The organism is Vibrio sp. Vb1574, assembly GCF_033338675.1.
The window spans coordinates 1-57,671 of record NZ_JAWOTC010000023.1; the positions used below are offsets into that span (position 1 = coordinate 1).

Consider the following 57,671-nt stretch of genomic DNA (forward strand, 5'->3'; position numbering starts at 1 on the left):
GGAGCGACACACGAGGTTCGAACTCGTGACCTCAACCTTGGCAAGGTTGCGCTCTACCAACTGAGCTAGTGTCGCATCAACAACGTTTCCGCTGTTTAGGGCTGCGAATTATAAGAGCATTTTTTTGTGATGCAAGTCCTTCCTTCAAAAAAACTTTATTTTTTTACTGAACGACGAAAAAGCAATCAAAAGCGATATAAATTACAACAATTTGGATCGCAACCTTAACAGTTAAATCTTGAAAATAGTACCTCGATAGTACTTAAGTTCTGCGATGGACTCACGAATGTCGTCCAAGGCCAAATGTGTTCCCTGTTTTGTGAACCCATTTAGCACCTCAGGTTGCCAGCGACGTGCTAGTTCTTTAAGAGTACTAACGTCAACATATCGGTAATGGAAGAACTCTTCCAACTCAGGCATATGCTTGTATAAAAAGCGGCGATCCTGCCCAATGCTGTTACCACATATTGGCGACGCCCCTTTTGGCACCCATTTTTCTAAAAATTCAATGGTTTGTGCGACTGCGTCTTGTTCTGAGATTTGACTGTTTCGAACGCGCTCAACCAAACCGCTTGCCGTATGCGTATTAGTACACCAGTCGTCCATTTTCGCTAGTTCTTCTTCCGGCTGATGAATCGCTAACACTGGACCTTCAGCCAAAATATTTAGTTCGCTATCCGTGACAATAGAAGCAATTTCGATGATTTTGTGCGTTTCAGGATCAAGCCCTGTCATCTCTAAATCAACCCAAATTAGGTTTTGATCGCTAAAGGACATGGTTACGCCGCCTATTTGTTTATCGATAAAAGAGGTACTATACCTCAAAATACGAGAAACACGATACTCATACACGGAGCCAAGAGTACGGCTCAACCATTTGAGTAAATTCACATAAAGTACAGAATTGTGGCAAAGAAGAAAAAGTTAACCAAAGGTCAGGTGCGACGCGTACGTAGCAACCAACAAAAGCGTTTGAAGAAGCAAGAAGATTCCATCCAGTGGGATGAAAACATGCTAGGCGCCAGCAAGCAAGGTCTCGTGATCACTCGTTTTGGTCAGCACGCGGACATTGAAGACCTTGAAACAGGCGAAATTCAACGCTGTAACCTCCGCCGTGGTATTGAGTCTCTAGTATCTGGCGATCGTGTTTTATGGCGCGAAGGATTGGAGTCTATGGCGGGCATCTCTGGTGTTGTTGAAGCGGTAGAACCTCGCTCTTCAGTGCTCACTCGTCCAGATTATTACGATGGTCTAAAACCCGTTGCAGCCAATATTGATCAAATGGTCATTGTCTCTTCGGTATTACCAGAGCTATCGCTAAATATTATTGACCGCTATCTCGTTGCATCAGAAACACTGAATATTGCGCCATTGTTGGTCTTAAATAAGGTCGACCTTCTAGAAGCCGATGACCGTGCAATGTATGAAGAATGGCTCAAAGAATATGAACGTATTGGCTATAAAGTGCTTCTGGTCAGCAAGAAGTCTGGAGAAGGCATTGCTGAACTAGAAACCCTACTGCGTGATCGAATTAATATCTTTGTTGGTCAATCAGGCGTAGGGAAATCCAGCTTAGTCAACGCGTTAATGCCGGAACTAGAGAGCGAAGTGGAAGAAGGCGAAGTCTCTGAGAACTCTGGCTTGGGCCAACACACCACGACGGCTGCACGTTTATACCACATTCCAACGGGTGGCGATTTGATCGACTCACCTGGAGTACGTGAATTTGGTCTTTGGCATTTGGAAGCAGAAGAAGTAACAAAAGCATTCGTGGAATTTCGACCATATTTAGGCGGTTGCAAGTTCCGAGATTGTAAACACAATGATGACCCAGGCTGCCTTCTACGCGAAGCTGTCGAGAACGGGGAAATTAACGAAACTCGCTTTGAAAACTATCATCGTATTTTGGAAAGCATGGTTGAAAACAAAGCAAATCGTCAGTATTCACGTAATAAAAAAGCCGATCTGTAATTGAGTTAAGGCTGTAACTGTGTAAAAAGTCTTCACCTAATACTGACAAGCAAATTAAATTTCAGTAACATCACGCGCCCTAAAGCGCGAATCTAACAGAAGTATCGGAATTAAAGATGGACAAGTTTAAAGTTGGACTGCAGTACTGGATCCCACAACACGGCCTCACTCGCCTAATGGGTAAACTGGCTTCAGCAAAAGCTGGCGGTCTAACAACAGCAGTTATTCGTTGGTTTATCAAACAATACAATGTGAATATGGATGAGGCAAAGCACTCAGATCCTAAACATTTTAAAACGTTCAACGAGTTTTTCGTTCGTGAGCTAAAAGAAGGCGCACGCCCAATTTCTGAAGGCGAAAACGTCATCACTCATCCAGCCGACGCTTGTGTTAGCCAGTTTGGCCCTATTGAAGATGGTCAACTTATCCAAGCAAAAGGTCATCACTTCTCAGCACAAGAATTGCTGGGCGGTGACGCGAATTTAGCTGACGAATTTAAAGATGGTTCTTTTGCAACATTGTACCTATCTCCGCGCGATTACCACCGTGTACACATGCCATGTGACGGCACTCTGCGCCAAATGATTTACGTACCAGGTGACCTGTTCTCAGTAAACCCTCTGACAGCAGAAAACGTACCGAACCTATTTGCACGTAACGAGCGTGTGGTGTGTATCTTCGATACTGAGTTTGGTCCAATGGCACAGGTGCTTGTTGGTGCGACAATTGTTGGTAGCATTGAGCAAGTATGGGCTGGCACGATCACTCCGCCTCGTGGAAACACTGTCTACAAATGGGATTACCCAGCAGAGGGTGACAAGGCCGTGATCTTGAAAAAAGGCGAAGAGATGGGCCGCTTCAAACTGGGTTCTACTGTTATTAACCTGTTTGCCAAAGACGCGATTGAGTTTGACGCAAGCATGGAAAACGGTAAGCCAACCGTTATGGGCACACCTTACGCCTTGAAAAAATAAGCAAAACTCCGTTAAAGAGCCCTTTATTAAGGGCTCTTTTTATTGATAAAAAGCAAAACTCCGTTCGAAATTTAGCCTCTATTTCTCAAACTCATACCTGCCTCTAAGACCCTCATTCCACAATCAATTATCCTGCGCTTAGAATGAATATTTAGAGGGGCAGCCAATGCCAAAGATGAGTGTAAACACGTTGGCGAAATTGCTGGTGTGCTTTTTAATTCCGCTTGGTGTTTTGATGATGCCGATCGATGCTATTCCTATTGACGATCTCACTTTAATTCAGCATCGCCTGTTGGCTATTTTTCTTCTTGCTGCCCTACTTTGGGTTCTCGAGCCGGTTCCCGTTTTTGCTACGTCCATTCTTATTATCGCTCTTGAACTGATCATGATATCGGATAAAGGTTTGCATCTATTTCGCAATCCACCAGCGGGGCATGATTTAGGAGAGTTAATTGCTTACACCGATATTTTCTCGGCCTTCTCTTCACCGATCATTATTCTTTTTATGGGTGGTTTTGCTCTCGCGATTGCGGCTTCCAAATACGAGCTCGACAACAACCTCGCCCGAGTACTATTAAAACCATTCGGCACCCAACCTAAGTTCATCATGCTGGGCTTGATGTTAATTACCGCCGTTTTTTCAATGTTTATGTCCAATACTGCCACGACCGTGATGATGCTAGCCCTGCTTGGCCCCATCGTCGCTTCAGCACCTAAAGGGGATTTAGGGATTAAAGCGCTGGTGCTGTGCATTCCAATTGCCGCGAATACAGGCGGCATTGCGACTCCGATAGGCACGCCACCTAATGCGATAGCGCTTCAATATCTCACTGGAGCAAACGCGATAGACTTCCTATCGTGGATGACAATGGGTCTACCATTTGTGTTGGTACAACTCACTGTAGCTTGGTTCTTGTTGCAAAAGCTGTTTCCGTCTAGCGAACCAGAAATGAAACTAAAGCTAGATGGTACATTCAAAAAGAGCTGGCGTGCGATCGTCGTCTACATCACTTTTGCACTAACCATTTTGCTTTGGATGACAACGAAAGTGCATGGCATGAATACATATGTTGTCGCGATTATCCCACTAGCAGTGTTCACGTTAACGGGCATTATGGGAAAAGAAGAGCTCAAGCTGATTAACTGGGATGTTTTATGGCTGGTTGCCGGTGGTATAGCAATTGGTATTGCCTTAGACAAAACGGGCTTAGCCGAAGCATTAGCGCACGCCATTGATTACAGCCTGCTATCACCATTTGCCGTTGTTTTAGCCCTATCGGTAGTGTGTTGGTTAATGGCGAACTTTATGTCTAATACCGCAACGGCAAACTTATTGATGCCTATTGCTGCCGCTATTGGTACATCCATGCCAAGCCTTATTGCGGTTGGTGGCCTACAAGGTTTACTGGTTGTCGTCGCCTTCTCCGCATCACTTGGCATGATCTTACCGGTTTCCACACCACCAAACTCTTTGGCTTATTCAACAGGCCTCATCGAGAGCAAAGACATGGCGAAAGTGGGGCTGATTCTTGGTTTGATTGGTCTACTTATCGTGTATGGCGCAGTTTTGGTACTGTTTTAATCGAAGAGCTCCATGAAAAAGCGTGTTGTCATGGAGCTGCTCTCCAGCTACTGCCCTTACAGAGCGGCTTTTACATCCCATAAATTTCGTGCATATTAAGACTCCTCTACTCTACAAGGACGTCGACACATCATGGGTTACGAATGGCTTGCTTTATGCGCCGCTTTTCTGTGGGCAGTTTCTAGCCTAATTTCGGTCATTCCTGCACAACACCTAGGCGCATTTTCTTACAGCCGCTGGCGTATGGGCTGCACAGCCGTGATCTTATCAACAATGGCCTGGATAACTGGCGGCTGGTTAACGGTTTCTTGGGAACACGTAACGCCAATGATGGCCTCAGGACTGATTGGTATTTTTATTGGCGATACCGCTCTATTCGCGTGTTTGAATCGTATGGGGCCAAGACAAGCCGGGTTACTCTTCTCTTGCCACGCCGTGTTCTCTGCCATCTTGGGCTACTTCTTATTTAGCGAAGTCATGACCACAATAGAACTACTGGGCGCATCATTGGTATTTAGCGGCGTGGTGATGGCGATATTCTTTGGCCGAAGAGGTCAAGTGAATAACGTCTTGGAAGACATTAAAGGTAACATCTGGGTGGGTATTGGACTTGGCTTAACCGCAGCAATGTGCCAAGCATTGGGCGGCATCATCGCCAAGCCAGTAATGCAAACCAGTATTGACCCAGTTGCGGCTTCTGCTATTCGAATGATCAGTGCCTTTTTCGCCCACAGCATGTTGTTAATTCTAGGAGTCAAAGTCGCTCGCTCGACGCAACACATTACTTGGCGCATATTTGGTATTACTGCGCTTAATGGTTTCTTGGCGATGGCCGTCGGCATGACGCTAATCTTATACGCACTGCAAGAAGGAAATGTAGGTATGGTTGCACTTCTATCTTCAACCACGCCAATTATGTTGCTACCACTGCTCTGGATTTACACTAAACGCCGACCAAACCGATTTGCATGGTTGGGCGCAGCCCTAGCTGTGATTGGTGCGGGCATTTTGGTTCAGTAACCTTACAGACCAGCCCTTATTGCCAGATACAAAAAAGCCCGAGTTTAAACTCGGGCTTTTGTCATTCGGAGCCGTTAGTTAATTATTTATTTAACTAATACTTCACCCGTCATTTCTGCTGGGATTTCTAGACCAGCTAGAGAAAGCATGGTTGGTGCAAGGTCAGACAGTTTACCGCCTTCTTTGAATTCAACCGCTTTGTCACCTACATAGATTAGAGGCACTGGTAGGTTAGTGTGAGCAGTGTGGATGCCGCCAGTTTCAGGGTCGATCATCATTTCTGCGTTACCGTGGTCCGCAGTGATCAATAGTTGACCGCCAACTTCTTTGATTGCTTCAACCACTTTACCCACACTTTCATCTAGAGCTTCGATTGCTTTCTCAGCCGCTTCATAAACGCCAGTGTGACCAACCATATCTGCGTTCGGGTAGTTACAGATGATGGTATCGAACTTACCAGACTTGATAGCCGCAACCATCTTATCTGTTAGTTCTGGAGAGCTCATTTCAGGCTGCATGTCGTACGTTGCAACTTTTGGTGAAGCAACCAATTGACGCTCTTCGCCTTCGAATTCGTTCTCAACACCACCGTTGAAGAAGAAAGTCACGTGTGCGTATTTCTCTGTTTCAGAGATACGTAGCTGAGTTTGACCTTGTTTAGATAGCCACTCACCGTAAGTGTTTTCTAGAGACGCAGGTGGGAATGCGATAGCTAGAGGGATATCAGCCGCGTATTGAGTCAGCATCACAAAGTTGATTGTTGGGAATACTGCACGCTCAAAGCCGTCAAATGCAGGAACGAATGCACGAGTGATTTGACGTGCACGGTCAGCACGGTAGTTCATGAAGATAACCGCATCACCATCTTGCATGATTGCGTCTTCTTGACCTTCTGCTTTGATAGCTGTTGCTTTAACGAATTCGTCGTTTTCTTCACGAGCGTAAGCCGCTTCTAGACCTGCAACTGCCGTTTCTGCTGTGAACTCAGCTTTAGCTTGAGTTAGAAGATCGTAAGCAACTTGGACGCGATCCCAATTGTTGTCACGGTCCATTGCGTAGTAACGACCTACTAGAGAAGCAACGCGGCCTTTACCTAGTTTCGCAAATAGGTCTTGGAAACGTTGTAGTGAGTTTTCAGCACTACGTGGTGGTGTGTCACGACCGTCTAGGAAGCAATGTAGGTAGATTTTCTCTGCGCCACGAGCCGCTGCCATTTCAACTGCAGCGTAAATGTGGTCTTCGTGAGAGTGAACACCGCCTGGAGACATCAGGCCCATGATGTGTACTGCTTTTTCAGCTTTCACAGCAGAGTCGATTGCTTCAACTAGCGCAGGCGTTTGTTCGAACTCACCATCCGCAATTGATTTAGTGATACGAGTCAGGTCTTGGTATACAACGCGGCCTGCACCAATGTTAGTGTGACCAACTTCAGAGTTACCCATTTGACCATCAGGAAGGCCAACATCCATGCCTGAAGCAGAGATTAATGTGTGTGGGTTATTCGCAATCAGAGCATCCATTACTGGTGTTTTCGCATTCGCAATTGCGTTACTTGCTGTGTCTTCACGGTAACCGTAACCGTCAAGGATAACTAGAGCCAGTGGCTTCTTAGCTGACATAGTGATGACCTCATCAAATTTAAGTAACTTTTGGCGTAGGGCCTCGCTGCCCTATCTAACCTTGAAACAAAACTAGCGTAATTTTACTACACTTTTTAACCAAAACTGTAGGTTAAGATCAAATAATGTTTGCGATTTATTGTTGCTATCTTACAAGTTAAGCGAACAACGAGTCAGTGCCAACAAACGTGTTCCACAAGCATAGTCATTTCTAATACGCTTTGTACACCCCAGTCTAAGTTCGGTTTTCTTACGCTTCTCATTCTTATTTTTGCACTTGAAACAGTGCTAATTTAAAGCAACATCAAACAAGATGGGTTAATACCTATTGTTCTCTTTTCTCAGTAAAACAGAAGTCACTTAAACCGATAAGTCCAATAGGCCAAAGCAATCAAGCTACCAGAGCGAAATGTACGGATAGTAAGGGCATAACGGGTTTATAGAGATCTCAATTATTCGTTAGAAAATTTTAACCCTCTCGCCTAAGAGCCGTAACCTCGCTATACTCCTGCTTTATTTTTCCGCCAACAGCGTAAGAGCTCAAGACATGCAAGAGTACATTGAATTTTTCCAACAGAACATGATTCTATCTTTGGTTTGGGTAGGTCTTCTTGTCGCCTTTATCATGAACATCGTGAAGTCAGCGACAGCCGCATACAAAGAAATCAACGTAAACCAACTGACTCATCTTATGAACCGTGAAAACGGCGTTGTAGTGGATATCCGTACCAAAGACGAGTTCAAAAAAGGTCATATCACCGACTCACTTCACATTTTACCGTCAGACATCAAAGCGGGTAACTTGGGTAGCCTTGAAAACCACAAATCAGACCCAATCATTGTTGTATGTAAGACAGGACAGACCGCTCAAGAAAGCGCAAACCTACTAGTAAAAGCTGGCTTCGAAAACGTGAGCCTACTAAAAAATGGTTTGATTGCGTGGAACGAAGCGAACCTGCCGTTAGTTCGCGGTAAGAAGTAGGAACGTGGCAAGAACGAAAGTTCGCGTTTAAACGCGCTTTTACCAAGCCTCGCGGACAAAAAACTGAGCAAATTGAAAGCAGTTGGAGCACTAAGTTGTGACGCTTTGCACGTAATACACGCTTCATCTAGTCAAGGTAGATTGGCTCAGTTAGTCTCAGGACATACCAGTTTTCTGAGCTTAGACGTTTCTAGGCTCAACAAATATTGATTTAAGGATTAAAAAATGGCTGAAGCAGCACCTCAAGACGCACAACAAAACTTCGCAATTCAACGCATCTTCCTAAAAGACGTTTCTTTTGAAGCGCCGAACTCTCCAGTAATTTTCCAGAAAGAGTGGAACCCAGACGTTAAACTAGACCTAGACACTCAAAGCCGTGAGCTTGGTGAAGGCGTGTACGAAGTTGTTCTACGTCTAACCGTTACTGTGAAGAACGAAGAAGAGACTGCGTTCCTATGTGAAGTTCAACAAGGTGGTATCTTCACTGCTGAACAAATGGAAGCTGGTCAACTTGCACATTGCCTAGGCGCATTCTGCCCGAACATCCTATTCCCATACGCTCGTGAAACTATCTCAAGCCTAGTCGTTAAAGGTACGTTCCCTCAACTGAACCTAGCGCCAGTAAACTTTGACGCGCTATTCATGAACTACCTACAACAGCAAGCTCAACAAGGCGAAGCTGAAGCGTAATTCACGTTTTATAAGTGACGAATAGCCACAGTGCTGACGTCACCGAATCAAATAAAATGCACAGAGCGTCTACCATCCGATGCAATGTGCATTTTTTATTTCTGACAAAAGTTCCTAGTTCCTAATCGCCAGAAGGCGTAAAATTTGACGATTAGGAACTAGATTCTACTAGTAGCAAGACAATTAGGCGGTAGCATGACACAAGCAAATACAAACAATGCTTACGGTAAAGACATCGCAATGACTGTGATTGGCGCAGGCTCATACGGCACCTCTTTGGCAATCTCACTCGCTCGTAACGGCGCGAACGTTGTCCTTTGGGGACACGAGCCAGAGCACATGGCTCGCCTAGAAGCAGACCGAGCTAACCATGCCTTTTTACCAGGTGTTGATTTCCCTGAAAGCTTGATCATTGAATCGGATTTAGAAAAAGCCGTTCAAGCAAGCCGAGATTTGTTGGTTGTGGTTCCAAGCCATGTCTTTGGCATCGTGCTAAACAGCTGTAAACCATTCTTGCGCGAAGACTCTCGCATCTGTTGGGCAACCAAAGGGCTTGAACCTGAAACGGGGCGCCTACTGAAAGACGTCGCTTATGACATTATCGGTGAAAACTACTCACTAGCAGTATTGTCTGGCCCAACGTTTGCGAAAGAGCTCGCAATGGGTATGCCGACTGCAATCTCTGTTGCGTCTCCAGATTCTGAATTTGTTGCGGATCTACAAGAAAAAATCCACTGTAGCAAAACCTTCCGCGTATATGCCAATAGTGACTTTATTGGTATGCAATTGGGTGGCGCTGTGAAAAACGTTATTGCGATTGGTGCGGGTATGTCTGATGGTATCGGTTTTGGCGCCAATGCCCGTACTGCATTAATTACTCGTGGCTTGGCTGAAATGAGTCGCCTTGGTGCTGCGCTGGGTGCACAGCCAGAAACCTTTATGGGCATGGCGGGTTTAGGCGATCTTGTCCTGACATGTACCGATAACCAATCACGTAACCGACGCTTTGGCTTGGCATTAGGCCAAGGTAAAGACGTTGATACGGCTCAAGAAGAAATTGGTCAAGTGGTTGAAGGTTACCGCAATACAAAAGAAGTATGGCTACTTTCTCAACGTATGGGTGTTGAGATGCCGATAGTTGATCAAATTTATCAAGTATTGTATCAAGGAAAAGATGCGCGCTTAGCAGCGCAAGATTTACTTGCTCGTGACAAAAAAGCCGAAGGAAAGTAGCAATCTACCGCCCTTTGCAGCTCATCTGAGAAAAATTGAAGTTGTCGGGTCACGGAAGAACCACTCTGGATATTGAGAATGAAACACTGCGAAAAACAAAAAGTCTGGAACAAAATTGTCTCAGAAGCCCGTGAAATGTCAGAACAAGAGCCTATGCTGGCAAGCTTCTATCATGCCACCATTATCAAGCATGAAAGTTTGTGTGCCGCTCTGAGTTATATTCTGGCTAACAAATTGAACACCGCTTCCATGCCAGCGATGGCTGTGCGTGAAGTGGTTGAAGAAGCCTTTGCGGCTGATCCAACCATCACTGACGGTGCGGCTTGTGATATTTGTGCCACGGTCAATCGCGACCCTGCTGTTTCAATGTACTCAATGCCATTGCTGTACCTAAAAGGCTATCACGCACTGCAAGGCTACCGAGTAGCAAACTGGCTGTGGAAGCAAGGTCGTCACGCTCTTGCGACTTACCTACAAAATCAGATTTCGGTAGCATGTCAGGTCGATATTCACCCTGCAGCGCGCATTGGTAGTGGTATCATGCTCGACCATGCAACAGGCATCGTGATTGGTGAAACTGCCGTGGTCGAAAACGACGTGTCTATACTGCAAGATGTCACCCTTGGTGGTACTGGTAAAGAATGCGGTGATCGTCACCCGAAAATTCGCGAAGGCGTAATGATCGGCGCTGGTGCAAAGATTCTTGGCAATATCGAAGTCGGTGAAGGCGCGAAAATCGGATCTTGCTCTGTGGTATTGCAAGCCGTGCCTCCTCACACAACGGTGGCTGGCGTGCCTGCAAAAATCGTCGGACGTCCAAAAACGGACAAACCCTCTCTCGATATGGATCAAGGCTTTAACGGCAAGTCGCAAAGCTTTATCCATGGGGATGGTATTTAATCGTCAACAAACCTTTTTGACAACAACGTGGTAGGTAACTCTCAAGTGCGAAAACAAAATCACCCTGTTCTACGCTCGGCTATTTTATTAACTTGTGCTTTATCTGCCACTTATCCCATTACCTCCTCTGCTGTGAGTCAGCAAGAGCTCAAAGGCGTATCCAGTGAGATAAGCCGTCAGCGCAAATCGCTCTCTTCCCAAGAAAAGCAGCTCAATGAGTTACAGAAGTCACTGAAAGATCAAGAGCTTGGTATTTCTAAGCTTGAGCGTGAAATACGACAAACCAAGTCTAACCTCGCACAAGCAGACAAAAACATAGAAAACCTGGAAGAGAAAATTGCCTTGCAAGAAGCACAGCGTCAAGAGCAAGAAGAAGAACTCAAACAGCTGCTGCAAACGTATTACGTAACCGAGCGAGCGAAGGCCAATGGGCACTTGTTAAATCAAGGTGTGGAAGAAGATCGCATGAGCCAATACTTCCAGCATTTAGCTAAAGCACGTGCTGAAGTGATTGATGCGATCACCAAAATAACCCAAGAATTAGCGCACAACAAAAACCAGCTCGAGCTAGAAAAAGAGCAAATCGAGACTCTGCTCAAGCAGCAATCCGAAAAACGTACAGCGCTAGCGAGTACACAATCCAAGCGTAAGCAAACCCTGAATAAAATTCAGAGCAGTATCAAGAATGACAAACGCTACTTAGCCGAGCTGCAACGCAACGAAACCCGTTTAAAAGCAGAGATCGCCAAAGCAGCGAAGCGTAATGCGGTGCCAATGGACGGACTCGGCAAACAGCGCGGTAAGTTGCCTTGGCCACTCAAAGGCAGTGTGTTACACAACTTTGGTACGCGACAAACTGGGCAGGTAAACTGGAAGGGCATGGTGTTGTCTGCCAACTATGGTCAACAAGTGAAAGCCGTTTATCCTGGTACTGTCGTATTTGCTGAGTATCTGCGCGGATACGGTTTAGTGGTACTGCTCGACCACGGAAAAGGTGACATGACCCTCTATGGTTACAACCAAGCGTTGACGAAAAAAGAAGGCGATCGAGTCACCGCAGGCGAAGTGATTGCTCTCGCGGGTGATACTGGCGGGCAAGATCGCGCATCACTCTACTTCGAAATTCGCCGCAACAGTGAAGCGCAAAACCCGAAATCTTGGTTGAAGCGCTGATTATTAGACTGATTACTCGCGGTAAAAACAAAGGAGCCGATTGGCTCCTTTGTTGTATTCAGATTTAGGAAAGTATTATGCGTAGTACGTTTCTACCGCATCAATAAAAGCACTTACATCATCTTTGCTTAAGGCATTGATGCCTGCCGCCGCTTCTCGGCCGCCACCAGTTGGAAACTGCCCACACACGGCAACGGCGCCTTGTTTGTTGTTCAACGGGGCGCGTAGAGAGACCGTGTAAGTGCCATCTGCATTTTCGGTGAGTACTGCATGAGCAGAATCTGGATTTTGATTTGCCAGCCAATTGCCATAAACACCACTGATTCGACGTGATGCGGCCGTGTTTGGTAGTTCGAACAGCTTCAGCTTACCGCTCTCATGCGTGGCAGGCACTGCCAGAGCGGCATCCATATCTTGTTGGTAAGCAGACTGCAGTTGGTAGTAAGGTGAGGTTTTATCTTCAATAGCGTCAAATGGCGACGCGTACTTCAGCAAAGCTTGGTACAAATCCGCTGGATGGAAATGTAAGTCATCCACTTTCGAACCGTAACCGTTGTAATTAATCAAAGTGCCCAGCTCTTTTAGCTGCGCTTTCTGATCGTGTGACAATCCGACCTTGTCAGCCAATTCATCTGCTTTCGCGATCATGTTATCGCCATAAGCCGCCGTAATCGCCCAGTCATGAAAACGCCCATCAAGCAACTTATCGACAATCAACGCCGTGCACATGTTGGCATCGAGATCGATGTGCGCATCCAAATTACCATGCTGAGGAATGTCGCCCGCTTTGTGATGATCGGCGTAAAAGACGTGCGCGCCTTGAGCCAAAGCTTGCTCTAGACCTGCCATGTTCTTTTCCATCGAAATGTCTAACACAGTCAGCTCATCACCCGCTTGCACGTCTACTTTTTCCACCAGTTTGATGTCGCGCTTTACACCGGTTATTAACTGGGCATCGACAGGATCAGCCAAACGCAATTGTAGAAGAGCAATGATGCCATCAGCATCACCATTAAAAATGTCGTAATTCATGGGGCGATAGTTCCTTTATCGAGAATCTTATCCCTGCAAGGGTTTTTAGCGTATGGGACTATTGTGCGTGGCATATTTGACAAGTCAACTCGAGCCACGACTCGAAAATGAGAGTGACTCTCGAAATATTAAGCAGTTTGACGTTTAACTGTGTAGATTGCTAACCGCATCTTCTAATAACAGTAGCTGCTCTAAGCCCTGCTCAGTTGCTAATGGCTTAACGACATTAAGCATCTGCAACATCCCTTGCTTCACCATTTGCTCGGTAATGTTGGTTTTTGAAGCCATCGCGGATTGATACGCCAACCAACTACACGCAATCAAGTGCAATGTACATACCAATGACTTCAACTGTTGTTGATCGACATTCAACAGCTTCATCGTTACGAACTCTTGCATAATAGCAATGAGATTCGCTTGCAGCTTCTCTTGCACATCGATGTACTGCTCGTGTAGCTGTTCATCTCGTGACAAGATTTCTGGTAGGTTTGCGTAGAAAAAGCGGTATTTCCACATCAAGGTAAAAATAGAGTCTAGGTAGCTCTTCAGCATAGTCAGGCTCTCTTGCGAGCCTTGAATAGGGGTAAATCTTTCTAAAAGTTCTGCTGAATAAAGCGCAAAGATCTCACGAACGATTTCTTGCTTATTGCGGAAGTGGTAATACAGATTACCAGGGCTAATTTCGATGTGATCGGCAATGTGATTGGTGGTGATGTTGCGCTCACCATGTTGGTTGAACAACTCCAGTGCCGCGTAGACGATTTTGTCGCGCGTTTTCATTGTTATCGTGTTCCCTCTTCATTAACGAATCGAGTATAGCGACTTCACCAACCTAGGTCGATAGAGGCTCCAAATACGGTAACATAACAGACCAGTTAAGATGCCAGTTGAGTTGGCGACAAGGTCTAACCAAGAAGTTTGTCGCCCTACATACCCTTGCAACCACTCAATAACGGCGCTGAATAGCAAAATACTAATCGCCACCGCCCAACGTTGACGCCAACGCCACACACAAAAACAACCTAAAAACGCAAAGCCGCTATACGCCATAGCGTGCTGCATTTTGTCGAGATACGCGATATTGCCCCAGTCTTGCAGTTCACCTGAACTCAGAGATAAAAAAGCGATCAATATGGCGTAGCTAAAGATGACGAAACGTGCAGCCGTCAGGTTCATTGGACGTCCTTATGCAATTGGAAATGGAAAGGCCGTCACTTGATCAATGTGGTCACAGCCTAGCGCCAGCATGATCAAACGATCGATACCCAACGCGACCCCTGCACAATCTGGCAACCCTGCTTCCAGTGCAGAGATCAGATGATAATCGATCGGCTGTGGTTTTAAACCCATTTCGATACGCTTTGCGTTATCTTGTTCAAAGCGCGCTAATTGCTCTTTCGGGTTATCCAGTTCATGAAATCCGTTCGCCAGCTCTATCCCCTTAAAGTACACTTCAAAACGATCCGCGACGCGATGATCTTGAGGATTGATTTTCGCAAGCGCCGCCTGTGATGCAGGGAAGTTGTACACAAAAGCCGGCACGTCCTGACCAATTTTGTTTTCTACTCCCACGCTAAATAGCAGTTGCAGCAGCGTATCGCGATCTTCTTCTGGCTCAGCAATGTCACTCAAACCCAGCTTGCTTGCCGCCGCTTTCAGCTCAATCATCGAGCCTTCCAGTGGACACACACCCAACACATCAATGAAGGCTTGCTGATACGTCATGCGCTGCGCTGCGCCACACTTCAATACCAGCTGCAACAGGTCATCCATTTCATCCATCAATTTATGATGGTCAAAGCCAACGCGATACCACTCCAACATCGTAAACTCAGGATTGTGGTAGCGACCATTCTCTTCATTACGAAATGCTTTGTTGATTTGATAAATACAACCGCTACCCGCAGCCAAAAGGCGCTTCATATGGAATTCTGGGCTGGTCATAAAAAACAGCTTACTGCCATCGGCATAGCCTGGGCCAACAAACTCGGTTTGGAAAGTATGCAAATGAATGTCAGTCACGGTTGCGTGACTCATGGTTGGCGTATCGACTTCCATCACCTGTCGGTCAGCGAAGAATTGTCGAATCGACGCGATTAACGTCGCACGTTGACGAAGTTGGTCAATGGAAGCAGTAGGTTGCCAGTTGGTTTGCATAACAAGTCTCTCAAACTTTAATTCAGCGAGGAAAGTCTCATTCTACATGCTTTTTACTCTTCAAGAAGAGAGGAATATCCCTTCTTCTTTTTACTAATGTGCTCGCCAATTTGAGGCAAGCATTACTCGTGCCGCAGAACAAAAAACACTCAGTTAAAATCCTATTATCCATGCGGTTAATGTCGCGCAACACAGGTTTAACATCCCTAATGTTAATGCTTGAGGGCCAAAACCTCGATGCCGTGATAGCAGTCACATAACCTATAAATTCTATGCCCTTAAGTGCATTACCGAAGCAAAAACCCAATTACATCAATTTTTCTGCCATGTGGCTCATCTACACTAACCCTACTACTTTTGGGGAGTTCTTTTTAAGGAGCGCCTCGTAATGACAATAACAAGCGGATTTCCGCAATCACACACTGGAGGATAACTGTGCAAATTATCACCACAGATATCGCAGTCATCGGCGCAGGCGGCGCTGGTCTTCGTACTGCTATTGCAGCGGCTGAAGCAAACCCAGACTTAGAAGTCGCTCTGATTTCTAAAGTTTATCCAATGCGCTCCCACACGGTCGCTGCAGAGGGTGGCTCAGCAGCAGTTATCAAGGATGAAGATAGCTTAGACAACCACTTCAACGACACTGTTGGCGGTGGTGACTGGCTATGTGAACAGGATGTTGTTGAATACTTTGTAGAGAACGCGACTCGCGAAATGATCCAAATGGAGCAATGGGGTTGCCCATGGAGTCGTAAAGAGAACGGTGAAGTCAACGTACGCCGCTTTGGTGGTATGAAGGTTGAACGTACTTGGTTCGCTGCAGACAAAACTGGCTTCCACATGCTTCATACGCTATTCCAGACATCAATGAAGTACAGCAACATCAAACGTTTTGATGAGTACTTTGTGGTGGATCTGCTTGTTGATGAAGGCGAAGTTCAAGGTCTGATTGCTATTCACATGTCTGAAGGCGAGCTTGTTACTATCAAAGCAAAATCTGTTGTTCTAGCAACAGGTGGCGCGGGCCGTGTTTACCACTGTAACACCAACGGCGGTATCGTAACGGGCGATGGTATGGCAATGGCTTACCGTCACGGCGTTCCTCTACGTGATATGGAATTCGTTCAATACCACCCAACCGGTCTTCCAGGCACAGGTATCCTGATGACGGAAGGTTGTCGTGGTGAAGGCGGTATCATCGTTAACAAGAATGGCTACCGTTACCTACAAGATTACGGCATGGGCCCTGAAACTCCAGTTGGCCAACCGAAGAACAAATACATGGAACTGGGTCCTCGTGACAAAGTTTCTCAAGCTTTCTGGCACGAACAACAGAAAGGCAACACCATCAAACACCCACTGGGTGACGTGGTGCACCTAGACCTTCGCCACCTTGGTGAAGAGTACCTACAAGAACGTCTACCGTTCATCTGTGAGCTAGCAAAAGCTTATGTAAACGTGGACCCTGCAAAAGAGCCAATTCCAATTCGTCCAACCGTTCACTACACCATGGGTGGTATTGAAACGGACGGCGGTTGTGAAACTCGCATTAAAGGCCTATTCGCGGTGGGTGAATGTGCATCTGTTGGTCTTCACGGTGCAAACCGTCTAGGTTCTAACTCACTGGCTGAATTCGTAGTATTTGGCCGCGTAGCTGGTGAAAACGCAGTGAAACGTGCGGCAGAATTCAAAGGCTGGAACGACGCGGCAATTGACGCGCAAGTCAAAGCCGTTGAAGAACGCATCGCAAAACTGATGAACCAAGAAGGCGACGAAAACTGGGCAGAAATACGCACAGAAATGGGCCACACCATGGAAGCGGGCTGTGGTATCTACCGCCAAGAAGATTTGATGCAAGCGACTATCGACAAAATCACTGAGTTGAAAGAACGCTACAAACGCATCAGCATCAAAGACAAAGGTAAAGTGTTCAACACAGACCTTCTATACGCAATCGAAGTGGGTTACGGCCTAGAAGTCGCAGAAGCGATGGTTCACTCTGCGATTCTACGTAAAGAATCTCGCGGTGCGCACCAACGTCTAGACGACGGTTGTACAGAACGTGATGACGTGAACTTCCTAAAACACTCACTTGCTTTCTACAAGCCAGAGTCAGCACCAAGTATCGATTACAGCAATGTGACCATCACTAAGTCACAACCAAAAGCTCGTCTATACGGTGAAGCAGCAGAAAAAGCCGCGGCTGAAGAGAAGAACGCAGAGGAGCAAGCATAATGTCAGCAAATCGCATTCAAAAAGTAGACATCCTGCGTTACGACCCAGAAAAAGATGCAGAACCATACAAGCAAACATTCGAAGTCCCATTCGATGAAACCATGTCTGTACTTGACGCACTTGGTTACATCAAAGACCACCTAGACAAAGATCTGTCTTACCGTTGGTCTTGCCGTATGGCGATCTGTGGCTCTTGCGGCATCATGGTGAACAACGTACCGAAACTTGCTTGTAAGAGCTTCCTACGTGACTACCCAGACGGTGTGACTATCGAGCCTCTAGCGAACTTCCCAATCGAGAAAGACTTGATTGTTGATATGACGCCATTCATCGAGCGCCTAGAAGCAATCAAACCATACATCATTGGTAACGATCGTAAACCAGAAGACGGTACGAACTTGCAAACGCCAGAACAGATGGCGAAATACAAGCAGTTCGCTGGCTGTATCAACTGTGGTCTGTGCTATGCAGCATGTCCTCAGTTTGGTCTTAACCCAGAGTTCATCGGTCCTGCTGCACTAACGCTAGCCCACCGCTACAACCTAGACAGCCGTGACAACGGTAAAGATGAGCGCATGAAGCTTATCAACGGTGAAAACGGTGCTTGGGGTTGTACGTTTGTTGGTTACTGTTCTGAAGTTTGTCCGAAGAACGTTGACCCAGCAGCGGCAGTAAACCAAGGCAAAGTGGAGTCTTCTATGGACTTCGTGATTGCTATGTTGAAACCTGATGGTTCACCAAAGAAAGTGGAGGCATAAGGATGAGCAATCGTAAACCTTACGTTCGAGAAGTAAAACGCACTTGGTGGAAGAACCATCCTTTCTACCGCTTCTACATGCTACGTGAAGCGACGGTGCTTCCGTTAATCCTATTCACTCTGTTCCTAACTTTCGGTTTAGGTTGCTTGGTGAAAGGTCCTGAAGCATGGCAAGGTTGGTTAGCGTTCATGGCGAACCCAATCGTAGTCGCAATCAACATCGTTGCACTACTCGGTAGCCTATTCCACGCTCAAACTTTCTTCAGCATGATGCCACAAGTAATGCCAATTCGTTTGAAAGGCAAACCCGTGGACAAGAAGATCATCGTATTGACTCAGTGGGCCGCGGTTGCGTTCATCTCACTGATCGTTCTCATCGTGGTGTAAGGAGCTGAGCAATGAAACCGAATTATAGTGTAAACACATCACCAAAACGTTCTGATGAGCCAATCTGGTGGGGTCTGTTTGGCGCAGGTGGTACTTGGTTCGCGATGATCACGCCAATCACGGTATTGGTGCTGGGCATCTTGGTCCCACTAGGCGTGATTGATGCAGAAGCGATGAGCTACGAGCGTGTCTCTGCCTTCGCAACCAGCATCATCGGTGCGCTATTCATCATTGGCACGCTAGCATTGCCAATGTGGCATGCAATGCACCGTGTACACCATGGCATGCACGACCTTAAATTCCACACTGGTGTGATTGGTAAAATTGCATGCTATGCATTTGCAGGCCTCATCACTGCACTAGCAGTTATCTTTATCTTCATGATTTAAGAGACTGACCAAAAAAGAAAAAGCTGGCTAAATGCCAGCTTTTTTATTGCTTTGGGTTACCCATGATCTTTTTGCCTTTTAAGCTTTTGACCACCCATGATCTTATTGCTGTGCGACCTTCTTTGTCTGGTCCATAAGACCCAGAGCACCAAAGCCAGTAATCACATCTAGGTTTGTTTTCAAGCCCGTTTCGTCACTTCCACCAATGTAATTTTGTGGCATCTGAACTTGGAAGTTTTGCAAATTGTTGTACAGCGAGTTCGCTACGTCTCGATTCAATTCTGCCAAGTAAACTTCACGGTTTGCTCCTAACGCCGCATACTTACCTTTTAGGACTTCAGATTCTGCGCGACCTTTCGCTAATATCGCTTTCGCTTCAAACTCAGCAGAAAGTGCGTTCGCCTTTTGAATCGCTAAGTTAGCCTCTGCGATAGCTAGCTCTTTCTCCTTCTCGACTTCAGCAAGTCGTTTGGTTTTTTCCACTTCAACGATTTCACGCTCTGCAATCTGACGCGCCACTTCCACTTCTTTTTGTTGAGCAATAATTGCGAGTTCTTTACCACGCTGGGCGTCTTGCACCTCACGTGTTCGTTGAATCTCTTTGCGTAACTGCTCGGTCTCTGCCTGTGCTTTCGACGTTTCTTGTTCCTGAATCGCGCGAATACGATCCGCCACTAAACGCTTTTTATCTGCCAATAGCTGATCTAATTGCTTTTCTGGCTGCGGGTCACCAATGGTCACCTGCGTCACTTGAATACCGTATTGTTGTAACGGATTGTCTTGACGAATTGGTTGCCCGGTTTTGTCTACGACTGGCACAGTTTTCCATACCAGTTGATTGGTGCGCTGTAATTGGTTCGGATTAGCTTGATTCACCCCAACAGGCGCAAGATCCAACTCTTCCACTTCAACCTGACGTCGCTCTGTTAGATAAATCCCCTCTCGTAACTGATCGCCAAGTTTCGATTTGAACTGGTTCAAACCACCTTGGAAAAACTCTTCACCCGTGTATTGGGTTGCGGTAATCACCGTTACGTTACGTGCGTTCTTTACAAGCAGCGCATCGATCAAGTTACTGTTATTGCGGAACTCTTTATGCATCTTCTTCACCGCTTCAGGGTCATTACTGAGCTTAAAGCGGAATGTTACGGGGATCTGACCAATATAGGTGTCGGCAAATCGAACCTGAATCGCATCAAGACGTTGATAAAAATCTTCGCCCTTGCTGTTACCGAATGACACGGTGATCACTTGGTCATACTTGGTGATTTTGGACAGAAATGGCATACGAAAATGAATGCCAGGTTCAGTAAACACATCCAACTCACCAGTAATATTATTCTGATGCACGTAGCTGTAACCCGCATCGGTCATCAGCACCGAGCTATTAATCGTTAAGCCTATTGCCAACAGCGGTACGCCAAATACGGCTGCTTTTAATCCTTTATGTAGTAACTGACGTCTTTCTTCCACCTTTAAACCCCTTCCTAAACCTCTGCTTTCCATTTTGTTCTCCTTTTTTGGATTGTTACTGAGTTAAATCGATAAAAATCAGATTGCTATGCAACTCAGCAACAAGTGCTAATGTATCAAAATGTTACATTAAGGAATAATCGACAGATTCATGGAATAAATAAGATTTTTACGAATAATACAAAATCATCAAAAATTTGCGGAGGATATCGATGTTTTACGCAGAGGGATTAAAAGAGAAGAATCACAGGCAATAAAAAAGGCCGCCGAAGCGACCTTTCTAACAATCATATAAAGTGCTTACTTCACACGACCTACGTATTCAGCAGTACGAGTATCTACGCGAATCACTTCACCAATTGAGATGAACAGAGGAACACGAACAACAGCGCCAGTTGATAGCGTCGCTGGTTTACCGCCAGTACCTTGAGTATCACCTTTCAGGCCTGGATCTGTGTCTACAACTTCTAGCTCAACGAAGTTTGGTGGAGTAACAGTAATTGGGTTACCGTTCCAAAGAGTGATCATACAAGTGTTGTTTTCTACCAACCACTTAGCGTTTTCACCTACCGCTTTTGCATCCGCTGCGATCTGTTCAAACGTTTCACTGTTCATAAAGTGGTAGAATTCGCCGTCTGAATATAGATAATCTAGGTCGATATCCATTACGTCTGCCACTTCACAAGTGTCACCAGACTTGAATGTTTTCTCTAGCACTTTACCAGAAAGAAGTTTACGAATTTTAACACGGTTGAACGCTTGGCCTTTACCTGGTTTAACGTATTCGTTTTCCAGAATTACACAAGGCTCGTTATCAAGCATTAACTTAAGACCGCCTTTAAATTCATTGGTGCTAACTGTAGCCATTTTTTCCTCTTACATTCTTAGAGCTAAATTCAATGCCGCACATAATAACCCGAAAAGTCGAATCTGTTGAGCAAAACTGGCTCAAACAGTTGGCGAATGGGATCTCTGATCCTGCAAAATTGCTCGAAATACTGGAAATTGATCCTTCACCGTGGCAAGACGGGTTTGCCGCGCGCAAGCTGTTTGCACAGCGTGTACCGCAAAGTTTTGTCGATAGGATGGAGAAAGGCAACCCTAAAGACCCTCTTTTACGTCAGGTTTTACCACTGAGCGACGAATTTGAGGTGCATCCGGGTTACTCCAATGATCCATTGGAAGAGCAGGACAATGAAGTCCCTGGCCTGCTACACAAGTATCGCAACCGCGCCCTGATGATTGTCAAAGGTGGCTGCGCGGTAAATTGCCGTTACTGCTTTCGTCGTCACTTCCCTTATCAAGAGAACAAAAGCGGGAAACAAGCATGGACCAAGTGCTTAGAGTACATGGCTCAACAACCAGAGTTGAACGAAGTCATCTTCTCAGGTGGTGATCCATTAATGGCAAAAGACGATGAGATTCATTGGCTTTTAGAGCACATTGCTCATATTCCTCACATCAAACGTCTGCGTATTCATAGCCGTTTACCTGTGGTGATTCCAGCTCGAGTCACTGATGAACTATGCCAACTTCTGCAAGCATCAAGGTTACAAATCATCCTCGTCACTCACATCAACCATGCCAACGAAATCAATGACGAATTTGCTGAACAGATGTTCAAGCTCAAAAGAGCGGGCGTTACGCTTCTAAACCAAGGCGTTCTGCTGAAAGGCGTGAATGATTCGGTAGAAGCTCAAGTGGCGTTAAGTGAGGCCTTATTTGACGCGGGTATCTTGCCTTATTACCTCCACGTTCTTGATAAGGTGCAAGGCGCAGCGCACTACTTTATTTCGGACGAAGAAGCGAAAGCTATTATGCGCGGACTCATCACGCGTGTATCGGGTTATCTGGTACCAAAACTCACACGAGAAATTGGTGGCAGGCCAAGTAAAACGCCGTTGGATTTGCATTTAGAATAAGCTCCAACACTCAATTAAATTTGTCGTCTAGATTGATTATTTTTGTTCGCTTTGCACGGTAAGTCTATGCATACTCCGCACTTTTGGAGGTCAAGATGCATACAGCATTCGAACAAATTTTCGATCTTGGCCCATTCAGTTGGCCTGCCCTACTATGCTGCGCCATTAATGGGCTCATGATCGGTATAGAGCGCCAAACTCGTGGTAAACCGGTTGGCATTCGCACAGCAATATTAATTATTTCAGGCACCTACCTGTTTATGTCGATGGCAGTGTCGTTATCGCCAAATACACTTGATCAAGCACGAGTGCTTGGTCAGATCATTACTGGCGTCGGCTTCTTAGGCGCTGGCGTTATGATGACACTTGATGGAAAAATCCATGGCGTAACATCCGCGGCTGTAATATGGGTGCTAGCAGGTTTAGGTTTGATGATAGGTTTGGGTTATTTAACGCAGTCGGTGGTTATTACTCTCCTGACACTAACCGTGTTGTTAGGTGTGGATAAAGCAGAAAACCACATCAAAGCATTACGCCGCGGTGTTCATCAAAGAATTCAACAACGCAAAACTTCATCACGATTAATTAAATAGTTAACGCTCCGAGAAACTCGCTTCATCTCATCAGTAATTAAAGAGCCCTCGACGAACATCGAGGGCTTTCTGTATATAAAGATTCTGACTTTCTCAGGGATTACTTAGCAAAGTTGATGAGTGGGAAACACTTGAAGAAACCGTTATCCGCACAGTTCAAAAGACCAATTTGCACGCCATCGATTTGATCGGTCATGTTGAAGAAACCAAACTGGAAATTAGACTTCTTAGAGATACTCGCTAAGCCCACATCCGCCATGGTGTAGCCTTCAGAATAGTTCACCGCGCTCCAGTTCAAGCCTTTTACGTTGTTCGTAATGTTAACAGCACCCAAGTTAACACCCGTCGTCTGACCTTGGTTCCAGTTAACTAAGCCTAAAGACGCGCCTTTCATTTCTTGATTTACTTTTGCTGCGCCAAAAAACAGACCGAAGTTCACACCTGTCGTACGATCCGTTTCTGACATACCAAGCAGTGAAAAGTCGACACCTTTAACCTCATTTACCTGTCCATGCAACACAGCTAAACGAACACCACCAACTGAAGAATTCGAAGGTGCGTTTGTGTTATCGATAGTAGAGAACATCACAGGTGTACTGTCGGCTAAAGCAACAGGTGATGCGATAGCGGCTGCAACCGCCAATGACGTCATAAGCTTTTTCATTTTCATCTCCATGATGGGAAGCAACAATTTACAACATAGTGTAATGTTCAGATTTTGCTCTGTCCCCGTTCAAAAAGTGTTAGCAATAGGTCAGATTTAACCATCTGACTCAAAAGAAAAAATATTTCTCTTCGATTTTTTGCTTCTGAAATGGCGCTTTTTACGCTCAAAAATCTCATGATAAGCCACTCCAGAACGTCATGTTTCTCAGGTGACACGCATAAAAAAAGTCGAGGCATCTGCCTCGACTTTTAAAGGTTTGGTCGGTTATCTTTCCGCTATAAGGGCTCCCTTAGAGCGATGAGATAAGCTGGCTTACATCATGCCGCCCATACCGCCCATGCCACCCATGCCGCCCATGTCAGGCATCGCTGGCGCGTCTTTTTGCGGTAGGTCAGTAACCATCGCTTCAGTTGTGATCATCAGACCTGCAACCGATGCTGCGAATTGTAGTGCAGAACGAGTAACTTTAGTTGGATCTAGGATACCCATTTCTAGCATGTCGCCGTATTCGCCTGTTGCCGCGTTGTAGCCGTAGCTACCTTCACCCGCTTTCACGTTGTTCGCAACAACTGAGTCTTCCTCACCTGCGTTCTTCGTGATTTGACGGATTGGCGCTTCCATTGCACGTAGTGCAACGCGGATACCAACGTTTTGTTCTTCGTTGTCACCCGTTAGGTGAGCAATCTTAGATGCCGCGCGGATAAGTGCAACACCACCACCAGCAACAACACCTTCTTCAACCGCTGCGCGAGTTGCGGCTAGCGCATCTTCTACACGGTCTTTCTTCTCTTTCATTTCAACTTCAGTCGCAGCACCAACTTTGATTACTGCAACACCGCCAGCCAGTTTAGCTACGCGCTCTTGTAGTTTCTCTTTGTCGTAGTCTGAAGTTGCGTCTTCGATTTGTTGACGAATCTGAGCAACACGGCCAGAGATCATCTCTTCTTCACCGATACCATCGATGATAGTCGTGTTTTCTTTCGTGATAGAAACACGCTTCGCTTGACCTAGATCTTCTAGTGCAACTTTTTCTAGCTCTAGACCGATCTCTTCAGAAATCACAGTACCGCCAGTTAGGATAGCGATGTCTTGTAGCATTGCTTTACGGCGGTCACCGAAACCAGGTGCTTTCACAGCTGCAACTTTTACGATGCCACGCATGTTGTTCACAACCAATGTTGCTAGCGCTTCGCCTTCTACATCTTCTGCAATGATAAGCAGTGGACGAGATGCTTTCGCGACAGCTTCTAGCGTTGGAAGAAGCTCACGAATGTTTGAGATCTTCTTATCAACAAGAAGAATGAATGGGTTTTCTAGATCAACACTGCCTGATTCTTGGTTGTTGATGAAGTAAGGAGACAGGTAACCGCGGTCGAACTGCATACCTTCTACTACGTCTAACTCGTCTTGTAGCGCCTGACCTTCTTCAACCGTGATAACGCCATCACGACCCACACGCTCCATTGCTTCTGCAATGATATTACCTACGCTTGCGTCTGAGTTTGCAGAGATAGTACCAACCTGCGCGATCGCTTTTGTGTCGTTACATTCAACAGAAAGCTCTTTTAGTTGCTCAACTGCCGCGGCAACAGCTTTGTCGATACCACGCTTCAGATCCATTGGGTTCATTCCCGCTGCGACTGCTTTTAGACCTTCGTTAACGATAGATTGTGCTAGTACCGTTGCTGTTGTTGTACCGTCACCCGCTGCGTCGTTTGCTTTAGACGCAACTTCTTTAACCATTTGTGCGCCCATGTTCTGGAATTTATCTTCCAGCTCGATTTCACGCGCTACTGATACACCATCTTTAGTGATAGTCGGTGCACCAAAAGATTTGTCTAGAACGACATTACGTCCTTTAGGACCCAGTGTTACTTTTACTGCGTCAGCCAGAACGTTTACACCTTCCAGCATTTTAACTCGTGCGTCATTACCAAATTTAACGTCTTTAGCAGCCATCTTTGATTTCCTTTCTAAAATTCTTTGTGTGTAATTTCGTAATTGAATCTGAGCAAAAAATTACTCAATGATTGCTATTATTCAACGATCGCCATGATGTCGTTTTCAGACATGACAAGCACTTCTTTACCGTCGATTTTTTCAGTTTTTGTACCGTAACCTTCAGCGAAGATAACGGTATCACCGACTTTAACGTCTAGTGGCAGTACGGTGCCGTTTTCTAGGATGCGGCCTTTACCCACAGCTAGAACAACACCGCGAGTCGATTTTTCTGCAGCAGAACCAGTCAGAACGATGCCACCAGCAGACTTAGATTCAACTTCTTTACGTTCAACGATAACTCGGTCATGTAATGGACGAATGTTCATCGGTCGTCTCTCCTGAAAATTTCCATGTTTATTTGATAATTGTCCTTAGGGACTGTAGCCCCAGACACGTGATCCCTATATAAGGGGTCGAAGCAGCGATCCCAAGGGGGTGGCACAAAATTTTTGTGACTTAGTTAAAATAACGAACAACTAGGCAACGGTTTGCGTTAGAAATGCTCACTCGCTCGGCATCTCGCTTTCTTGTATCCTTGCAGTTTGCTCACCAGATAGTTGTCACACATGCAGGAAAATAACAAGCTGGAACCCCAAGCGACCGATAAGCATGGTTTGTTGACCGCACCCATTCCTGAAACGCTGCGGAAAATGACCGTACCCATGACCATGGGCATGATCGCAATTTTGATGTTTAACTTGGTGGACACGTTTTTTATCTCGTTGCTTGGCACTCAAGCGCTAGCGGCTATCAGCTATACCTTTCCTGTAACCTTTGCGGTTAACTGCATTACGATGGGGATTGGGATGGGACTATCGACCAATATTGGTCGCTTGCTTGGGCAAGGTCATGCACCACAAGCTGCTCGGTTCACCACCCACGGTTTGTTGTTAGCCGTGTTACTTGTGGCTATCGCGTCTTCTATTGGCTTTACCACCATTGCGCCATTGTTTCGTTTTCTTGGTGCGTCTGATGATCTCATCCCTCTTATTGAGCAATATATGCAGGTCTGGTATCTCACCATTCCTCTGCTAGTGATCCCAATGGCGGGCAACAGTGCTATCCGAGCTACTGGCGACACAAAAACACCAGCAAAAGTCATGATGTTGGCTGGTTTGATTAATGGCATGCTCGATCCATTGTTGATTTTCGGTTATGGCCCTTTTCCGGAACTTGGCATTCAAGGCGCAGCCATAGCAAGTGCCTTTAGCTGGTTAGGTGCTTTGTGTGGCTCATTCTATGTGCTAATTAAACGGGAAAAATTGCTTGCTCAACCCCAATGGGCTTTGCTGAAACAAGACTGGCAACAGACACTAAAAATTGGTACCCCTGCAGCGCTATCAAACGCGATGAATCCGTTGTCCGGTGCCATTCTGATGATGCTGTTATCCAACCACGGTACGGCGGCGGTTGCTGCTTACGGCGCAGCGCAGCGTATTGAGTCCATATTGATTTTAGTATTGATGTCGCTGACCTCTGCCCTCACACCGTTTATGGCACAAAATTTAGGAGCCAAACAACCGCAACGAGCCTTTTCCGGTTTATTTATTAGCATGCGTTTTGCAGTGGTATTCCAAGGGTTTATCTTCTTGATGATGGTACCGCTGAGCATTCCTCTGGCTGCGCTATTTTCTCAGGAAGATGCGGTGAAAAACCTGCTTTGGCATTATTTACTGGTGGTGCCATTTAGTTATGGCTTCCAAGGCATCGTAATGATGTTAGTCAGTGGTTTGAATGCGATGCACAAGCCATTGCGTGCATTCCAGTGGAGCTTTATGCGGCTGTTCATTTTTACATTGCCATCGGCGTGGATCGGGAGCCAAATCTACAGCATTGAAGGCTTGTTTATCGGTATCGCGGTTGGAAATACGTTGGGTGGGCTACTGGGCTACTTGTTTGCGCTGCGCGAGCGAAAATTAACGCTCATAGAGCAGAGCAGCGTGTCTTAGCACTCGTCTATCGCTAGTTTCTTTTTTGTTGATTCTCAAATACAAAAAAAAACCGCGGAAAGCCGCGGTTTTGTTTATCTATTTCAAGCTTACTTAGAACAGTTCTTCAGCAACTTTGTATAGATCGTTGCGTACTGGACGCTTCATGTTTTCGATTGCGTCGATGATATCGTGGTGAACAAGTTGCTCTTTCACGATACCTACACAACGACCACCATGACCTTCGATCAATAGGTGAACAGCGTAGTTACCCATACGAGATGCTAATACGCGGTCAAATGCAGTTGGACGACCACCACGTTGGATGTGACCAAGTACTGTTGCACGAGTTTCACGACCTGTCGCGGCTTCGATGTCACGTGCTAGTTCATTAGCATCCATCATTAGCTCAGTAAGCGCGATGATCGCGTGTTTCTTACCTTTAGCGATACCATCTTGGATGTTGCTGATCAGCTTGTCTTTGTCTAGACCAGTTTCCGGAGTGATGATGTATTCACAACCGCCCGCAATTGCAGACATCAGAGTCAAATCACCACAGTGACGGCCCATGATTTCTACAATTGAAATGCGTTGGTGAGATGAAGAAGTATCACGTAGACGGTCGATTGCATCGATAACGGTGTTTAGTGCACTTAGGTAGCCCACAGTGTAATCCGTACCTGCGATATCGTTGTCGATTGTGCCCGGAAGACCGATACATGGGTAACCCATTTCAGTCAGTTTCTTCGCCCCCATGTACGAACCATCACCACCGATTACCACTAGTGCATCGATACCATGTTTTTTCAGGTTCTCAATCGCTTTTTCACGAACTTCCACTTGTTTAAATTCAGGGAAACGTGCAGAACCTAGGAACGTACCACCTTTGTTGATCACATCTGAAACGCTAGAACGATCTAGCTTCTCGATGCGGCCTTCGTATAGGCCTAGGTAGCCGTCGTACACACCGAATACTTCCAGTCCTTCGGATAGTGCTGTACGTACTACGCCGCGTATCGCAGCGTTCATACCAGGTGCGTCACCGCCACTTGTTAAAACACCGATCTTCTTAATCATGCTCACCCTCGATCTTTGGCAATCAATTATTTAATTTTCTTTTAGGCCCCTTGTTACCAAGCAACCTGCATAATCCAGAACTGTGCGTTATGTTACATTTCCTCTACAGGATTACCAATGAAAACGCACTTTTTTATGTAACTTTTCTACTTATGTAAGAGTATTACAGTTTCTCTATGAAACTTTGTTGATTCATATCAGGATCACGAATCTTAATAAGTATTGATGGAAAGATAGTCAATAAGTACCTGTTTGTCGTCGGGCACTGATGGATTTTTCAAGCCTACCAATCTTGCGCTTTCTGCTCTTTCTCTGGTCCGAAAACGACAGACAATGGATCTTGATGGATCAATACATCCGCATCAGGAAACAGAGCCAATAAATTATCTTCCACTTTATCAGCGATGTAATGCGCCTCAATTAATCGTAAGTTATCGTCTAGCTCTAAATGCAACTGTATAAAGCGCGTCGGTCCTGACATTCGCGTTCGTAACTGATGCACGCCCAATACCCCTTTTACGCTCAAACAAGCTTGGTTAATTTGCTCAAGCTCTTCATCGGGCAACTTTCTATCAAGTAAGGTTTGAATCGCTTCGCTGACCATTTTGAAAGCGCTATAAAGAATGAAGACACCAATACCAATCGCAAACACAGCATCCGCTTGAGTCACTCCAAAATAACTGAGCCCCAGAGCAACCATGATCGCAGCATTCATATACAAGTCAGTCTGATAATGCAGAGAATCCGCCGCTATTGCTTGGCTCCCCGTCACGCGAACCACATGTTTTTGGAACATCACCAAGCCAAGTGTGACCACAATCGCAAACAGCGATACATACACACCTAACTCCGGTGCGTGTAAAGCATGTGGGCGGAAAAATCGGTCAATCCCGTTAAGAATCAAAAATACTGCCGAGCCCGAAATAAACATTGCTTGGGCTAGGGCCGCTAAGGACTCAGCTTTACCATGTCCAAACGTATGTTCGCGGTCTGCCGGTTGTAAGGCGTAACGAACCACCACAAGATTCACAACCGAAGCCGCGATATCTAACATGGAGTCAATCAATGACGCCAATAAGCTCACTGAGCCGGTTACCCACCACGTGATGACTTTTACTATCAGAAGAAGCGTCGCCACAATGGTTGCAGTCCAAGCGGCGGTCGTAACTAAACGTGCGTATTGCTGTTTCATAATCAAAGAGTTAACTAAAACCATACGTTGAGTATATTGAATGACCATGAAATAACCAGATCAAAAAGAGGCAACCAATGGCTGCCTCTTTATATAACATCAATTCATGACTTAATTATTGCGCGACTTTTCCATGCGCTTGTGCATTCTGTCGCCACACTCTTGCATACGTTCATTTTGTAGCTCAACAAATTTCGCTTTCTGCTCAGGTGTTAATACGCTAAGCATTTGGTGCTTTCTTTCTAGCATTTGCACGCGACGTTCCGTTTGGCGCTCAACCATCTCTTTTGCTAATTCGGTAGCTTGAGCTTCATCAAAATTATCCGCCAGCAAAAGCGATTGCACTTTTGCGTGATGCGCTTGACGCTCAGTCATACGTGCTTCTTTGCCATCAGAGAATTTTGCTTTCATTTCCGCTTTGTTTGCTTCACGCATTTCTTTTAGCTGATCTTTTTGTGCATCAGTCAGGTCTAGTTGACGCATGACACCTCGGTCCATACCCATGCCGCATTCGTCACGAGGACCTTTATGATGGTTTTTACCACCGTAAGCGAATGCGCTTGCGGCGCCAAGAGTAAGAGGTAGAACAACAGCAGCTAACACAAGTTTTTTTGCAGACTTCATAATACGATTCCTTACACAGGTGAGTGGTTCTTCTGAGCTGTTCTCACAGCGCTTGAGTATAGAATACGACCCGCTAGGTAAAGCGACGTATAGGGAGCGTAAAGAATCGTAAAGAGTGATTTTTCTCCTCTTCGTTGCGCATCATTCCAATGTAATATTAGGCTATCGGTAACTTACTATAGGTGCCCCCATGGCAAACATTCTTTTAATCGATGACGATATCGAGCTAACCAGCTTATTAAAAGAAGTACTCAGTTTCGAAGGGTTTGACGTCAGCGAAGCAAATGACGGTGAAGCCGGCTTAGCCGCGATCAATGATAAGATTGATTTGATTTTGTTGGATGTCATGATGCCAAAACTCAATGGCATGGAAACGCTGAAACGCTTACGTGAAAATTGGGAAACTCCCGTCTTGATGCTGACCGCTAAAGGGGAAGAAATTGATCGCGTGATCGGCTTGGAACTGGGCGCGGATGATTATTTACCAAAACCTTTTAGTGACCGAGAGCTGTTAGCGCGAATCCGCGCGATTTTACGCCGCACTAGCAGCACACAAAAAAATACCAAAAACAGCGATTGCATTGAGTATCAAGAAATCCGCCTCTATCCCGGTAAGCAAGAAGCGTATTGTGAGCAACAGCTACTCGATCTCACGGCAACCGAGTTTGCGCTACTCACCCACTTCGTACAAAACCCAGGACAAGTGCTGACCAAAGAGACACTGAGCTTAGATGTGCTTGGTAAACGACTCGCTGCTTTTGATCGCGCTATCGATATGCATGTCTCGAACTTACGTAAAAAATTACCAGATCAAAGCAATGGCAAGCCGCGAATTAAAACCCTGCGTGGTCGTGGCTACATGCTGCTTGAGGAGGATTAATGCGCCTATCACGCATCAAACTGCCAAACATCAATAGCCTGTATGGACGCATCTTTGCCATTTTTTGGTTCACCATGTTATTAGTATTGATAGCCGTGCTATCACTGCCACATTTGGACCCACGCAAAGCTCGCGATATTCCAGAAGAACACTACAAACGTATGGTAGAAACGCGTGACTCAATCCAACAAAAATACAGCCAGCAAACTGATTTAGGCCGCATACTTTTTCGTATCGAGGGCAACCGCCACGGCAAGCACGACCCTCGCCCACGAGTGTTTTTTTCTGACTACAGCGGTAATGTTCTTACGACAGAAAAACGCAGCAATTTTCAATTGCGTGCCATGCAAAACTTTGTCACCAGTATCGAAGATTACAATAATCCAAAGCAGAAGCTGTATGGTCGATACATGATTGCGGGCCCAATTCCTATCACTTTGGCAGGTTCCGATATCTTGATGTACGTGGGCTTCAAGTGGAATGAGCCACCACCTCTACTCCTGCGTCTGTTTGATCACCCATTCCAGCTCTTGCTTGCGGTCATGTTGGTTAGTACACCATTGCTGTTATGGCTTGCTTGGGCTTTGAGTCAGCCTGCACGTCGTCTTGAAGCCGCTGCTCAACGTGTGGCGAAAGGTGAATTTGTCACAGACCCAAATTTAGAAAAAGGTACGGCGGAATTTCGTCAAGCAGGCAGCAGCTTCAACCAGATGGTCGAAGCGGTTAATCAAATGATTTCAGGACAACAACGTTTGCTATCCGATATCTCTCACGAGCTGCGCTCACCTTTAACTCGTCTGCGCATGGCAAGCGCATTAGCGACGCGTAAACAAGGCGAAAGCCCAGAACTGACTCGTATCGATACCGAAGCGCAGCGCTTGGAACAGATGATCAGCGAACTATTAGAGCTTTCTCGCATGCAGGCGAACAGTCATATGACTCGCGAAACACAGCCACTAGAAAGTTTATGGGAAGAAATCATTAAAGATGCGCAGTTTGAAGCAGAGCAAATGGGCAAACAGCTACACTATTCAGAATTACCTAAGCGCAATATTTCCGGTAACCCTAAACTGCTGATGAGTGCGGTGGAAAATATCGTTCGTAACGCCATTTACTACGGAAAAGATGAGGTACAAATCGACATCAAAGCCGATGACGATACGCTTCGTATCACGGTTGACGATAATGGAGAAGGTGTACCAGAAGAGGAACTAGCCGCGATTTTTCGCCCGTTCTATCGCGTTTCCACGGCACGCGATCGCCACTCTGGCGGCACAGGTCTCGGCCTAACCATTACCGAAAATGCCATTCGCCAGCACAGTGGCACGATCGCAGCCAGCCGAAGTCCTTTAGGCGGATTGCGCATGAGTATCACCTTACCGATCAATTGTTAGTCTCAATTTGATGAACTAACAATAATTCGCACCATATTTCTAGAGTGAGTGATTCACAGCCCCACCCTCACTTTAGAAATTGGTGAGGCTTCTTAGAATACCCTTACAAAGATCAAAGTTGATAATAATTATCGTTAGCATTAAAGTAAATTTTCCAATTAAGGAGGATTTACTATGTCACATACATTTCCCGCTCTGCCTTACCCGTACGATTCACTAGAGCCGTACATCGACGCGAAAACCATGGAAGTGCATTACAGCAAACACCACAAGACGTACTTTGATAAGTTTGTAAATGCCGTTGAAGGGAGCGAGCTCGAAACTCAGTCATTAGACGAGATCTTTGACAATATCTCTAAGCTCAGTCCAGCAGTACGTAATAATGGTGGCGGCTATTACAACCACATCATTTATTGGAATTGCATGTCACCAAACGGTGGCGGAGAGCCTCAAGGCGCGCTTGCTCAAGCAATTAACGATAAATTTGGTAGTTTTGCGCAATTTAAAGAGGCGTTTGCCCAAGCTGCCATCAATACCTTTGGGTCTGGCTTTGCATGGCTGATCGTAAAAGATGGTGAGATTCACATTACGTCCACCAGTAATCAAGACAACCCTCTGATGGATGTAGTGGATGTGCGCGGTGAACCAATCCTCGCATTAGACGTGTGGGAGCACGCGTATTACATCAGTTACCAAAACCGTCGCCCAGAATATATTGATGCGTGGTGGAACGTCGTCAACTGGCGAGCAGTTGAAGAAAACTATGCTCACGCTCTCTTATAAAGAGCATCGATACTTACGGTATTAACATCCGCGCTAATGCCTGCTTTCATACCCAGGTCAATCTTGCTGAATCTCGCATATTTCGGTGACTTGGGTATATACTGCCCCTCTCTTTGACCAACTCTATTTCAATACCATGTTTGATATCGCTTTATACGAACCAGAAATCGCGCCGAACACCGGCAACATCATTCGACTATGCGCCAACTGCGGTGCAAACCTTCACTTAATTGAACCTCTGGGTTTCGATCTTGAAGAGAAAAAAGTCCGCCGTGCTGGTTTGGATTACCATGATTTAGCTCGCGTAACACGCCATAAAAACTATCAAGCGTTCTTAGAGTATTTAGAGACAGAGAAGCAAGGTAACTACCGATTGTTTGCCTGCACCACCAAAACCACAGGTCACCACGTTGATGCACAATACCAAACGGGTGATGTTTTGATGTTTGGTCCAGAAACTCGTGGTTTGCCTGCTGAAATCATCGATAGCTTGCCAATGGAGCAGCGTATTCGCATTCCAATGATGCCAGATGCGCGCAGCCTAAACCTTTCGAATGCCGTTGCGATCATTGCTTTTGAAGCATGGCGTCAAATGGGCTTTGAAGGCGCATTGTAAGCGACACGAATTCCAAATACAGAAAAGGGCGCTTGGTGCGCCCTTTTGTTTTCTTTACTGTCTAACTCAATCAGTTGAGCTTGTTGCGATCATCATCGTCTTTACGCTCGTATTCCCCTTCGAAGGTATTGCCATTATCTGACTGGGAATCAAATGGGTCACGACGGAACGGGTCTTGCTCAAATGGCCCCTGGTTAGAGAAACCACCTTGGAAGCCACCGCCATGCATGGTTTTCACCACCATTTTGCTCATCAAGTATCTAGCTATCGCGGCGCGTGGCGCAGGAAGCAACACCAACATACCAAGGGCATCGGTCATAAAGCCTGGGGTTAACAGTAGCACGCCAGCCACCGCGAGCATTACGCCTTCAAAAATTTGCTGGGCTGGAATTTCACCTTGTTCAAGACGCCCCTGTACTGACATCAGTGTTTGGATACCTTGGCTACGAACCAACGATGCACCGACAAATGCCGTGATTAGGACTAGTGCAATGGTCGGCCATAAACCTAAAAAGCCGCCCACCTGAATAAATAAGCCGATTTCAATGATCGGAACAAAAATAAACGCTAATAATAAGATAGGAAACACACGCCCTCCTTTGTTTAATTCAGTGTAATGGTAAAAGCAGACTAAGCTCAAACGAATCGTTGTAAAAAAGCGTGTTCATACTGGTCTCCTTCTCTTTTAGACAAAGTAGCGGGAACGCGTTTCATTCAATTGCATACCGATTTTTTCGTGCTTTTAAAGTGCTAATTTCGAACTCTAAAAACTCATGTTTGTCGAGGAAAATCGAGTACCTATAAAGGGTTATTAATAACCCGTTCATACTTTGCAAATTATTGACTCATGAAAAACGAAAAAGGTGATCTAGTTACTATTTTTATGCGCTAGGTGCAGTATCATGTGCCACATAAGTCAGGACGGATTTTCCAGCCAAAAATTCTGATGAATGGATTCTAGATTGCAGAAATGGCTAATAAATAACTTTATTATCAGAATTATCATCTAAGGATCCTGCTATGGCTACCCTATCTGATGCTCCAAAAACAGCAAACCCAGCCACTCGTATTGAAGAAGATCTATTAGGTCAACGTCATGTCCCTGCAGATGCGTACTACGGTATTCATACGCTACGTGCGATCGAGAACTTCAACATCTCTAATATGACCATCTCTGACGTACCAGAATTTGTACGCGGCATGGTAATGACCAAAAAAGCAGCAGCGTTAGCAAACAAAGAACTTGGCGCTATTCCAAAAGACGTTGCAAACTACATCATCGAAGCGTGTGATTTGATCCTAGAAACTGGCAAGTGTATGGATCAGTTCCCATCAGACGTATTCCAAGGCGGTGCAGGCACTTCAGTTAACATGAACACGAACGAAGTGATCGCAAACGTTGCGCTTGAGTTGATGGGTAAAGAGAAAGGCCAATACGAATTTGTTAACCCAAATGACCATGTAAACAAGAGCCAATCAACCAACTGTGCGTACCCAACAGGTTTCCGTATTGCGGTATACAACAGCGTACACAAGCTAATGGAAGCAATTGAGTACCTAAAAGGCGCATTCGAACTTAAAGCCGTTGAGTTTAAAGATGTACTGAAAATGGGCCGTACTCAGCTTCAAGACGCAGTACCAATGACAGTCGGTCAAGAGTTCCATGCGTGGGCGGTAACACTAAACGAAGAGATTCGTGCTCTAGATTACACATCTAAACTCCTCCTAGAAATCAACCTAGGCGCAACCGCAATCGGTACTGGTCTAAATACACCAACTGGCTACCAAGCGCTTGCAGTAAAACACCTAGCGGAAGTAACAGGCCTTGACGTTGTTGCAGCAGAAGACCTTATCGAAGCAACGTCTGACTGTGGTGCATACGTAATGACTCACGGCGCGCTAAAACGCCTAGCAGTGAAACTATCGAAGATCTGTAACGACCTTCGTCTACTTTCTTCTGGTCCTCGTGCGGGTCTAAATGAATTGAACCTACCTGAAATGCAAGCAGGCTCTTCAATCATGCCAGCTAAAGTAAACCCAGTTATCCCAGAAGTAGTAAACCAAGTTTGCTTCAAAGTTCTCGGTAACGACAACACGGTTTCTTTCGCAGCAGAAGGCGGTCAGCTACAGCTAAACGTAATGGAACCTGTGATCGCACAAAGTGTGTTTGAGTCTATCTCTCTACTACACAACGCGTGTGTGAACCTACGTGATAAATGTATCGACGGCATCACTGTGAACAAAGAAGTTTGCGAAAACTACGTTTACAACTCTATCGGTATCGTCACTTACCTAAACCCATACATCGGCCACCACGAAGGTGACATCGTAGGTAAAATTTGTGCAGAAACTGGTAAGAGTGTTCGTGAAGTCGTGCTAGAGCGCGGTCTGCTTACAGCAGAGGAGCTTGATGAAATCTTGTCAGTAGAAAACTTCATGCATCCTACTTACAAAGCAAAACGCTACGAGTAAGCATTGAAGCTAAGGGGGGCCATCCAGGCCCCTTTTTTAGGCTTTTTCACGGTAACCACATTTTTAATAAGCTTTTATTGCCGTAGGCCGCTGGGTTCTGATTCTCTGAGCATTTACTCCTGTTCCTGAGTGTTCAAAAAATCAGAATCAAATAAAAAACTAAAGAGGTATCAATATGGTCATGGTCGAACTCTTCGTGGTTCTGCTCTTCATCTATTTGGGGGCAAGAATCGGTGGTATCGGCATTGGTTTTGCCGGTGGTGCTGGGGTCATTGCGTTGTCTTTGATCTTGGGCGTACCAACAAGCCAAGCTTACATTCCCGTTGACGTAATTTTGATCATCATGTCTGTAATCACCGCTATCGCAGCAATGCAGGTAGCGGGTGGTTTAGACTGGATGGTGCAAGTTGCAGAAAACTTTTTGCGCAAGCATCCTGAGCGCATCACCTTTTATGCGCCTATCGTAACTTACCTAATGACATTAATGGCGGGTACTGGCCACACGGCATTCTCTACTTTGCCAGTGATTGCAGAAGTAGCGAAAGGCCAAGGCGTGCGCCCTTCTCGTCCACTGTCTATCGCGGTCGTGGCATCGCAAATCGCTATCACCGCATCACCAATCTCAGCGGCTGTTGTAGCGTTCGCGGCAATGCTGCACCCATTTGGCGTTGACTACCTAACACTACTAGCAATCTGTATTCCAACGACGTTTATCGCGTGCATGATCGGTGCGTTCGTGGCGAACTTCATGGGCTGTGAGCTAAAAGACGATGCTGAATACCAAGAGCGTCTAGAAAAAGGCTTAATCAAGCTAAATACAGAAGCAAAACGCGAAATCCTACCAACAGCGAAGAAAGCAACATTCATCTTCCTAGGCGCAATCGCATTTGTCGTGTGTTACGCAGCAGCAATTTCTGGCTCTGTTGGCCTTATCGAGAACCCTGCTCTAGGTCGTAACGAAGCTATCATGACGGTAATGCTAGCAGCTGCGGCAGCTATCGTAATGAGCTGTAAAATCGATGCTGGCAAAATCCCAGCCGCAGCAACATTCCGCTCTGGTATGACAGCGTGTGTGTGTGTTCTTGGTGTGGCATGGCTAGGTTCTACGTTCGTTAACGCGCACGTTGACGGCATCAAAGAAGTTGCGGGTGCGCTACTAGCAGACTACCCATGGATGCTAGCTCTTGTTCTATTCTTCGCTTCAATGCTGCTTTACTCACAAGGTGCAACCACTGTTGCGCTGATGCCAGCAGCACTAGCAATCGGTGTCGCACCACTTACCGCAGTTGCATCTTTCGCAGCAGTAAGTGCGCTATTCGTGCTGCCAACTTACCCAACGCTTCTAGCAGCGGTTGAGATGGACGACACGGGTTCAACTCGTATCGGTAAGTACGTATTCAACCACCCATTCTTTGTACCTGGTGTGGTAACCATCGCTTCTGCGGTAGCACTTGGCTTCGCATTCGGTGGTCTACTGATCTAGTAGAAACAGAGTCTTACTCGGGGAGCTTCGGCTCCCTTTTTTATTGCCTGTTGTCTTGATTTATGCTCAATAAATCTTCATTTTCATGAAACTTATTGACTCGCCTCCGGGTCTGATTGAGTTACACTAACGGCAATTATCTAAGATGAATTGACTCTTTTATGCGCGCATTACTTTCCGTTTTACTCTTAGGGCTCATTACCTTTTCCACTCCGTCTTTAGCTTTATTTGGCAAAGACCAGTTTAACAGTAGCCAGAACAACAGTTTTGGTAGCAGCAGCGACAGCTTTGTTCCGGTTGATCAGGCGTTTCCATTTAACTTCTACCAGCAAGATGACAAATTGATGCTCGATTGGCAGGTACGTGACGGGTACTACCTATATCAAGAGCGCTTGTCTGTAGCTGGTGAGAAAGTATCGCTAGGCGAACTGCAAATGGAAGACGGCACACCGCATAAAGATGAATTCTTTGGTGACGTGCATATCTATACGCAACCTCTCTTCGTTAACGTACCAATGTATGATTGGCAAGACGGTGCGCGCGTGGTGGTGCAATACCAAGGTTGTGCGAAAGCAGGCTTCTGTTACCCGCCAGAAACTCGCGTGATTCCTATCAGCGCGTTTACTTCGTCGAACTCAGATTCAACAACGGCGACAACTGCATCAAAAGCAGAACAGGCACCAACAGCAACGCCACCAGCGGTGCAATCATCTAGTTCTGCCGACACACCATCAGCTCCAGTAACACAGCAAGATAGCCTTGCAGCCAACCTTGCTGATAACTGGTGGACACCACTTCTGTTCTTGGCGCTTGGTGTGGGCTTGGCGTTTACACCTTGTGTGCTGCCGATGTACCCAATTCTGACCAGCATCGTGCTTGGCAGTGGCAAACTGAGTCAGCGCCGTGCGCTAGGCTTGTCATTCGTCTATGTGCAAGGCATGGCGCTGACTTACACCCTACTCGGCCTTGTGGTGGCATCTGCAGGTATGCAGTTCCAAGCGGCAATGCAACACCCTTATGTGCTGATTGGCTTGAGCGTACTGTTCATCGCACTCGCTTTGTCTATGTTTGGTCTGTACTCATTACAGCTACCAAGCAGCGTTCAAACATGGTTGAATAACTTAAGTAATAAGCAACAGGGTGGCAGCAGTGCAGGCGTATTCGCCATGGGGGCAATTTCTGGACTGGTTTGTTCTCCTTGTACCACGGCACCTCTGTCTGGTGCGCTACTTTACGTTGCACAAAGCGGCGATTTGCTTACCGGTGGTATCGCGTTATACGCGCTGGCGATGGGCATGGGTATTCCGCTGATTCTTGTTGCGGTCTTCGGCAACAAACTGCTACCAAAAGCAGGTGGTTGGATGGACCGTGTGAAAACACTCTTCGGCTTTATTCTGCTTGCCGCACCTATCTTCTTACTAGAACGCATCATGCCAGAAATGTGGTCAACGATTCTGTGGTCAGCACTGGGTATTGCTGCTTTTGGTTGGCTATACCACATCAAAAACAGTCTAGAGTTTGGTGGCTGGAAACAAAGTGCCGTGGGCATAATCGCCGTCTTAGGTTTGCTAGCCTCAGCACAACCTATCTTAAATTACTGGTTTGGCAACAGCACAACACAAACTCAGCAAGCCACTGTTAGCTTTACTCGCATTGCTAACGTGGCGGAGCTTGAAGAACAACTGGCACTTGCGAAAGCGGCAGGTAAACCCGTCATGCTCGATTTCTACGCCGATTGGTGTGTAGCATGTAAAGAGTTTGAAAAGTACACCTTCCATGACCCAAGCGTCGAAGCCAAACTGCAAGACTTCGTTCTTCTGCAAGCGGACGTGACCAAAAACCAAGTGCAAGACATCGAACTACTGAAGCACATGAGTGTGCTTGGTTTACCAACAATTGAGTTTTGGGATGCCAGTGGTGAACACGTTTCAAACGCTCGTTTGACGGGCTTTATGCAAGCCGAGCCTTTCTTAGAGCATATCAAGCAGTTCTGATAACCAGATATTCAAACGCCAGTGATGTCCACTGGCGTTTTTTATTGCTCAGATTTGAATAAGAACATTGCGTTTATATGCAATTTTCCTAATAAAAGTCGATTTGGTTCAGACTTTTAGCGAATAAATATTGTCCACTCTCTCAAAGCTGGACAATAATAAATTTAACGAAATAGTCAAAAGTGTTTAACGTCATGGATTCGACCTACACCATCATTATTGCAGATGATCACCCACTCTTCCGGAATGCCTTGTTTCAATCTATCCACATGGCTATTAGTGGTGCAAATTTGCTGGAAGCGGACTCACTCGACGCACTTCTGGCTTTGTTGGAGCGAGAGGAAGAGCCAGATTTAGTGCTATTGGATCTCAAAATGCCAGGAGCAAATGGTATGTCTGGCTTGATTCATTTGCGAGCAGAGCATCCAGATTTACCTATCGTCGTCGTTTCAGCGAGTGAAGAGCCGGCGATCGTGACGCAGGTGAAAAGCCATGGTGCATTTGGTTTTATTCCCAAGTCCAGCGACATGCGCGAATTAGTGAACGCACTCAATCAAGTGCTGAATGGCGACCCATACTTCCCTGAAGGGTTGATCACCAATAACGCGGCATGTAATGACTTAGCGGAAAAGATTGCTGCGCTAACACCGCAGCAATATAAAGTGTTGGGAATGTTGTCCGATGGCTTGCTGAACAAGCAAATCGCTTACGAATTGAATGTTTCAGAAGCCACCATAAAAGCGCACATGACAGCGATTTTCCGTAAGCTCGGTGTAAAGAACCGCACGCAAGCCGTGATTATGCTGACGGAAATGAGCGACTAGATTGACGTCTTATCGTCAGACTTACTTTTTTCGTTTGGCAATCGGATACCGACTTTCGTGACCTGCTGATCAACAACATCAGCGACGATCCAATGCAAACCTTGCCACTCGAAATGGTCTCCCAATACTGGCGTGCTACCTAATTGCTCTTCGACAAGGTTTCTCAAACTTTTATCCAGCGGTTCATCCCCCAGATTCAAACCATACATCACGGCAATATCGGCAAGCTTCACTTCAATATCGAGGAAGAAGTCACCGAAGAATCGCGCTAGCGACGCTTTCTCTGGGGCTTCACTAAACAGTAAGCTCAGTGCATCTAAATCCTTTTCTTGTGCTAATACACACAAGGTATCATCTTCCTCAAGACGCGTACTGCCGGATGGGTGCAATAGCTCTTTACTGCGAAATACAGCGGCGATACGCGTTCCTTCCGGCATCGAAAGACTACGTAATGGCTCACCAATGCACCATTTATCTGCTTTAAGTCTATAGATAAACAGCTCCCACTCACTGGTCGGGTAAATCTCTACACCCGTACGCGAAATTGGCTCAGGCTTAGAAGGTAGCTCGACCTTTGCAAGAGACATCGCCTTAGTCAACGTGCCCCCTTGTACTATCAAAGACACCATTACTACAAAGAATGCCAAATTGAAGTACAGTTGAGCATCTGGCAACCCTGCCATCATCGGAAATACCGCGAGGATGATAGGTACAGCGCCACGCAATCCTACCCAAGAGACAAACCACTTTTCACGTGGCGTGAAACTCTTGAATGGCAGTAAACCAATCCAAACTGAGATTGGTCGGGCAAACAAAATCATCCCGAAGGCAAGCGCAAGACCTGGCAACGCAATAGAGAGTAAATTAGATGGTGTAACCAACAAGCCAAGCACCAAGAACATACCAATTTGAGCTAGCCACGTCATACCATCTAAAACATGAAGAATAGAGTGTCGGCTGCGTGTTGGACGGTTACCTAATAAAAGACCAACGAGGTAAATCGACAAAATACCACTGCCACCCAAAGTGTTAGATAAAGCAAAAATAAGCAAGCCACCACTGACCGTTAAAATAGAATACAGCCCATCTGGTAATTGATTGCGATTGATAACTTTCCATAAGATCCAGCCACCAGCGAAGCCAAGTAACGCGCCGATACCAAACTGCTTAAGAAAACTGAACGCCAAAAAGCCCGCACTTAAGTCAGCGCCAGGGTTCGCTAAAATAGCAATCAGAGTTACGGTCAGAAACACCGCCATTGGGTCATTGGTGCCGGATTCAATTTCCAGCGTTGAACCAACACGTTCGTTCAGGCTACGACCTTTGAGTAGAGAGAAGACCGCGGCAGCATCGGTGGAACCAACAATCGCACCAACCAATATGCCTTGCAATAAATCTAAGTCGAATAACCACGTTGCCATCAGCCCGGTCAAAATGGTGGTGATCGCAACGCCAAATGTCGCCAAAGAGACCGAGGGCCATAACGCAACCCTAAAGCTGGCGACCCGCGTTCTCATCCCACCATCAAGCAAAATGATGGCTAATGCGAGGTTACTAACCAAATAAGCGATCGAAAAGTTATCGAATAAGATGCCGCCTAAGCCGTCTTCCCCCGCCAGCATTCCAACGGCTAAAAATACCAAAAGAATTGGGATCCCCAACTTAGAAGACACTGGGCTTAAAAGAACGCTAAGTGCGATTAACAACGCACCTATTAGAAAAAAACTGTTAATGGTGTCTGCGTCCATTCTCACCCTCCCTTAATGAAAAACGATAATAATTGTGATGAGCAAGGCTACTTCGTTAATGAGGTAATGCCCTAATCCGCCTCCCCTTTACACCGTCTCAAAATGCGAGGTTGTACGAGAATGACTCAGTTATATTACTTTATTGTGAGTTAAAACGGTGATTTGATGCGAAAACTTTATGTAAATAAATTACTTGTGAGCTTTCTTATCTACGCCTTCTCTCATTGAGAGCCACAAGATCACCACCAATATTTACACAGCATCTCCAAATTCAATGAAGAAAAGATTAATGGCCAGTCTTAATCATGCTTGTTTATCCAATCAACCTTTAGACCTTTGGCTAACTTAACAGTTTATTAACATAACATTTTACCCCTTTATTCGCTGCAAAAGCCCATAGTATGGAGGTTCCTCATTTTTAACACCCCGACTAAAGTTGAAAAGAGTTATTGCCAACACCTTGCTAATGTACATATTGAAACATTTCATTAACAAAAATACCAATCGTAAGGAGACGGCAATGGCATTTGAAAGCGAAGAAAGAGCCAAAGCCTATTGGGACAAAAACGTGAAGCTCATGATCGGCCTAATGGTCATCTGGTTCGTCGTGTCTTTCGGCTGCGGCATTTTATTTGTCGACGTACTAAATCAATTTCAACTAGGCGGTTACAAACTCGGTTTCTGGTTTGCTCAACAAGGCTCCATCTATGCCTTCCTAGGAATTATTTTCTATTACGCATGGAAGATGCGCCAAATTGACCGTGAATTCGGCGTGGACGAATAAGGAGTCACTCAGATGGATTTGAAAACTATTACCTACCTGGTCGTTGGCGCCACGTTCATCCTGTACATCGGGATTGCTATTTGGGCTCGCGCCGGCTCAACCAAAGAGTTTTATGTTGCTGGTGGCGGTGTAAACCCGATTGCAAACGGTATGGCAACCGCAGCCGATTGGATGTCCGCAGCGTCGTTTATCTCAATGGCAGGCTTAATTGCCTTCATGGGCTATGGCGGCTCAGTATTTCTAATGGGTTGGACTGGTGGCTACGTTCTGCTTGCGCTGTTGCTAGCACCTTACCTACGCAAATTTGGTAAGTTTACGGTGCCAGAGTTTGTTGGTGAACGCTTTTACTCCAACACAGCACGTATCGTAGCGGTTGTTTGTCTTATCATCGCATCAGTGACTTATGTTATCGGTCAGATGAAAGGCGTGGGCGTTGCGTTTGGTCGCTTCTTAGAAGTGGATTACTCCACCGGCCTATTAATTGGTATGTGTATCGTTTTCATGTACGCGGTTCTTGGCGGCATGAAAGGCATCACTTACACGCAGATTGCTCAATATTGCGTACTCATTCTTGCTTACACTATCCCTGCAATCTTTATCTCTCTGCAACTCACTGGTAACCCAATCCCACAAATTGGTCTGGGGAGTACCATGGCTGGTACCGATGTCTATCTACTCGATCGGCTTGACCAAGTGGTGACCGAACTCGGATTCAGTGAATACACGACCCAAGTACGTGGCGACACACTTAATATGTTTGTCTACACCATGTCACTGATGATTGGTACTGCCGGTCTACCACACGTAATTATCCGTTTCTTTACCGTGCCGAAGGTTCGCGACGCACGTACATCAGCAGGCTGGGCTCTGATCTTCATCGCAATCCTTTACACTACTGCACCAGCGGTATCAGCGATGGCTCGCCTCAACCTAATGAATACGGTAAATCCAGCTCCGGGTCAGCACCTAGCGTATGACGAGCGTCCTGCGTGGTTCAAAAACTGGGAAACAACTGGACTACTCGGTTTTGACGATAAAAATGGCGATGGCAATATCCAATACACTTCAGATGCGTCCACCAACGAACTGCGCGTTGATAACGACATCATGGTATTGGCTAACCCTGAGATCGCTAAACTACCAAACTGGGTGATTGCACTTGTGGCAGCAGGTGGTCTTGCAGCTGCACTATCTACCGCAGCAGGTTTACTACTCGCCATTTCTTCAGCTATTTCCCATGACTTAATCAAAGGGGTTATCAATCCGAACATATCCGAGAAAAAAGAGCTACTTGCTAGTCGAATATCAATGGCAGTAGCGATAGCAGCCGCAGGCTATCTCGGTTTAAATCCGCCTGGATTTGCCGCAGGTACGGTAGCACTCGCCTTTGGTCTTGCCGCTTCATCCATCTTCCCTGCATTGATGATGGGCATCTTCAGCAAGAGCATCAACAAAGAAGGCGCAATCGCCGGTATGATTGCGGGTATCAGTATTACGCTGTTCTACGTATTCCAACACAAAGGCATTCTTTTCGTTGCTGATTGGAAATATCTAGAAAGCTGGGGAACAAACTGGTTCCTAGGTATTGAGCCAAACGCGTTTGGTGCTATCGGCGCACTATTTAACTTCATTGTTGCATTCGCTGTATCCAAAGTAACTGCAGAAACGCCACAAGAAGTAAAAGACCTAGTCGAACACGTTCGCGTACCAGTAGGTGCTGGTAGTGCAGTGGATCACTAAAAACTAATCAAAACCACAAAAGCCCCGTTTGGAACCAGCCGTCCGGGGCTTTTTTATTCTCACTTTTCAGTTACCATATTCGCAGTATGTCGTTGCAAGGAAGCCAAGATGTTCAAAAACAAGCACTTTATTCTCGCTCTACTGATTGCGCCAGTTCTCTCTTTGATCGCTTACTTCGGTACCGATATGGCCCTCAGCGAGAAACCCCACGCGGCGCAAGAAGGGGAAACTTACAAACTCGCGAGTAAGTCTAATTGTCGTTACACCAGTGGTCTGTGTGATATGGAAAATGGCGATTTTAAAGTGAAATTTCGCTCGGAAAAACTCACTAAAAATAACTTAGAATTGTCACTCAACGCCGCTTACCCACTAGAAGGGGTTAAAGTTTCTATTGTGAGTGACAAAGAGAAAAACGCTCAACCGATTGATATGAAGCCCGCCGATCAAGCAGGCCAAAGCTGGTACATCACCTTACCAAAGCCTGCATCTGCAGAAAGCTGGTTAAGAGTCGTCATTCAATCAGGCGGCACACTATATTATGGTGAAACACAAACCGCATTTGTGAAGTACGAAACCTTATTTACTGAATAACGGTGACAAGCTAATTCACCGGTCTTCAAACGACATTGAATTAGTTTCACTTAGCATAAATGAATTCCTACTCAGCCGACGCCTTTGCGTCGGCTTTTGTTTCCGTAAGTCTTTCTTCAACAACCTCTTACTCTAAAAAGGGTTGCCAACCCACAAGTTAATTGATAATAATTATCATTACATTCAATGAGAGGTGGTTATGGACAACAAACGGGACATCTTTAACGCATTTTTTAAAGCCCAAGATAGATTCCTTCTCGCCGCACCACATGGCTTTGAGCCAGACGTGATTCATGACTATATTCATTGGGGAATGGTGTTGTCTTCCTGTTATGAACACGATGCCGATGAAGAAAATCTATTGTTGTGTGAGCTGTTTTTACGTCAGGTTTATTTCTATTTACTAGACGCAATTCAAGACTCAACTCGCAGTCGTATCTTCCGTCGTGTCTGTCTCGATTCTATCCATACGCCATTATTCTGCCTCAAACGCTATTACTACCAGTTTGAACAAGGCGACGTGAAATTTCTCGCACTACAACAACAATTACGCCTGATTCAAATCTCACTCGATTAACCAAAAGGATCCCTACCATGAGCACCGAATTCCGCATAGAAACTGACAGTATGGGCGAAGTAACGGTCCCTGCAGATGCTCTCTACCAAGCCCAGACTCAACGCGCCGTCGATAACTTCTCATTCAGTCAACATAAAATGCCATCTGGTTTTATCAAAGCGTTAGCACACATCAAGCAGACTGCGGCACTCACCAACGCACAGCTAGGGCTGCTTGAAGGAGATATTGCCAACGCGATTGCTGACGCAGCTCAAGCAATTATCGAAGGCAATCATATTGAGCAATTCCCAATTGACGTGTTCCAAACGGGATCAGGCACTAGCTCAAATATGAATGCGAATGAAGTGATTGCAACACTGGCCTCCCAGCATCTAGGCGGCACTGTCAGCCCTAATGATCACGTCAACATGGGGCAAAGCAGCAACGATGTGGTACCGACGGCCATTCAAGTTAGCGCAGCATTAGCCATTGAAAAACAGCTCTTCCCGGCACTGTCACACCTCAGCCAAACACTAGAGTCTAAACAGCAAGCATTGAAAGATGTTGTAAAAACCGGTCGCACCCACTTAATGGACGCGATGCCAATTACCTTTGCTCAAGAACTTGGCGGTTGGCAGTTCCAAATCGAGCACGCAAAACAAGCGATTGAACAAGCACTTCCTGCTGTAAAAGCCTTAGCCCAAGGTGGTACGGCGGTTGGAACGGGGATCAATGCCGATCCACGCTTTGCAGACTTATTCGCTAGCAACCTAACCCAGTCAACTCGTATTCAGTTCACGGCCAGTGATAACTTCTTTTTCAATTTAAGCAGTCAAGATGCGATCGTCGCTCTGTCGGGACAGCTCAAAACAGCAGCAGTTGCGATCATGAAGATCGCAAATGATCTTCGTTGGATGAATTCAGGCCCATTAGCTGGTTTAGGTGAGATTGAATTACAAGGCTTGCAACCGGGTTCTTCCATCATGCCTGGCAAAGTAAATCCTGTGATCCCAGAAGCCGCAGCTATGGCATCAGCGCAAGTCATTGGTAATGACACCACCATTACCGTCGCAGGCCAAACGGGCAACTTCCAGCTTAACGTCATGCTGCCAGTTATTGCTCATAACGTATTGGAGAGCATCGAGTTACTCTCTAACAGCGCAACCGCTTTAGCTGACAAAGCCATTGCGACGTTTGAAGTTCGCCAAGATAACTTGGATGTAGCACTCGCCAAAAACCCTATTTTGGTCACGGCTCTCAACCCTGTCATTGGTTACCTAAAAGCGGCAGAAGTCGCGAAAAAAGCCTACAAACAGGGACGCGCGATTATTGATGTCGCGGAAGAAGAAACTGATTTGGATAGAGCCACACTAGAGCGATTGCTTAATCCAGCCAAACTGACTCAAGGCGGCGTCGCAGAATAAGCGGCAAACTCAGCCTATCAACTAAGATTACAAACATCGAGACCTCCATTCGGAGGTCTCTTTTTATAGCGATTTTTCAAACACTCCAATCCTAAGCGACTCGATTGAGCACCGAACGCAGCTTAAGCGGCTTAACTGGCTTAGCAATAAAGCTGAACCCATTTGCTTTGATGCCATCAAGCATATCATCGGTACGATCTGCACTGATGATGACGCCTTCAAAGCTGTGGCCTAATCTCAGGCGGCATTGCTGTAGCACTTCTAAACCAGTACGACCATCATCAAGTCGGTAATCGGAGAAAATTACATCCGGAATCCAACCATCCTCAAGCGCTTGTAGACTTTCAACTAAATCAATCGCAACTCGTATATCGCAACCCCATCGGGAAAGTAAGTTTTCCATGCCGACTAGAATGTCAGGCTCATTATCGACACAAAGGATTCTCAGATGACCAAGTTCAGATTGCTTACTCATTGCCACGTGAACTGGATGAGGCTGAACATGATCAGCTTTATCTAGGGTGATGGAAAAAACACTGCCTTTTCCAACCCAAGAGCGCATCGAAATTTCATGCCCAAGTACCTGAGCAATTCCTTTCGAAATCGCCAAACCAAGTCCGAGACCTTGGTCGGAACGAACTTGAGTTCCGCGATTAAACTCTTCAAAAATCTCTTGCTGCTTCTCTTCTTCAATACCCACTCCATTATCCCATACATCAATACGCACTCGCCCTTTCACGCGGCGAACACCGAGTGCGACTTTGCCATTCGGGTTATAACGAAACGCATTGGTCAGGAAGTTTTGCACCACACGGCGCAGCAGTTTGGGATCCGACTTAACCATGAGTGAGGACGGAATCATGGTGAACTCTATGCCTTGCTGTTTGGCTAACGCACTAAACTCAGCATTCAAATTCGATAACACATCATTTAACGCAAAGCCATGCACGTTGACTTCCAACTTGCCCGATTCCAAACGCGAGATATCCAGCAAATCTCCAATTAAGTCTTCGGCAGCCTCTAAAGCACTTTCAATGTGTGCTGACAGCTTTTTGGCTTCGCTGTCTTTGGCGACTTCCGATAGTGAAGATGCAAATAGACGCGCCGCGTTGAGCGGTTGCATCAAGTCATGGCTTACTGCCGCCAAGAACCGTGATTTGGACTTCGATTCCAAATCCGAGCGCTGCGTCGCTTCCACCAGCTGCTTGTTAAGTTGTTCTAATTCTCGAGTCCGCAGACGTACCCTTTCTTCCAATGTCTCGTTGGCGTCTTTCAGTGCTTGCTCTGCATCACGGAATACGGTGATGTCGGTAAAGCTCATCACAAAGCCACCACCTGGCATTGGGTTACCTTGCACCTCTATCACGCGACCATCGGGACGAACCCGAGAAGAGGTGTGCCGAGTCCCTTGCTCAAGGTGATAAACACGGCGACGGACGTGGTCATCAGGGTCACCAGGGCCACACAACCCCTGCTCTGCATTGTGCCGAATCACATCCGCAATCGGTCGACCTACTTGAATCAGGCCTGGCGGAAATTCAAAGAGTTCTAAATAGCGTTGGTTCCACGCTACCAAGCGTAGTTGCTTATCGACGACCGCAATACCTTGTCCAATATGCTCAATCGCGCCTTGGAGTAAACCCCGACTAAAATCGTACAGTTCAGAGGCTTCATCGACGATAGTCGCCACCTCTTCAAGCTGCATGTTTCTTCCTTGCAGAGCGGAAGTAAGTACTAACTTAGCAGAAGATGCTCCAAATACCCCTGCTAGCACACGCTCCGTATGCCGAATCAGAGAAGATGGCGCTTGTTGATTCGGCATCAACTCTTCTCGTTGCTGGCTCCAGTAGGCTTGAAACGCCGCTTTAACTCGCGTTCGTCCTACAAATCTAGACGCTAGCATTTCCAGTTCTGCAACCGTAACGCGGCTCTGGTACAGACTCATATTTTCGCTTTCAGGCAGCGGTGTACCAACGAATGATGCCGATTGTAAGCGCTCACTTAGGCTTGGTCGGGTAGCCATAGAAACCACAACAAAACACACTGCATTAGCGACCACACTGAGGATCATCCCCCAATCTGAAATCGCGATATCAAAACTAGCCAATACCTCTGGTGGCGTAATCAACCAGATCAGGAAGTTATTACTGGCGTCTCCGGCAAGCATGTCTGTTTGGCTCATTAACGTAATCAACCAGGTAGCAAAACCCACCGCGAGGCCAACATACACACCTTTCTTATTCCCTTGACGCCAATACATACCGCCAACCAGCGCAGGAGCGAATTGCGTGATAGCCGCGAACGAGAGAAAGCCGATAGCAGACAGTGAATGAATAGTGTCCAACGCTTGATAGAAACACCACGCGCCAATCAACAAAACTAATATCAAACCACGGCGGATCCGCAGTAATAATTCAGAAAAATGGTGATGGTTACGCTGCGTCAGTCGCATGCGACGCAATAGCAATGGCATAACCAAGTCATTCGAGACCATGATCGCTAAGGCAATCGTCGATACGATAACCATGCCACTTGCCGCTGAAGTACCGCCTAGAAACGCAAGTAAGGCGATTTCACTCGCCCCTACCGACATCGGCACACTGATGACATAAGTATCAGGCGAAGCGCCACTCAAGAGACCTTGCCCTACCCACGCAATAGGTAAAACAAAAATCCCCATTAAGATCAGATAAATGGGGAACAACCAACGAGCCACGTGCAAATCTTGAGCACGTTCATTTTCCACAACCATCGTATGGAATTGTCGCGGAAGGCAAACGATCGCCAGCATCGTGAGTACAGTATGAATCAATATAGTCGGGATATTTGGTGACTGATACGTCTGTGCGGCAACATCAATTAAGCTCAAATTCTCGGTGTTCATCGCCAACCAAACAATGAAAACACCAACCACTAAAAAAGCCAGCAGTTTGATAATGGATTCGAAGGCAATTGCCATCATCATCCCACGATGGTGTTCCGTGTTATCAATGTGGCGGGTACCGAATAGCATCGTAAAAATCGCCAATGCGACCACAACAAACCACGACACGCTATCGTTTTGATAACCAAAATCAGTAGCCAGCTCCGGAGCAATGATTTCAAGCCCCATAGTGATACCACGCAGCTGTAAAGCGATGTACGGCAAAATTCCCGCAACCGCTATGAGCGTAACAACCACGGCCAAACCTTGGGATTTACCGTAGCGTGCTCCGATAAAGTCAGCAATCGACGTGATGTGTTCCCGTTTAGCAATCAAAATAAGCCGAGCTAAAACGCGCCATCCGATGGTAAACACTAAAATGGGAGCAATATAGATAGGCAAGAAAGACCAAGGATTACTGCTGGCCTGCCCGACCGTGCCGTAGAAGGTCCACGATGTACAGTACACCGCAATGGAAAGGCTATAAATCCAAGGCCGCCAGCGCGCTAGCCACCTTTTCTGAATGTCGCCGTACCACGCGATGATAAATAAAGCTCCCAAATACGCTAAAGAAACGGGAACCACCAGCCATCCTTGCATCCGATATCCTTTCTTGCCTTTCTTGCTACTTTTAAAGCAAGAGAATAAAAAAACCTCTCCATGAGGGAGAGGTTTCATTTAACACTGCTTTGATAACGGAGACAAAGCTTAGTTTTTAACCTTTGTTACATAAGTCTAATTCTGTGTTTCAAGTGGCTTGTCTGATACATCAACCACCTGATGTGGGTCTTGCGAATCAAGCTTGATGAACAGAGCCAATAACCCCATCGCGGCCATGCCCCAGAACACAAGCGATCCCCAGTGCTCATAACCCCAGCCACTCAATACGGTCATCAACGCGATAAATGCGCCCAACGGAATCGCGTTATACAACGCTTGCAACGCTACGATCTTATTTTCTTCGGAGTTTTGGATATATTGGATCGCGGCAATGTGTGCGGTAGCGAAAGTCACACCATGCAATAGTTGAACAACCACCAAAGCAATAATTGATGTTGTCGACGCCGTAATACCCCAACGCATCATTACACCAACGGCAGCAGCAATAAACAGCGCGCGTATTGACCAACCTACGAATAAGCGCTTACTCAATGCAAACACTGCCACTTCTGCGGCCACTCCTAAGCTCCACAAGTAGCCAATGACATCTTCCGAGTGACCAGCGGCCTTCCAGTGAATCGCACTAAAGCCGTAGTAAGCCGCATGACTGCCCTGAATTAGTGACACCAACACTAAGAATTTTAGTATCGGCTTGTCGGTCAAAAGAGCGGTCAGCTTTGGACGTTCTGCGCTTTGCCCACCGTGCGTTACAGGCATTGGGTTAGTCGGTCGCATAGCAAACAGCAACGAGATAAACACGCCGAACATCGCAGTGTACAAGATCATATCGGAGCCAAATTCAGCCACCAGGTAGCCCACTGCCGTCGAGCCTGCGATAAAGGCGATCGAACCCCATAGCCGCGTGCGGCCATAATCGAGCATTTTCAGGCGAGCGTAGTAATTTGCCATCGCGTCCGACAACGGAATAATCGGTCCACAACAAAGATTGAACAACACTGTCGCTAGTGCCATTAACCAAAAGCTACCACCCGTAAAAAAGTGAAATCCAACAAAAAGGAGGGCAGCGAAACTCAACCAACGTAAAGCAGGCATAAGATGTTCGACTTTGTGTACTCGTGGGGTGATCACGATATTGGCAACACAACGTGTCGCAAGGCCTAACCCGACCAGCAAACCGATATCTGTCGAAGATACGCCCTGATCCTTAAACCAAAGTGACCAAAATGGCAGATACACGCCATACGCAAAGAAGAATCCGAGAAAGTACTGGGAAATCCAGCCATACGGAGAAGGTTTCAACATTACTAATATCCTAAAACGGGAACACCAACGTTCGAGCCGGGAATTATGGATCGCCATGCGTATTATAAAAAGGGAAGAATAAGAAACTTATCGTTTCCTCGATGGAATACTAACTTTGCGACATTTGGCATCTTCAAGCGAAAACATCGTAATTTAGACCAAAGTCGTCTGGCTTCCGGTAAGAAATTTGTCAGACTTAGAGAGTGTTCCTTCCATCATTATTGGGTGTTCTCATGCCTGACAAATTTAACATGCAATCTCCACCGTTCGATCGCTTAACTGAAGCACAACAAACGCGACTGCGATCGTCTCTGGACGTCGCCTACTATCGAGCTCGAGATGTTATTTTATCCTGCGGACAGAAGAACCCCCACTTATATATTCTGATCAAAGGCGCGGTAGAAGAGCGCTCCAACGATCAACAGGAAGTGTTCGCACATTATGCCAACGACGATATGTTCGATGTACGCTCGTTACTTGAAGACAAGGTACGTCATCACTACATCGCGCTTGAGGACACGCTCTCTTACCTACTGCCGAAAGAAATTTTCCTTGCCCTTTACAACGAAAATGGCCAGTTTGCAGCCTATTTCGATAACAATTTATCGAAACGGCAAGAGCTCATCGAAGCGGCCCATCAACAGCAAAACTTAGCGGAGTTTATTCTCACTAAAGTTGACCGCAGCATTTATCACCCACCGATGATCCTTGAACCAAATACACCAATTAACGAGGTAACACGTTCCTTAAAAGAAAATGGGATTGACGCTGCATTGGTTCAACTCCATGGCGATGATCCACGATTGGAAAAATGGCCATCAGCCCACCCGTACGCAATAGTGACTCGTACTAATATGCTGCATTCTGTGATGATAGATGGTTGCGCGCTCGACACACCAGTGGGTGAGATCGCGAGCTTTCCTGTTTATCACGTTGATGATGGTGACTTTCTATTCAACGCCATGATCACAATGACCAGAAACAGAATGAAACGCCTCATGGTATGTGAAGGCAACAGAGCCGTTGGCATGCTGGATATGACCCAAATTCTTAGCGCGTTCTCAACCCACTCTCACGTGTTAACGCTCAGTATTGCTCGAGCAAGCAGCGTGGAAGAGCTCGCTTTGGCCTCAAACCGCCAACGTCAATTGGTCGAGAGCTTATTGAAAAACGGCATCCGCACTCGCTTCATCATGGAGCTGATCTCAGCCGTAAACGAGCAAATTATCGAGAAAGCGTTCGAGTTAGTAATACCACCAGCCTTGCACGACCATTGTTGCTTGATCGTACTCGGCTCTGAAGGCCGAGGAGAGCAAATTCTCAAAACCGATCAAGACAATGCCCTGATTATTCAAAATGGTCTGGAATGGCCTCATTGCGAACAAGTGATGCAATCCTTCACACACACCCTACAACAGCTCGGTTATCCACTTTGCCCTGGTAAAGTGATGGTTAACAACCCGAAATGGGTCAAAACACAGCAAGAATGGATAAGCACCCTAAACCACTGGATAGCTAAAGCCGAACCAGAACAAATCATGGACTTAGCCATTTTCAGTGACGCCCATGCTGTTGCTGGGAATTGCGAGCTGCTGGCCCCAATTGCGGCACATCTTCGTGACACAATGAAAGATCGCATGTTGATATTGTCTGACTTTACTCGCCCTGCCTTGCAGTTTTCGGTGCCCCTAACTCTATTTGGCAACGTAAAAAGTGCTAAAGACGGATTGGACATTAAACGCGGCGGTATTTTCCCAATTGTACACGGCATTCGCGCCTTGTCTTTGGAGTATGCCATTGAAGAGAAGAACACGTTTGAACGCATTGAAGCTCTGAGAAATAAGCGCATCTTAGAATCCGAAACGGCAGATAATCTCAACGAAGCACTGAAATTGTTCTTTAAACTTCGTCTTAATCAGCAACTCAAAAAGCAAGAAGCGTTGAATAACATTGATATTAAACAACTGGATAGAACTGAGCGTGATTTGCTTCGCCACAGCTTACATGTGGTGAAGAAATTTAAGCAATTTTTAGGCTTCCATTATCAAATTCGTGATTAACCCTGATTTTCATAAATCACAGAGGCGTAAGCAATGAACTGGTTACAACGCAAATACTGGCATTACAAATTGAAAGGCTCGCCTTATCAGTCGCTGTTTTGCACGCCAGATAAAACAGAATACGTCTCTCTTGACTGCGAAACCACCAGCCTTGACCCAAATCGCGCCGAGCTGGTGACTATTGCAGCCACCAAGATCATCGACAACCGCATCATCACCAGTCAACCATTTGAAGTCCGCTTACGCGCGCCGCAATCGCTCGACTCTGGCTCGGTCAAGATCCATCGAATTCGCCACCAAGACTTAGTCGATGGCATCAGTGAAAAAGAGGCGCTGCTCGAGCTGCTCGACTTTATCGGCAACCGACCACTTGTGGGCTATCACATTCGTTACGATAAAAAGATCTTAGACCTTGCTTGTCTGAGGCAACTTGGCTTCCCACTTCCTAACCCACTCATCGAGGTCAGTCAGATTTATCACGATAAGTTGGAACGACATTTGCCGAATGCCTATTTCGACTTAAGTCTGGATGCCATTTGTAAACACCTCGAACTTCCTATCCAAGACAAACACGACGCCTTGCAAGACGCGATTTCTGCCGCTTTGGTCTTTGTCCGCTTAACGAAAGGCGATTTACCCAACCTAACCGCACCGTATACATAAAAATCAGTTGACCTAGCTCCCAGAAATACTTTTGTTTCAGCGATTTCCCGGCGCTTCTATCACTCTCATCCTAAAGTCTAATTGTGGAAATACGTGCGGTGACTGACAGTTATAAGCACAACGTCGTCATTACCACGACCAAGTTATTTAGAACCAAAAAACAGCCCTACAAAAATATATTCAAAATCTTATCTAGATTGGTGTAAGGCCGAGAAATAAGGCACAAGGAGAGAAGCCATGAGCGAAGCCCACGTTTATCCGGTAAAAGAAAATATTAAAACTCATACACACGCGGATAATGATACTTACTTAGCCATGTATCAGCAGTCGGTAACCGATCCAGAGGGCTTCTGGAACGAACACGGCAAAATCGTTGATTGGATCAAACCTTTCACCAAAGTAAAAAGCACTTCTTTCGACACTGGCCATGTTGATATTCGCTGGTTTGAAGATGGCACACTGAACGTCTCGGCTAACTGTATTGACCGTCATCTTGCAGAACACGGGGATGACGTCGCCATCATTTGGGAAGGCGATGATCCAGCCGACGACAAAACACTCACTTTCAACGAACTGCACAAAGAAGTGTGTAAATTCTCCAACGCATTGAAAGAGCAAGGCGTACGCAAGGGCGACGTGGTGTGTCTATACATGCCAATGGTGCCAGAAGCTGCAGTGGCTATGCTCGCTTGTACCCGTATTGGTGCGGTTCACACCGTAGTATTTGGCGGTTTCTCACCAGAAGCGCTATCCGGCCGTATCATCGACTCTGACGCTAAAGTCGTGATCACCGCAGACGAAGGCGTACGTGGCGGACGCGCTGTTCCACTGAAAAAGAACGTGGATGAAGCACTAACCAACCCAGACGTAAAAACCATCAATAAAGTCGTCGTGCTTAAACGTACAGGTGGTGATGTTGAATGGCATGAACACCGTGATGTTTGGTGGCACGAAGCAACAGCCAACGTTTCTGACGTTTGCCCACCAGAAGAGATGAAAGCCGAAGACCCGCTGTTCATCCTCTACACATCTGGCTCGACAGGTAAACCTAAAGGCGTACTACATACTACAGGCGGTTACCTCGTCTACGCGGCAATGACCTTTAAATATGTCTTCGATTATCAACCAGGAGAAACCTTCTGGTGTACCGCGGATGTGGGCTGGATTACAGGCCATACTTACCTAATTTATGGTCCACTAGCGAACGGGGCCAAAACCATTCTGTTTGAAGGTGTTCCAAACTACCCAAGCACGGCTCGTATGAGTGAAGTGGTTGATAAGCACCAAGTGAACATTCTCTACACTGCGCCAACCGCTATTCGTGCACTAATGGCAAAAGGTAACGAAGCGGTAGCAGGGACATCTCGTTCAAGCTTACGTGTGATGGGTTCAGTAGGTGAGCCTATCAACCCTGAAGCGTGGGAGTGGTACTACAAAACGATTGGTAACGAGAGCTCGCCTATCGTTGATACTTGGTGGCAAACAGAGACCGGCGGTATCTTAATTGCACCACTACCAGGCGCAACAGATTTAAAACCAGGCTCAGCAACTCGACCATTCTTCGGAGTCCAACCTGCACTGGTTGATAACATGGGCAACATCATTGAAGAAACCGCAGCAGAAGGTAACTTGGTGATCCTTGATTCATGGCCAGGTCAGATGCGTACTGTTTATGGCGACCACGAGCGCTTTGAACAGACCTACTTCTCAACCTTTAAGGGAATGTACTTTACTAGTGATGGGGCTCGTCGTGACGAAGACGGTTACTACTGGATCACGGGCCGTGTTGATGACGTACTAAACGTGTCGGGTCACCGCATGGGTACCGCTGAAATAGAATCGGCTCTTGTCGCACATCATAAAATTGCTGAGGCCGCTATTGTGGGCATTCCGCATGATATCAAAGGCCAAGCTATCTACGCTTACATTACCTTGAACGATGGTGAATTCCCGTCAGCAGAGCTACACAAAGAAGTGAAAGATTGGGTGCGTAAAGAAATTGGTCCAATTGCAACACCAGATGTACTGCACTGGACGGATTCCTTACCGAAGACTCGTTCTGGTAAGATCATGCGTCGAATCCTGCGTAAAATTGCAACGGGTGATACCAGTAACCTCGGAGACACATCAACGCTTGCCGATCCGAGCGTTGTAGATAAACTTATCGCAGAGAAAGCAGAATTGGCATAAATTCAACCAACTGTTTTAAAAGCACTTTAAAAACCGCCATCACTC

General features: G+C 46.2%; 50 protein-coding genes and 1 tRNA gene. 32 read left to right on the forward strand and 19 right to left on the reverse strand.

Features of this window, described 5'->3' with window-relative positions:
- Positions 1–2: 2 nt before the first annotated feature.
- Together R7O12_RS14730 and orn are read right to left on the reverse strand one after the other, a co-directional pair.
- Positions 3–75: transfer RNA gene (locus R7O12_RS14730), tRNA-Gly, on the reverse strand.
- A gap of 156 nt (positions 76–231) precedes the next feature.
- A complete protein-coding gene (gene orn, locus R7O12_RS14735) occupies positions 232–777 on the reverse strand; it encodes an oligoribonuclease (RefSeq protein WP_017635574.1) in 546 nt (181 codons plus the stop codon).
- A 129-nt stretch (positions 778–906) separates the two neighbouring features.
- Between orn and rsgA the strand changes: the two genes are divergently transcribed.
- From rsgA to R7O12_RS14755, 4 genes are all read left to right on the forward strand, one after another.
- Positions 907–1,971, forward strand: coding sequence for a small ribosomal subunit biogenesis GTPase RsgA (gene rsgA / locus R7O12_RS14740; protein ID WP_005386419.1), 1,065 nt, complete (start codon positions 907–909; stop codon positions 1,969–1,971).
- A 116-nt stretch (positions 1,972–2,087) separates the two neighbouring features.
- On the forward strand, positions 2,088–2,945 hold the full coding sequence (gene asd, locus R7O12_RS14745; protein ID WP_005381465.1) for an archaetidylserine decarboxylase: 858 nt from the start codon (positions 2,088–2,090) through the stop codon (positions 2,943–2,945).
- A gap of 166 nt (positions 2,946–3,111) precedes the next feature.
- Complete coding sequence (locus R7O12_RS14750) at positions 3,112–4,527, forward strand: SLC13 family permease (RefSeq protein WP_206960017.1); 1,416 nt, start codon at positions 3,112–3,114, stop codon at positions 4,525–4,527.
- Positions 4,528–4,659: 132 nt separating this feature from the next.
- Positions 4,660–5,547: a DMT family transporter gene (locus R7O12_RS14755; RefSeq protein ID WP_005386417.1), complete on the forward strand. Its 888-nt coding sequence runs from the start codon at positions 4,660–4,662 to the stop codon at positions 5,545–5,547.
- An 86-nt stretch (positions 5,548–5,633) separates the two neighbouring features.
- On the opposite strand, the gene gpmM is transcribed toward R7O12_RS14755, so the two are convergent.
- On the reverse strand, positions 5,634–7,166 hold the full coding sequence (gene gpmM / locus R7O12_RS14760) for a 2,3-bisphosphoglycerate-independent phosphoglycerate mutase (RefSeq protein ID WP_136977015.1): 1,533 nt from the start codon (positions 7,164–7,166) through the stop codon (positions 5,634–5,636).
- A 547-nt stretch (positions 7,167–7,713) separates the two neighbouring features.
- Between gpmM and R7O12_RS14765 the strand changes: the two genes are divergently transcribed.
- The 5 genes from R7O12_RS14765 to R7O12_RS14785 all read left to right on the forward strand — a co-directional run bounded on the left by R7O12_RS14765 (position 7,714) and on the right by R7O12_RS14785 (position 12,144).
- The gene (locus R7O12_RS14765; RefSeq protein ID WP_005386415.1) at positions 7,714–8,148 is read left to right on the forward strand and encodes a rhodanese-like domain-containing protein; all 435 of its coding nucleotides are present in this window, start codon (positions 7,714–7,716) and stop codon (positions 8,146–8,148) included.
- A gap of 225 nt (positions 8,149–8,373) precedes the next feature.
- Positions 8,374–8,838 (forward strand): protein-export chaperone SecB, encoded by a 465-nt coding sequence (gene secB, locus R7O12_RS14770; protein WP_005386410.1) that lies wholly within the window; start codon positions 8,374–8,376, stop codon positions 8,836–8,838.
- A gap of 195 nt (positions 8,839–9,033) precedes the next feature.
- Complete coding sequence (gene gpsA / locus R7O12_RS14775; protein WP_005381474.1) at positions 9,034–10,071, forward strand: NAD(P)H-dependent glycerol-3-phosphate dehydrogenase; 1,038 nt, start codon at positions 9,034–9,036, stop codon at positions 10,069–10,071.
- Positions 10,072–10,149: 78 nt separating this feature from the next.
- Entirely contained in the window at positions 10,150–10,971 is an 822-nt protein-coding gene (cysE, locus tag R7O12_RS14780) for a serine O-acetyltransferase (protein ID WP_005381475.1), read from the forward strand.
- 27 nt (positions 10,972–10,998) lie between these two features.
- On the forward strand, positions 10,999–12,144 hold the full coding sequence (locus R7O12_RS14785) for a murein hydrolase activator EnvC family protein (protein ID WP_213870376.1): 1,146 nt from the start codon (positions 10,999–11,001) through the stop codon (positions 12,142–12,144).
- Positions 12,145–12,219: 75 nt separating this feature from the next.
- On the opposite strand, the gene R7O12_RS14790 is transcribed toward R7O12_RS14785, so the two are convergent.
- The 4 genes from R7O12_RS14790 to epmA form a co-directional block, all read right to left on the reverse strand.
- Positions 12,220–13,176 (reverse strand): DHH family phosphoesterase, encoded by a 957-nt coding sequence (locus tag R7O12_RS14790; protein ID WP_213971900.1) that lies wholly within the window; start codon positions 13,174–13,176, stop codon positions 12,220–12,222.
- 144 nt (positions 13,177–13,320) lie between these two features.
- Positions 13,321–13,956, reverse strand: a complete 636-nt coding sequence (locus R7O12_RS14795; RefSeq protein WP_005381480.1) for a TetR/AcrR family transcriptional regulator — start codon at positions 13,954–13,956, stop codon at positions 13,321–13,323.
- 21 nt (positions 13,957–13,977) lie between these two features.
- Positions 13,978–14,352 (reverse strand): VanZ family protein, encoded by a 375-nt coding sequence (locus tag R7O12_RS14800; RefSeq protein WP_017635567.1) that lies wholly within the window; start codon positions 14,350–14,352, stop codon positions 13,978–13,980.
- A 9-nt stretch (positions 14,353–14,361) separates the two neighbouring features.
- Positions 14,362–15,333 carry an elongation factor P--(R)-beta-lysine ligase gene (epmA, locus tag R7O12_RS14805; protein ID WP_213971899.1) on the reverse strand — a complete coding sequence of 324 codons (972 nt, stop codon included), beginning with the start codon at positions 15,331–15,333 and terminating at the stop codon, positions 14,362–14,364.
- A 435-nt stretch (positions 15,334–15,768) separates the two neighbouring features.
- Between epmA and frdA the strand changes: the two genes are divergently transcribed.
- Genes frdA through frdD form a run of 4 tightly spaced genes read left to right on the forward strand, consistent with a single transcriptional unit; the run spans position 15,769 to position 19,101 of the window.
- Positions 15,769–17,568: a fumarate reductase (quinol) flavoprotein subunit gene (gene frdA, locus R7O12_RS14810; RefSeq protein ID WP_005381487.1), complete on the forward strand. Its 1,800-nt coding sequence runs from the start codon at positions 15,769–15,771 to the stop codon at positions 17,566–17,568.
- Positions 17,568–18,326 carry a succinate dehydrogenase/fumarate reductase iron-sulfur subunit gene (locus tag R7O12_RS14815; RefSeq protein WP_005381489.1) on the forward strand — a complete coding sequence of 253 codons (759 nt, stop codon included), beginning with the start codon at positions 17,568–17,570 and terminating at the stop codon, positions 18,324–18,326. Before frdA ends, R7O12_RS14815 begins: the two co-directional genes overlap by 1 nt.
- Positions 18,327–18,328: 2 nt before the next feature.
- Complete coding sequence (gene frdC / locus R7O12_RS14820) at positions 18,329–18,712, forward strand: fumarate reductase subunit FrdC (RefSeq protein WP_005381491.1); 384 nt, start codon at positions 18,329–18,331, stop codon at positions 18,710–18,712.
- Positions 18,713–18,723: 11 nt separating this feature from the next.
- Positions 18,724–19,101, forward strand: coding sequence for a fumarate reductase subunit FrdD (gene frdD / locus R7O12_RS14825; RefSeq protein ID WP_005381493.1), 378 nt, complete (start codon positions 18,724–18,726; stop codon positions 19,099–19,101).
- 102 nt (positions 19,102–19,203) lie between these two features.
- Here the strand turns inward: frdD and R7O12_RS14830 are convergent, their stop codons facing one another.
- Both R7O12_RS14830 and efp read right to left on the reverse strand, forming a co-directional pair.
- The gene (locus R7O12_RS14830; protein WP_042523712.1) at positions 19,204–20,607 is read right to left on the reverse strand and encodes an SPFH domain-containing protein; all 1,404 of its coding nucleotides are present in this window, start codon (positions 20,605–20,607) and stop codon (positions 19,204–19,206) included.
- Between the two features lie 267 nt (positions 20,608–20,874).
- Complete coding sequence (gene efp, locus R7O12_RS14835; RefSeq protein ID WP_005381500.1) at positions 20,875–21,441, reverse strand: elongation factor P; 567 nt, start codon at positions 21,439–21,441, stop codon at positions 20,875–20,877.
- A 32-nt stretch (positions 21,442–21,473) separates the two neighbouring features.
- On the opposite strand from efp, the gene epmB reads away from it, so the two are divergent.
- Together epmB and R7O12_RS14845 are read left to right on the forward strand one after the other, a co-directional pair.
- Entirely contained in the window at positions 21,474–22,496 is a 1,023-nt protein-coding gene (gene epmB, locus R7O12_RS14840) for an EF-P beta-lysylation protein EpmB (RefSeq protein ID WP_005381502.1), read from the forward strand.
- A 95-nt stretch (positions 22,497–22,591) separates the two neighbouring features.
- A complete protein-coding gene (locus R7O12_RS14845) occupies positions 22,592–23,089 on the forward strand; it encodes an MgtC/SapB family protein (RefSeq protein WP_005381504.1) in 498 nt (165 codons plus the stop codon).
- A 100-nt stretch (positions 23,090–23,189) separates the two neighbouring features.
- Here R7O12_RS14845 and R7O12_RS14850 read toward each other — a convergent pair whose 3' ends face one another.
- The 3 genes from R7O12_RS14850 to R7O12_RS14860 all read right to left on the reverse strand — a co-directional run bounded on the left by R7O12_RS14850 (position 23,190) and on the right by R7O12_RS14860 (position 26,083).
- Positions 23,190–23,753: a VC2662 family protein gene (locus tag R7O12_RS14850; protein ID WP_005395435.1), complete on the reverse strand. Its 564-nt coding sequence runs from the start codon at positions 23,751–23,753 to the stop codon at positions 23,190–23,192.
- 315 nt (positions 23,754–24,068) lie between these two features.
- Positions 24,069–25,715, reverse strand: a complete 1,647-nt coding sequence (gene groL / locus R7O12_RS14855) for a chaperonin GroEL (RefSeq protein ID WP_005381509.1) — start codon at positions 25,713–25,715, stop codon at positions 24,069–24,071.
- Between the two features lie 77 nt (positions 25,716–25,792).
- Positions 25,793–26,083: a co-chaperone GroES gene (locus tag R7O12_RS14860; protein WP_005381516.1), complete on the reverse strand. Its 291-nt coding sequence runs from the start codon at positions 26,081–26,083 to the stop codon at positions 25,793–25,795.
- Positions 26,084–26,323: 240 nt separating this feature from the next.
- Between R7O12_RS14860 and R7O12_RS14865 the strand changes: the two genes are divergently transcribed.
- On the forward strand, positions 26,324–27,706 hold the full coding sequence (locus R7O12_RS14865) for an MATE family efflux transporter (protein WP_017821828.1): 1,383 nt from the start codon (positions 26,324–26,326) through the stop codon (positions 27,704–27,706).
- 93 nt (positions 27,707–27,799) lie between these two features.
- On the opposite strand, the gene pfkA is transcribed toward R7O12_RS14865, so the two are convergent.
- The 3 genes from pfkA to R7O12_RS14880 all read right to left on the reverse strand — a co-directional run bounded on the left by pfkA (position 27,800) and on the right by R7O12_RS14880 (position 30,578).
- Positions 27,800–28,762: a 6-phosphofructokinase gene (gene pfkA / locus R7O12_RS14870; protein WP_005381521.1), complete on the reverse strand. Its 963-nt coding sequence runs from the start codon at positions 28,760–28,762 to the stop codon at positions 27,800–27,802.
- A 283-nt stretch (positions 28,763–29,045) separates the two neighbouring features.
- Positions 29,046–29,954 (reverse strand): CDF family cation-efflux transporter FieF, encoded by a 909-nt coding sequence (gene fieF, locus R7O12_RS14875; RefSeq protein WP_025768809.1) that lies wholly within the window; start codon positions 29,952–29,954, stop codon positions 29,046–29,048.
- 111 nt (positions 29,955–30,065) lie between these two features.
- Positions 30,066–30,578, reverse strand: coding sequence for a CpxP family protein (locus tag R7O12_RS14880; protein WP_054575301.1), 513 nt, complete (start codon positions 30,576–30,578; stop codon positions 30,066–30,068).
- Between the two features lie 190 nt (positions 30,579–30,768).
- Here R7O12_RS14880 and R7O12_RS14885 point away from each other — a divergent pair, with 190 nt between their 5' ends.
- The 4 genes from R7O12_RS14885 to trmL all read left to right on the forward strand — a co-directional run bounded on the left by R7O12_RS14885 (position 30,769) and on the right by trmL (position 34,251).
- Positions 30,769–31,458 (forward strand): response regulator, encoded by a 690-nt coding sequence (locus R7O12_RS14885; RefSeq protein WP_005382384.1) that lies wholly within the window; start codon positions 30,769–30,771, stop codon positions 31,456–31,458.
- Entirely contained in the window at positions 31,458–32,852 is a 1,395-nt protein-coding gene (cpxA, locus tag R7O12_RS14890; RefSeq protein WP_262646261.1) for an envelope stress sensor histidine kinase CpxA, read from the forward strand. The genes R7O12_RS14885 and cpxA overlap by 1 nt, the downstream gene beginning before the upstream one ends.
- A gap of 174 nt (positions 32,853–33,026) precedes the next feature.
- The gene (locus R7O12_RS14895) at positions 33,027–33,635 is read left to right on the forward strand and encodes a superoxide dismutase (RefSeq protein WP_005382382.1); all 609 of its coding nucleotides are present in this window, start codon (positions 33,027–33,029) and stop codon (positions 33,633–33,635) included.
- A 136-nt stretch (positions 33,636–33,771) separates the two neighbouring features.
- Positions 33,772–34,251 (forward strand): tRNA (uridine(34)/cytosine(34)/5-carboxymethylaminomethyluridine(34)-2'-O)-methyltransferase TrmL, encoded by a 480-nt coding sequence (trmL, locus tag R7O12_RS14900; protein ID WP_053303025.1) that lies wholly within the window; start codon positions 33,772–33,774, stop codon positions 34,249–34,251.
- A 70-nt stretch (positions 34,252–34,321) separates the two neighbouring features.
- Here trmL and R7O12_RS14905 read toward each other — a convergent pair whose 3' ends face one another.
- Positions 34,322–34,840, reverse strand: a complete 519-nt coding sequence (locus tag R7O12_RS14905) for an FxsA family protein (RefSeq protein ID WP_262647717.1) — start codon at positions 34,838–34,840, stop codon at positions 34,322–34,324.
- 431 nt (positions 34,841–35,271) lie between these two features.
- Between R7O12_RS14905 and aspA the strand changes: the two genes are divergently transcribed.
- From aspA to R7O12_RS14925, 4 genes are all read left to right on the forward strand, one after another.
- Positions 35,272–36,723 carry an aspartate ammonia-lyase gene (gene aspA, locus R7O12_RS14910; RefSeq protein WP_005382379.1) on the forward strand — a complete coding sequence of 484 codons (1,452 nt, stop codon included), beginning with the start codon at positions 35,272–35,274 and terminating at the stop codon, positions 36,721–36,723.
- A gap of 175 nt (positions 36,724–36,898) precedes the next feature.
- Positions 36,899–38,206 (forward strand): anaerobic C4-dicarboxylate transporter, encoded by a 1,308-nt coding sequence (locus R7O12_RS14915; protein ID WP_005382378.1) that lies wholly within the window; start codon positions 36,899–36,901, stop codon positions 38,204–38,206.
- 161 nt (positions 38,207–38,367) lie between these two features.
- Positions 38,368–40,200, forward strand: a complete 1,833-nt coding sequence (locus R7O12_RS14920; protein ID WP_318126081.1) for a protein-disulfide reductase DsbD — start codon at positions 38,368–38,370, stop codon at positions 40,198–40,200.
- A gap of 194 nt (positions 40,201–40,394) precedes the next feature.
- Positions 40,395–41,024 carry a response regulator gene (locus R7O12_RS14925; RefSeq protein WP_005382375.1) on the forward strand — a complete coding sequence of 210 codons (630 nt, stop codon included), beginning with the start codon at positions 40,395–40,397 and terminating at the stop codon, positions 41,022–41,024.
- Here R7O12_RS14925 and R7O12_RS14930 read toward each other — a convergent pair.
- Complete coding sequence (locus R7O12_RS14930; protein ID WP_005382374.1) at positions 41,021–42,772, reverse strand: potassium/proton antiporter; 1,752 nt, start codon at positions 42,770–42,772, stop codon at positions 41,021–41,023. The two genes, R7O12_RS14925 and R7O12_RS14930, sit on opposite strands and share 4 nt — an antisense overlap.
- Before the next feature lie 520 nt (positions 42,773–43,292).
- Between R7O12_RS14930 and R7O12_RS14935 the strand changes: the two genes are divergently transcribed.
- The 5 genes from R7O12_RS14935 (at position 43,293) to R7O12_RS14955 (ending at position 47,867) form a co-directional block, all read left to right on the forward strand.
- A complete protein-coding gene (locus R7O12_RS14935; protein WP_005382373.1) occupies positions 43,293–43,556 on the forward strand; it encodes a DUF4212 domain-containing protein in 264 nt (87 codons plus the stop codon).
- Positions 43,557–43,568: 12 nt separating this feature from the next.
- Positions 43,569–45,296 carry a sodium:solute symporter family protein gene (locus R7O12_RS14940; RefSeq protein WP_005382372.1) on the forward strand — a complete coding sequence of 576 codons (1,728 nt, stop codon included), beginning with the start codon at positions 43,569–43,571 and terminating at the stop codon, positions 45,294–45,296.
- Between the two features lie 108 nt (positions 45,297–45,404).
- Positions 45,405–45,887, forward strand: a complete 483-nt coding sequence (locus R7O12_RS14945) for a hypothetical protein (RefSeq protein ID WP_005382371.1) — start codon at positions 45,405–45,407, stop codon at positions 45,885–45,887.
- A 199-nt stretch (positions 45,888–46,086) separates the two neighbouring features.
- Positions 46,087–46,464, forward strand: coding sequence for a hypothetical protein (locus tag R7O12_RS14950; protein WP_318105817.1), 378 nt, complete (start codon positions 46,087–46,089; stop codon positions 46,462–46,464).
- Between the two features lie 17 nt (positions 46,465–46,481).
- Positions 46,482–47,867, forward strand: a complete 1,386-nt coding sequence (locus R7O12_RS14955; RefSeq protein ID WP_005382369.1) for a class II fumarate hydratase — start codon at positions 46,482–46,484, stop codon at positions 47,865–47,867.
- A 91-nt stretch (positions 47,868–47,958) separates the two neighbouring features.
- Here R7O12_RS14955 and R7O12_RS14960 read toward each other — a convergent pair whose 3' ends face one another.
- Together R7O12_RS14960 and R7O12_RS14965 are read right to left on the reverse strand one after the other, a co-directional pair.
- Positions 47,959–51,390 (reverse strand): PAS-domain containing protein, encoded by a 3,432-nt coding sequence (locus R7O12_RS14960; RefSeq protein ID WP_042523702.1) that lies wholly within the window; start codon positions 51,388–51,390, stop codon positions 47,959–47,961.
- A 135-nt stretch (positions 51,391–51,525) separates the two neighbouring features.
- The gene (locus R7O12_RS14965; protein WP_042523701.1) at positions 51,526–52,713 is read right to left on the reverse strand and encodes a 3-phenylpropionate MFS transporter; all 1,188 of its coding nucleotides are present in this window, start codon (positions 52,711–52,713) and stop codon (positions 51,526–51,528) included.
- Positions 52,714–52,946: 233 nt separating this feature from the next.
- On the opposite strand from R7O12_RS14965, the gene R7O12_RS14970 reads away from it, so the two are divergent.
- The 3 genes from R7O12_RS14970 (at position 52,947) to acs (ending at position 57,626) form a co-directional block, all read left to right on the forward strand.
- Positions 52,947–54,773, forward strand: a complete 1,827-nt coding sequence (locus R7O12_RS14970; protein ID WP_318105821.1) for a DUF294 nucleotidyltransferase-like domain-containing protein — start codon at positions 52,947–52,949, stop codon at positions 54,771–54,773.
- A 33-nt stretch (positions 54,774–54,806) separates the two neighbouring features.
- The gene (locus R7O12_RS14975; RefSeq protein WP_005382363.1) at positions 54,807–55,436 is read left to right on the forward strand and encodes a 3'-5' exonuclease; all 630 of its coding nucleotides are present in this window, start codon (positions 54,807–54,809) and stop codon (positions 55,434–55,436) included.
- 237 nt (positions 55,437–55,673) lie between these two features.
- Positions 55,674–57,626: an acetate--CoA ligase gene (acs, locus tag R7O12_RS14980; RefSeq protein WP_005386359.1), complete on the forward strand. Its 1,953-nt coding sequence runs from the start codon at positions 55,674–55,676 to the stop codon at positions 57,624–57,626.
- Positions 57,627–57,671: the final 45 nt, after the last annotated feature.

What these genes read in the sequence shown, in the direction of transcription:
- orn (WP_017635574.1), bottom strand. Translation starts at nt 777, where the DNA reads ATGTCCTTTAGCGATCAAAACCTAATTTGGGTTGATTTAGAGATGACA.
- asd (WP_005381465.1), top strand. Translation starts at nt 2,088, where the DNA reads ATGGACAAGTTTAAAGTTGGACTGCAGTACTGGATCCCACAACACGGC.
- R7O12_RS14750 (WP_206960017.1), top strand. Translation starts at nt 3,112, where the DNA reads ATGCCAAAGATGAGTGTAAACACGTTGGCGAAATTGCTGGTGTGCTTT.
- R7O12_RS14755 (WP_005386417.1), top strand. Translation starts at nt 4,660, where the DNA reads ATGGGTTACGAATGGCTTGCTTTATGCGCCGCTTTTCTGTGGGCAGTT.
- gpmM (WP_136977015.1), bottom strand. Translation starts at nt 7,166, where the DNA reads ATGTCAGCTAAGAAGCCACTGGCTCTAGTTATCCTTGACGGTTACGGT.
- R7O12_RS14765 (WP_005386415.1), top strand. Translation starts at nt 7,714, where the DNA reads ATGCAAGAGTACATTGAATTTTTCCAACAGAACATGATTCTATCTTTG.
- secB (WP_005386410.1), top strand. Translation starts at nt 8,374, where the DNA reads ATGGCTGAAGCAGCACCTCAAGACGCACAACAAAACTTCGCAATTCAA.
- gpsA (WP_005381474.1), top strand. Translation starts at nt 9,034, where the DNA reads ATGACACAAGCAAATACAAACAATGCTTACGGTAAAGACATCGCAATG.
- cysE (WP_005381475.1), top strand. Translation starts at nt 10,150, where the DNA reads ATGAAACACTGCGAAAAACAAAAAGTCTGGAACAAAATTGTCTCAGAA.
- R7O12_RS14790 (WP_213971900.1), bottom strand. Translation starts at nt 13,176, where the DNA reads ATGAATTACGACATTTTTAATGGTGATGCTGATGGCATCATTGCTCTT.
- R7O12_RS14795 (WP_005381480.1), bottom strand. Translation starts at nt 13,956, where the DNA reads ATGAAAACGCGCGACAAAATCGTCTACGCGGCACTGGAGTTGTTCAAC.
- R7O12_RS14800 (WP_017635567.1), bottom strand. Translation starts at nt 14,352, where the DNA reads ATGAACCTGACGGCTGCACGTTTCGTCATCTTTAGCTACGCCATATTG.
- epmA (WP_213971899.1), bottom strand. Translation starts at nt 15,333, where the DNA reads ATGCAAACCAACTGGCAACCTACTGCTTCCATTGACCAACTTCGTCAA.
- R7O12_RS14815 (WP_005381489.1), top strand. Translation starts at nt 17,568, where the DNA reads ATGTCAGCAAATCGCATTCAAAAAGTAGACATCCTGCGTTACGACCCA.
- frdC (WP_005381491.1), top strand. Translation starts at nt 18,329, where the DNA reads ATGAGCAATCGTAAACCTTACGTTCGAGAAGTAAAACGCACTTGGTGG.
- frdD (WP_005381493.1), top strand. Translation starts at nt 18,724, where the DNA reads ATGAAACCGAATTATAGTGTAAACACATCACCAAAACGTTCTGATGAG.
- R7O12_RS14830 (WP_042523712.1), bottom strand. Translation starts at nt 20,607, where the DNA reads ATGGAAAGCAGAGGTTTAGGAAGGGGTTTAAAGGTGGAAGAAAGACGT.
- efp (WP_005381500.1), bottom strand. Translation starts at nt 21,441, where the DNA reads ATGGCTACAGTTAGCACCAATGAATTTAAAGGCGGTCTTAAGTTAATG.
- epmB (WP_005381502.1), top strand. Translation starts at nt 21,474, where the DNA reads ATGCCGCACATAATAACCCGAAAAGTCGAATCTGTTGAGCAAAACTGG.
- R7O12_RS14845 (WP_005381504.1), top strand. Translation starts at nt 22,592, where the DNA reads ATGCATACAGCATTCGAACAAATTTTCGATCTTGGCCCATTCAGTTGG.
- R7O12_RS14850 (WP_005395435.1), bottom strand. Translation starts at nt 23,753, where the DNA reads ATGAAAAAGCTTATGACGTCATTGGCGGTTGCAGCCGCTATCGCATCA.
- groL (WP_005381509.1), bottom strand. Translation starts at nt 25,715, where the DNA reads ATGGCTGCTAAAGACGTTAAATTTGGTAATGACGCACGAGTTAAAATG.
- R7O12_RS14860 (WP_005381516.1), bottom strand. Translation starts at nt 26,083, where the DNA reads ATGAACATTCGTCCATTACATGACCGAGTTATCGTTGAACGTAAAGAA.
- R7O12_RS14865 (WP_017821828.1), top strand. Translation starts at nt 26,324, where the DNA reads ATGCAGGAAAATAACAAGCTGGAACCCCAAGCGACCGATAAGCATGGT.
- pfkA (WP_005381521.1), bottom strand. Translation starts at nt 28,762, where the DNA reads ATGATTAAGAAGATCGGTGTTTTAACAAGTGGCGGTGACGCACCTGGT.
- fieF (WP_025768809.1), bottom strand. Translation starts at nt 29,954, where the DNA reads ATGAAACAGCAATACGCACGTTTAGTTACGACCGCCGCTTGGACTGCA.
- R7O12_RS14880 (WP_054575301.1), bottom strand. Translation starts at nt 30,578, where the DNA reads ATGAAGTCTGCAAAAAAACTTGTGTTAGCTGCTGTTGTTCTACCTCTT.
- R7O12_RS14885 (WP_005382384.1), top strand. Translation starts at nt 30,769, where the DNA reads ATGGCAAACATTCTTTTAATCGATGACGATATCGAGCTAACCAGCTTA.
- cpxA (WP_262646261.1), top strand. Translation starts at nt 31,458, where the DNA reads ATGCGCCTATCACGCATCAAACTGCCAAACATCAATAGCCTGTATGGA.
- R7O12_RS14895 (WP_005382382.1), top strand. Translation starts at nt 33,027, where the DNA reads ATGTCACATACATTTCCCGCTCTGCCTTACCCGTACGATTCACTAGAG.
- trmL (WP_053303025.1), top strand. Translation starts at nt 33,772, where the DNA reads ATGTTTGATATCGCTTTATACGAACCAGAAATCGCGCCGAACACCGGC.
- aspA (WP_005382379.1), top strand. Translation starts at nt 35,272, where the DNA reads ATGGCTACCCTATCTGATGCTCCAAAAACAGCAAACCCAGCCACTCGT.
- R7O12_RS14915 (WP_005382378.1), top strand. Translation starts at nt 36,899, where the DNA reads ATGGTCATGGTCGAACTCTTCGTGGTTCTGCTCTTCATCTATTTGGGG.
- R7O12_RS14920 (WP_318126081.1), top strand. Translation starts at nt 38,368, where the DNA reads ATGCGCGCATTACTTTCCGTTTTACTCTTAGGGCTCATTACCTTTTCC.
- R7O12_RS14925 (WP_005382375.1), top strand. Translation starts at nt 40,395, where the DNA reads ATGGATTCGACCTACACCATCATTATTGCAGATGATCACCCACTCTTC.
- R7O12_RS14930 (WP_005382374.1), bottom strand. Translation starts at nt 42,772, where the DNA reads ATGGACGCAGACACCATTAACAGTTTTTTTCTAATAGGTGCGTTGTTA.
- R7O12_RS14935 (WP_005382373.1), top strand. Translation starts at nt 43,293, where the DNA reads ATGGCATTTGAAAGCGAAGAAAGAGCCAAAGCCTATTGGGACAAAAAC.
- R7O12_RS14940 (WP_005382372.1), top strand. Translation starts at nt 43,569, where the DNA reads ATGGATTTGAAAACTATTACCTACCTGGTCGTTGGCGCCACGTTCATC.
- R7O12_RS14945 (WP_005382371.1), top strand. Translation starts at nt 45,405, where the DNA reads ATGTTCAAAAACAAGCACTTTATTCTCGCTCTACTGATTGCGCCAGTT.
- R7O12_RS14950 (WP_318105817.1), top strand. Translation starts at nt 46,087, where the DNA reads ATGGACAACAAACGGGACATCTTTAACGCATTTTTTAAAGCCCAAGAT.
- R7O12_RS14955 (WP_005382369.1), top strand. Translation starts at nt 46,482, where the DNA reads ATGAGCACCGAATTCCGCATAGAAACTGACAGTATGGGCGAAGTAACG.
- R7O12_RS14960 (WP_042523702.1), bottom strand. Translation starts at nt 51,390, where the DNA reads ATGCAAGGATGGCTGGTGGTTCCCGTTTCTTTAGCGTATTTGGGAGCT.
- R7O12_RS14965 (WP_042523701.1), bottom strand. Translation starts at nt 52,713, where the DNA reads ATGTTGAAACCTTCTCCGTATGGCTGGATTTCCCAGTACTTTCTCGGA.
- R7O12_RS14970 (WP_318105821.1), top strand. Translation starts at nt 52,947, where the DNA reads ATGCCTGACAAATTTAACATGCAATCTCCACCGTTCGATCGCTTAACT.
- R7O12_RS14975 (WP_005382363.1), top strand. Translation starts at nt 54,807, where the DNA reads ATGAACTGGTTACAACGCAAATACTGGCATTACAAATTGAAAGGCTCG.
- acs (WP_005386359.1), top strand. Translation starts at nt 55,674, where the DNA reads ATGAGCGAAGCCCACGTTTATCCGGTAAAAGAAAATATTAAAACTCAT.